Raw genomic sequence first — 57,671 nt, forward strand, 5'->3', positions numbered from 1 at the left:
ACAAGAAAAAGGGCAGAGATGTCTCTGCCCTCAGATTGTTGACAACGCGCGCTTTGTTCATGCCGGATGCGGCGTAAACGCCTTATCCAACCTACAAAAGCGCAAAAGATTCAATATATTGCAGGATTCAGGTAGGCCTGATAAGCATAGCGCATCAGACAAATTTGCGTTTGTCATCATCGGGGAAGAGATATCTCTGCCCCGATGATGAAAAGGAATTATGCGTTTTTTGCTACTACTTGTGTTTCGGGGCGTTTGAGGAATGCATAGGCCAGACCAGCGACCAGCGTACCTGCAATAATCGCCACCAGATAACCCAGCACGGGTGTAATTGCGCCCGGGATCAGCAGCACAAACAGGCCACCGTGCGGCGCCATCAGTTTCGCGCCAATCGCCATTGAGATTGCACCAGTCAGCGCCCCTCCAACGATACAGCACGGCAGAACACGCATCGGATCACGAGCAGCAAACGGAATTGCACCTTCCGAAATAAAGCACAGTCCCAGAACCAGAGCAGCTTTGCCACCTTCCTGCTGCGCTTTGTCGAATTTGCGACGCGCCACCATTGTTGCCAGACCCATTGCCAGCGGTGGCACCATACCTGCTGCCATAATCGCTGCCATTGGGCCATAGGTTTGGGTACTCAACAGACCCACACCGAACGCGTACGCCGCTTTGTTAACCGGGCCGCCCATGTCAGTGCACATCATGCCGCCAAGGATCGCGCCCAACAGCACCGCATTCGCAGTACCCATAGTTTGCAGCCAGTGGGTCAGACCTTCGAGGATGCCAGCAACCGGTTTACCAATCAGGTAGATCATCGCCAGACCGACCACCAGACTGGAAATCAGCGGAATGATCAGGATCGGTTTCAACGCCTCCATACTCTGTGGCAATTTCAGTTGCGTGCTGATCAATTTCGCAATGTAACCCGCCAGGAAGCCCGCAATAATACCGCCAATAAAGCCAGAACCTGTGCTGACCGCCAGCATACCGCCAATCAGACCCGGCGTGAGGCCAGGACGATCGGCAATCGAGAAGGCGATATAACCTGCCAGTACCGGCACCATCAGCGCAAAGGCTGAACCGCCGCCAATCTGCATCAGTGCAGCAGCAAGCGTACCCGGCTCTTTAAACGCTTCGATACCAAAAGCAAAAGAAAGTGCGATACACAGACCACCGGCAACTACCATCGGTAGCATATAGGAAACGCCCGTCAGCAGGTGACGGTATGCACCAGCACTCTCTTTCTTACCTTCAGTCGTCGCCGTTTGAGCTTTGCCTGCCGGTTCGTACGGCGTTGCTTCAGCGACGGCTTTATCCAGTTCCTGCGCGGTTTTCTTCAGCGCCAGACCGGTAGAGGTGCGATACATCGGTTTACCGGCAAATTTCGCCAGATCCACTTCGATATCGGCTGCCACAATCACCAGATCTGCCGCCGCCACTTCTTCAGGCGTGATCGCATTACCCGCACCAACAGAGCCACGAGTTTCAACTTTCACCCACCAGCCGCGTTTTTTCGCTTCGGTTTCAATGGCTTCAGCCGCCATAAAGGTGTGCGCTACGCCAGTTGGGCAGGCAGTCACCGCAACTACGCGTTTCGGGCCGCTGGCTGCAACCGGTGCTGTCACACTCACCGGCGCAGTGTAAGGTTTTGCATGGCCTTTGGCTTCGCTCAAAAACAGCTCAGGGTGCGCAACTGCCCAGGAAATATCGCCCAGCCAGACATTTTTACCGTTCAGCGCGCTGTCGTTAGGGATGGAATCACCGAGAACAATCGCCATTTCAGCATCGTTAGGGTTATCAATGATTTCCAGTTTTGCTTTTCGCGCCGCCGCGCCCAGCAGGGTCTTCGCCATATAGGCGCGTGCCTGACCGAGATTAGCGTCAATAATCAGCAGCGTTTTCATTATGCCTCTCCTGCTGTCAGTTAAAGGGTTTTAAGTCGACGCGCGCCATCATTGCGGCCAACTGCGGACGATCGGTAATACCCACATTGCTTTGACTTACCGCCAGGGCTGCAACAGCAGTCGCCAGACGCAGTGTGTGCTCACTGGATTCACGCATCAGCAAGCCATAAATCAGGCCGCCGACCATAGAATCCCCTGCGCCAACGGTACTTACGACATCGACTGATGGTGGTTTGGCGATCCATTCGCCGGAGGCATTAACCCAAAGCGCGCCTTCGGCACCCAGTGAAATCACGACATGCGCAATGCCTTGTTCACGCAGCGCATGCGCAGCTTCAATCACATCTTTCATTTCAGGCAGTTTACGATCCGCCCAGATTTCCAGCTCGCGACGGTTAGGTTTCACCAGCCACGGCGCTGCTTTCAAACCTGCCACTAACGCTTCACGGCTACTATCAAAGATAATGCAAGGACACTGACTACGCAGGCGAGTCATCCAGTCGGTAAACGCTTCCGGGCTGACGCCGGACGGTAAACTTCCGCTGACACAGACCATATCGAACTGTCCCAGCCAGCTTAATGAATCATTAACAAAGCGTTCCCAGTCAGCAGGAGTCACTTCAAAACCAGAGAAGTTGAAGTCAGTCACTTCGCCATCTTTTTCTGTCAGCTTAACGTTAATACGGGTGCGCCCCTGTACAACCTGGAAGCGGTTGGCAATGCCCAGTTCACTGAACAGTTGCTGAAATCCGTCCTGATTGTCTTTGCCGAGGAAACCGCCAACGGTGACATCAATGCCGAGATCTTTTAATACCTTAGCTACGTTGATACCTTTACCCGCCGCATGCAGACCCGTAGTTTTCACCAGATTCACTTCGCCGCGTTCAATTTCCGGGCAAAAACCAACAAGATCATAAGCCGGATTGAGGGTGATCGTAGCAACACGTCTGCTCATCACGCGCCCTCCCCAAGGCCGGCGGCGATAGCGTCGCCAATAGCTTTCAGCGCCTGTTCAGCATCTGCTCCCTGAGCAGTAAAGCGCAGGCGATGACCTTTCTTAACGCCAAGTGCTACAACTTTCATCAGACTACGTCCATTTGCCGGTTTGCCGGTGCCATCGAGGTTTGTCACGGTAATATCACTGTTAAACTGTTTAATGGTATTGACCAGCATGGTGCCAGGACGAGCATGCAGGCCATGTTCATTGCGCACGACGAATTCCGCGCTTAACACATCATCGGTCAGTGCATCATCGCTGGTCAGTAGCGCCAGCAGCGTTGCCGCATCTGCTTTCAGCAGACGTTCAGCCTTATTGTCGATCAACAGGTCGCTCAGACGCTTAAGTACCGCGACAGGCTGATCGTCATTCATTGCTACACTAACTAACATTGCTGCGGTTCCGCCTTCGACATCGAAGGCATTCGCTGCACGGCTTACTGCAATGGCGCTACGCAGGTTGCCTTCCGCGCTATCATTTAGCCAGATCCCCTGTCCGAGGTTCAGCGGTTGTTCGTTGATGGCTTTGGTAACAAAAGTAGCGTCAACCGCGCCCGCTTCTTTCAGACGCGCGGCATTCAGCGCTTGCAGCGTCAGCAGATCGCTGGCGACGATATCCAGCGTCAACATTTCGTTGTCAAACTTAAGCTGTTCACTCTGTTTTTCGCCCATCAGCAACGCACGCAATTCTTCTGCGGTCGTCGCTGATTTCAGTTGTTCAGCAACGGAATCATCGCTCAGGGCATGCGTTAGCTGACGCAACAATCCAAGATGTTCATCCGAGCTGGCGGCAATACCAATGGCGACATACGCCACCTGCCCTTCCCCCCAGGTCACGCCTTCCGGGAACTGGAATACCTGAACACCCGTTTTCAGTACCTGATCGCGGGTGTCGGTAGTGCCGTGAGGAATTGCAATCCCATTGCCGAGAAACGTTGAGGTTTGCTGTTCACGCGCCAGCATGCCGTTGACGTAGCCGTCAGCTACATTACCGGCCTGCACCAGCGCCGCAGCGACCTGGCGAATCGCCTCTTCTTTGTTTCCGGCCTTTTCGCCCGGATGGATGTCCTGTACGGATAACTGGAACATAGTTCTCCTCTCTTGCTGAATTGAAACGATTCAGCTTCTATGAGAAAAAAAGCGCCAACCTGAATTTGGATTAAACACAAGATTGCGCTGAAACGTTTCAAGAAAGCATAATACTTCTGCTTCAGCACGCAAGGAAAGCCGAAAAGTTATGTACAAAAGTTTGATGTGCTGCACAAAATTTTGCCAATTATCCTAATTGCTGATGGAAAAATCCGTTATCAGCAAATTCATTTCAGCCGCGTCAGCAGACGCTCAGCAAGAGTGAAATGGCATTTTGATTATTCGTGGCGCTTTTGATTTCGCTGCCTGTTTATTTTCTGACAAGCAGCGTAAACTCCGCGTCTTCATCTTTCCGTGATCGACCAGCATGCATAACTCCCCCGCAGTCTCCAGCGCAAAATCATTTGATCTGACCTCGACGGCGTTTTTAATCGTTGCCTTTCTCACTGGCATTGCGGGCGCTCTGCAAACCCCGACGCTAAGTATTTTCCTCACCGATGAAGTACATGCCCGCCCGGCAATGGTGGGATTCTTCTTTACCGGTAGTGCAGTCATCGGAATTCTGGTCAGTCAGTTTCTCGCCGGACGCTCTGATAAACGCGGCGATCGTAAGTCATTGATTGTCCTTTGCTGCCTGTTAGGTGTGCTGGCCTGTGCTCTTTTCGCCTGGAACCGCAACTACTTCATTCTGCTGTTTGTCGGCGTCTTTCTTAGCAGTTTTGGCTCAACCGCTAACCCGCAAATGTTTGCTCTTGCCCGTGAACATGCTGACAAAACCGGACGTGAAGCGGTGATGTTCAGCTCTTTTTTACGCGCCCAGGTTTCGTTGGCGTGGGTCATTGGCCCGCCGCTGGCTTATGCATTAGCAATGGGTTTCAGTTTTACAGTGATGTACCTCAGCGCTGCGGTGGCGTTTATTGTTTGCGGCTTAATGGTGTGGTTGTTTTTACCATCAATGCAAAAAGAGGTTTCTCTGGCAACCGGTACGGTTGAAGCGCCGCGTCGTAACCGTCGCGATACGCTGTTGCTGTTTGTTATTTGTACACTGATGTGGGGATCAAACAGCCTGTATATCATCAATATGCCGCTGTTTATTATCAACGAACTGCATCTCCCCGAGAAACTGGCGGGAGTGATGATGGGGACGGCAGTCGGGCTGGAAATCCCAACAATGCTGATTGCCGGTTATTTTGCCAAACGTCTGGGTAAGCGTTTTTTAATGCGCGTTGCCGCTGTGGGCGGCGTCTGTTTTTATGCGGGTATGCTGATGGCGCATTCACCAGTCATTCTTTTGGGCTTACAACTGCTTAATGCGATTTTTATCGGCATTCTGGGAGGGATTGGGATGCTCTATTTCCAGGACCTGATGCCCGGTCAGGCAGGTTCAGCAACCACGCTCTATACCAATACATCACGCGTGGGCTGGATCATCGCCGGTTCCGTAGCGGGAATCGTCGCAGAAATCTGGAATTATCACGCGGTGTTCTGGTTTGCGATGGTGATGATTTTAGCTACCCTGTTTTGCCTGCTACGTATTAAAGATGTTTAAGGCGCGGTCAGCCTTTCCAGATCGATAAGCCAGATCATTGCCTGCTGACGCGTGTTGCCGCACATTTCAACACTGGCTTGTAAGCCTGCGCAGACTTTCGGTCGTAGCGGAGAGGTAAAAATTTTGCAGCGTTGATGTTCATCAAGCTGAATACAGGGTGTATTGGCGGGCTTACCATCTGGCATACCGGGAATAGGGCTGGAGATTGAGGGGGCGGTGCAACACGCCCCGCAACCCGGACGGCATTCCATACATTGTTCTCTTAAGGTTAACCACCAGATTGATGAGCGCGCACAGTATCACCTTTTTTGCACCAGCAAAAGTGCGAATACCACTTGCCTGAAAGGCCCGTCGCGAGTAGTTTGTCGCGATATTTTTGACATTTTCGACAACAGGAATTTTTCGATGCCAAGAGCGAACGAAATTAAAAAAGGTATGGTACTGAATTACAACGGCAAACTGCTGCTGGTTAAGGACATTGATATTCAGTCGCCTACTGCCCGCGGTGCCGCTACGCTGTACAAAATGCGTTTTTCTGATGTCCGTACCGGGCTGAAAGTGGAAGAACGTTTTAAAGGCGATGATATCGTTGACACCGTGACGCTGACCCGTCGTTACGTTGACTTCTCCTACGTCGATGGCAACGAATATGTCTTTATGGATAAAGAAGACTATACCCCATATACCTTCACGAAAGATCAGATTGAAGAAGAACTGCTGTTTATGCCGGAAGGCGGCATGCCGGACATGCAGGTGCTGACCTGGGATGGTCAACTGCTGGCCCTTGAACTGCCGCAGACCGTTGATCTGGAAATCATTGAAACCGCGCCAGGCATCAAAGGTGCATCTGCCAGTGCCCGTAACAAACCGGCGACATTGAGCACCGGCCTGGTGATTCAGGTACCAGAATACTTAAGCCCGGGCGAAAAAATTCGTATCCATATCGAAGAGCGCCGTTATATGGGTCGTGCTGACTAACTTCAGCCGCGTTCAGAAAAGGGGTGGCTCAGGCCGCCCCTTTCAACTAATAACAAAGTGCCCTTTGCTCATGCCGGATGCGGCTTAAACGCCTTATCCAGCCTACAAAACAACGCAAATTCACTACATTGCACAATCCATGTAGGCCTGATAAGTGTAGCGCATCAGGCAGTTTTACATTTGTCATCAATCTCAAAGGGATAGCTCAGGCTGTCCCTTTCAACTAATAACAAAGTGCGCTTTGCTCATGCCGGATACGGCGTAAACGCCTTATCCAGCCTACAAAACTACAAAACAACGCAAATTCACTACATTGCACAATCCATGTAGGCCTGATAAGTGTAGCGCATCAGGCAGTTTTACATTTGTCATCAATCTCAAAGGGATAGCTCAGGCTGTCCCTTTTTAAATTTATTATACCAATCTTCTATTTTGCGCTTCCTGAACATCGTTCTCCCGCAATATTCACCAGTTCATTGATCGCCCTCACACTTCATCGCATTAACAATCCAGACCAATTTCAATTGATGTCATATAACTTTACACTGTCATTGTTAATCAATCGTTACTAAGACGTGACTTCTATGAATACAATCGCCTCCACGACCTTCCCGCATCACGTGCACACTCCACGCTACAATCGCCAGCAATTGAAATCGCGTATCGTTCATTTTGGCTTTGGCGCTTTTCACCGCGCACATCAGGCGTTATTGACCGATCGTGTGTTAAATGCCCTTGGCGGCGACTGGGGTATCTGTGAAATCAGCTTGTTCAGCGGCGATCAACTAATGAGCCAGCTTCGCGCACAGGACCATTTATACACCGTGTTAGAAAAAGGCGCGGACGGTAATCAGGCGATCATTGTCGGTGCCGTTCACGAATGCCTGAATGCAAAACTGGATTCCTTAGCGGCGATTATTGAGAAGTTTTGCGAACCACAAGTGGCGATTGTTTCCCTCACGATTACCGAAAAAGGGTATTGCATCGACCCGGCTACCGGTACGCTCGACACCAGCAATCTACGGATTATTCACGATCTATAAAACCCTGAAGAGCCTCACTCTGCACCAGGCATTCTTGTCGAAGCATTGAAACGCCGCCGTGAACGCGGCCTTGCGCCGTTTACCGTGCTCTCCTGCGACAATATTCCTGACAATGGCCATGTGGTGAAAAACGCGATACTGGGAATGGCAGAAAAACGTTCCCCGGAACTCGCCGGATGGATAAAAGGTCACGTCAGCTTTCCGGGAACGATGGTTGATCGCATTGTTCCGGCAGCAACCGACGAATCGCTGGCGGAAATTAGCCGACATTTAGGTGTAAGCGATCCCTGTGCGATCAGCTGCGAGCCGTTTATTCAGTGGGTGGTGGAAGATAACTTCGTCGCGGGACGCCCGGAATGGGAAGTTGCAGGCGTACAGATGGTTAACAATGTTCTCCCCTGGGAGGAGATGAAACTGCGTATGCTTAACGGCAGCCATTCTTTCCTCGCTTATCTGGGCTATCTGGCTGGGTTCGCCCACATCAGCGACTGTATGCAAAACCGCGTATTTCGTCATGCTGCCAGAACGTTAATGCTGGAAGAACAAGCACCTATACTGCGAATTCAGGAGGTCGATTTAACACAATATGCAGATAAGTTAATTGCTCGTTTTGCCAACCCGGCGCTAAAACATAAAACCTGGCAAATCGCGATGGATGGCAGTCAGAAATTACCACAACGTATGCTGGCAGGTATTCGTATTCATCTGGCGCGCCAAACGAACTGGTCGTTACTGGCATTAGGCGTCGCAGGCTGGATGCGCTATGTGAGCGGTGTTGATGATGTCGGAAATGCTATTGATGTTCGCGATCCGCTGCACGATAAAATTCACGATCTCGTTGCGAACAGCAACAATGAGCAACGCGTTACCGCCCTGCTTTCTTTACGTGAAGTGTTCGGTGATGACCTGCCGGATAACGCCGACTTTGTTCAGGCTATCGAACATGCCTGGCGCCAGATTACGCAATTTGGCGCTCATCAGGCACTGTTAAATACCCTCAAAATTTAACGATTTCTGCGGTTAAAGCGGACGGAACACGGCTTCGTCCGCTCTCCTCTTCTCTTTTCCGATTTTTTTAGCCAGGATTAATACAACGTTAATTAATCAGATCATTGCGGAGCCGTTGTGACCAGAACTAACCTCATCACCGGTTTTCTCGGTAGCGGGAAAACCACTTCTATTCTTCATCTGTTAGCACACAAGAATCCGCAAGAAAAATGGGCGGTACTGGTGAATGAGTTTGGGGAAGTCGGGATTGATGGCGCTCTGCTCGCCGATAGCGGTGCGTTGCTAAAAGAGATCTCCGGCGGTTGCATGTGTTGCGTTAATGGATTACCTATGCAGGTGGGACTGAACACCTTGCTGCGCCAGGGAAAACCCGATCGTTTGCTGATAGAGCCAACTGGGCTGGGCCATCCAAAACAGATCCTCGATCTGCTAACAGCACCGGTCTATGAACCGTGGATCGATCTGCGTGCTACGTTATGTATTCTCGATCCGCGCCTGTTGCTGGACGAAAAAACCATCAATAATGAAAACTTCCGCGACCAGTTGGCGGCCGCAGATATCATTGTCGCCAATAAATCCGATCGTGCGACCCCCGAAAGCGAACAAGCGTTACAACGCTGGTGGCAACAAAATGGCGACGGGCGACAATTAATTCACAGCGCTCATGGACAAATTGAAGGTCACCTTCTGGATTTGCCTCGTCAAAATTTCACCGAGTTGCCAACCAGCACCACCCATTCACATCAACATATCGGAAAAAAAGGGTTAGCTGCATTAAGCCTACCAGAGCATCAGCGCTGGCGTCGTAGCCTGAACAGCGGGCAAGGGCATCAGGCTTGCGGTTGGATTTTCGACGCGGAGACAGTTTTCGACACCATTGGTATTCTGGAATGGGCGCGCCTTGCGCCAGTCGGGCGTGTAAAAGGTGTGATGCGGATACCGGAAGGCCTTGTGCGTATCAACCGTCAAGGCGATGACTTGCATATTGAAACACAAAACGTTGCGCCGCCGGATAGCCGAATTGAGCTGATTTCCAGCAATGAGGCTGACTGGAATGCCTTGCAGAGCGCACTGTTGAAGCTTCGTTTAGCGTCCAACGCGTAAGGTTGCCTGCGTTTTTCAGTAAAACAGAATGAGTTGTTATGAGCAAAAATTTGCCGCAAATAGTGTTGTTAAACATTATCGGCCTTGGGCTGTTTCTTTCCTGGTATATTCCGGCTAATCATGGATTCTGGTTGCCGATTGATACGAGCATTTTTTATTTCTTTAATCAGAAACTGGTCGAAAGTAAGGCCTTTTTATGGTTGGTAGCACTGACCAATAACCGCGCCTTTGACGGCTGTTCACTGCTGGCGATGGGAATGTTGATGCTCAGCTTCTGGCTGAAGGAAAATGCCTCCGGCAGACGGCGTATTATGATTATTGGTCTGGTGATGCTATTAACAGCAGTAGTACTAAACCAACTGAGCCAGGTATTTATTCCGGTAAAACGGGCCAGCCCGACATTGACCTTTACCGATATTAACCGCGTTAGCGAACTGCTTTCAGTCCCAACGAAGGACGCCTCGCGGGATAGCTTTCCTGGCGATCACGGTATGATGCTGCTTATTTTTTCCGCATTTATGTGGCGTTATTTTGGAAAAGCCGCAGGGGGAATCGCCCTTATTATATTTGTGGTTTTTGCATTTCCCAGAGTAATGATTGGCGCTCACTGGTTTACGGACATCATTGTCGGTTCCATGACCGTGATATTGATTGGTTTACCCTGGTGGCTAATGACACCATTAAGTGATCGGTTAATCACCTTTTTTGACAAATCACTACCGGGAAACAACAAACATATTCCAAACAAATAACTCACAGTAATTAACATCATCAGGATTATTCCCCATTTTCGAAGAATCCTGATGATGCGCGGCGTTGCCGACACTCATCGATTAAAATAATCATTCTCTAAGCAAATGAATGGATTGCATGCATTTTGCTCAACTGTACTTAAATTAACCAATCCCGGTTATTAACTTTCTGTATCACTTTTTCTTATAAAAAATCATGTAAAACCACTCGCCAAGACCGCGTCAATCGGGTAATCTCGAACTCGTTTTGCCTCGGCGGTAAATTATCCTCACAGCATATAATTTTGTGCGTTAGTCCACAGATTTGGCCACAGGGAATTGTTTCAACGTGCCCAGGTAATTAGTCTCATCTCGTTTGGCATTTTTTATAACGATATTTGTCGTTAAGGACTTCAAGGGAAAACAAACAACATGGTCAAGTCTCAACCGATTTTGAGATATATCTTGCGCGGGATTCCCGCAATTGCAGTAGCAGTTCTGCTTTCTGCATGTAGTGCAAACAATACCGCAAAGAATATGCATCCTGAGACACGTGCAGTGGGTAGTGATACATCATCACTGCAAGCGTCTCAGGATGAATTTGAAAATCTGGTTCGTAATGTCGACGTAAAATCGCGAATTATGGATCAGTATGCTGACTGGAAAGGCGTACGTTATCGTCTGGGCGGCAGCACTAAAAAAGGTATCGATTGTTCTGGTTTCGTACAACGTACATTCCGCGAACAATTCGGCTTAGAACTTCCGCGTTCAACTTATGAACAGCAGGAAATGGGGAAATCTGTTTCCCGCAGTAATTTGCGTACAGGTGATTTAGTTCTGTTCCGTGCTGGTTCAACTGGTCGCCATGTCGGTATTTATATTGGCAACAACCAGTTTGTTCATGCTTCCACCAGCAGTGGCGTTATCATTTCCAGCATGAATGAACCGTACTGGAAAAAACGTTACAACGAAGCGCGTCGAGTACTTAGTCGCAGCTAATAAACCGTTTGGATGCAATCCCTTGGCTATCCTGACGCGTTAACGAAAGCACTGCTTATGCGGTGCTTTTTGTTTTACCTTCCGCGGTGAAAATGATGTTTCCGCGTTTGAATCCAGGCTATAGTCCCTCCATTAGCACCTCTTTACCGCTATCGTAATCTCAGGATATCAATAGAACTATGTTCATACGTGCCCCCTCTTCAGGCCGGAAAATCCTGCAAACCTGCGTCCTTGCAGGAATAATCATTGCACTTCTGGTCAGTGGTCTTCAGTTTCTGATGTCCTGGCATAAACATGAAGTGAAATACGATACGCTGATCACCAACGTACAAAAATATCTGCTCACCTATTTTGCCGATCTGAAAGCGACAACCGATCGTCTTCAGCCACTAACGATAACTACCTGTGAACAAGCGAATCCAGAACTCACCGCCCGCGCCGCGTTTAGTATGAATGTGCGCACATTTGTGTTGGTGAAAGATAAAAAGACCTTTTGTTCTTCCGCCACTGGTGAGATGGATATTCCGCTCAATGAACTGATTCCTGCGCTTGATATCAGCAAAGATATCGATATGGCAATATTACCCGGCACCCCAATGGTGCCTAACAAACCAGCCATCGTTATCTGGTATCGCAACCCTCTGTTGAAGAATAGCGGTGTTTTCGCAGCACTGAATCTCAATCTGACGCCTTATCTCTTTTATAGCTCACACCAGGAAGATTTCGATGGTATCGCCCTCATCATTGGCAATACCGCGATATCAACCTTTGCTTCGCATTTAATGAACGTCCATGAGCTAACCGGTACGCCGGTACGCGAAACCCAAATTACGGGTATTCCGCTAACCGTGCGTCTTTATGCCGATGACTGGACATGGAACGATGTATGGTATGCGTTTTTACTGGGCGGTATGAGTGGAACTGTCGTTGGGTTACTCTGTTATTACCTGATGACCGTGCGTATGCGCCCTGGCAGAGAAATCATGACGGCTATCAAACGCGAGCAGTTTTACGTGGTTTATCAACCAGTAGTTGATACGCAAACGCTACAGGTTACCGGACTGGAGGTATTACTACGCTGGCGTCATCCGGTAGCGGGAGAAATTCCCCCGGATGCTTTCATCCACTATGCCGAGGCACAAAAGATGATAGTGCCTCTGACTCAGCATCTGTTTGAGCTGATCGCCCGCGATGCGGCAATATTACAAAACGTACTACCGGTAGGGGTGAAATTTGGCATTAATATCGCGCCGGATCATCTGCACAGCGAAAGTTTTAAAACTGATATACATCGGCTGCTCACCTCTTTGCCCGCACATTATTTCCAGATAGTTCTGGAGATCACCGAGCGCGATATGTTGAAAGAACATGAAGCCTCAAAGCTGTTCGCCTGGCTACACTCTGTCGGTGTAGAAATCGCTATTGATGACTTTGGCACCGGACACAGCGCACTTATCTATCTGGAACGCTTTACCCTCGATTATTTAAAAATTGATCGTGGATTTATTAACGCCATAGGTACGGAAACGGTCACCTCACCGGTACTTGACGCTGTACTGACACTGGCAAAACGTCTCAATATGTTCACGGTCGCGGAAGGGGTCGAAACACCTGAACAGGCACGCTGGTTACGTGAACGCGGCGTTAATTTCCTGCAAGGCTACTGGATCAGCCGACCATTACCGCTGGATGATTTTGTCCGTTGGCTTAAGAAACCGCATACGCCGCAGTGGTAAGGTGTGCTTATGTCCCTTATTATTCATTGTTAAGGCATGCCGGACTGCGGCTAATAATGAATAAAAGGAAATCCGTTGCAGATGATCGTACGCATACTGCTGCTGTTTATCGTTCTGTGCACCTTTGGTGTGCAGGCGCAGGCTATCAAGGAAAGCTATGCCTTCGCCGTATTGGGAGAACCCCGATACGCCTTTAATTTCAACCATTTTGACTATGTGAATCCTGCCGCGCCAAAAGGCGGGCAGATAACGTTATCCTCTATTGGTACTTTCGATAATTTTAACCGCTATGCACTACGCGGAAACCCCGGCGCGCGCACCGAGCAATTGTACGACACGCTATTTACCACCTCTGATGATGAACCGGGGAGCTATTACCCGCTGATTGCCGAAAGTGCACGCTATGCCGACGATTTTTCCTGGGTAGAGGTCGCCATAAATCCGCGCGCACGTTTTCATGATGGGTCGCCGATTACTGCACGCGACGTTGAGTTTACTTTTCAAAAATTTATGACTGAAGGCGTGCCACAGTTTCGTCTGGTGTATAAAGGCACCACGGTCAAAGCTATCGCGCCGTTAACTGTGCGTATTGAATTAGCCAAACCCGGCAAAGAAGATATGCTCAGTTTGTTTTCGTTACCAGTGCTGCCAGAGAAATACTGGAAAGATCATAAGCTTAGCGATCCGCTCGCCACGCCTCCGCTCGCCAGCGGTCCATACCGCATTACGTCCTGGAAAATGGGGCAGAATATTGTCTATTCCCGCGTAAAAGATTATTGGGCGGCAAACCTGCCGGTAAACCGTGGGCGCTGGAATTTCGATACCATCCGCTACGATTATTATCTTGACGATAATGTCGCCTTCGAAGCATTTAAAGCCGGAGCCTTTGATTTGCGCATGGAGAATGACGCTAAAAACTGGGCCACGCGTTATACAGGCAAAAACTTCGACAAAAAATATATCATCAAAGATGAGCAAAAAAATGAATCCGCACAGGATACACGCTGGCTGGCCTTTAACATTCAACGCCCGGTATTCAGCGATCGCCGGGTTCGGGAGGCCATTACCCTCGCCTTTGATTTTGAATGGATGAACAAAGCGTTGTTTTATAATGCCTGGAGCCGTACGAACAGCTATTTTCAGAATACCGAATACACCGCCAGAAATTACCCCGACGCTGCGGAACTGGTGCTGTTGGCCCCCATGAAAAAGGATCTACCGCCCGAAGTATTCACGCAAATCTACCAGCCGCCGGTCTCCAAAGGAGATGGCTACGACCGTGACAACCTGTTAAAAGCCGATAAATTACTGAACGATGCGGGTTGGGTAATGCAAGGCCAGCAGCGCGTTAACGCCACAACAGGTCAACCGTTCCGCTTTGAATTACTGCTTTCGTCAGGCAGTAATAGTCAATGGGTATTACCGTTTCAGCACAGCCTGCAACGTCTGGGCATCAACATGGACATTCGCAAGGTGGATAACTCGCAAATCACTAACCGGATGCGCAGCCGCGACTATGACATGATGCCGCGCTTGTGGCGGGCAATGCCGTGGCCCAGTTCCGATTTACAAATATCCTGGTCATCGGAATATATCAACTCCACTTATAACGCCCCCGGTGTGCAAAGCCCGGTCCTCGACGCGTTGATCAGCCAAATTATTGCCGCTCAGGGGAATAAAGAAAAATTACTGCCTCTGGGGCGCGCATTAGACCGCGTATTAACGTGGAATTATTACATGTTACCAATGTGGTATATGGCAGAAGACCGGCTTGCCTGGTGGGATAAATTTTCCCGTCCTGCCGTGCGCCCCGTCTACAGTCTCGGTATTGATACCTGGTGGTACGACGTCAATAAAGCGGCCAAACTACCGTCAGCCAGACAACAGGGAGAATAGATGGGCGCTTACCTGATTCGCCGCCTGTTACTGGTAATTCCAACGTTATGGGCGATTATCACCATCAACTTTTTCATCGTGCAAATTGCGCCTGGCGGTCCGGTCGACCAGGCCATCGCCGCTATTGAGTTTGGTAATGCCGGAGTATTACCCGGTGCAGGTGCTGAAGGTGTTCGCGCCAGCCATGCACAAACGGGCGTCGGTAATATCAGCGACAGTAACTACCGCGGCGGGCGTGGATTAGATCCAGCAGTGATCGCCGAGATCACTCATCGATACGGTTTCGATAAGCCGATCCACGAACGTTACTTCAAAATGCTCTGGGACTACATTCGCTTCGATTTTGGCGACAGCCTGTTTCGCAGTGCCTCGGTGCTAACACTGATTAAAGACAGTCTGCCAGTTTCCATCACCCTCGGTTTGTGGAGTACGCTGATTATCTATCTGGTGTCGATTCCATTAGGTATTCGCAAAGCCGTTCATAACGGCAGCCGCTTTGACGTCTGGAGTAGCGCATTTATCATCATTGGCTACGCCATCCCGGCCTTTTTATTTGCCATCCTGCTGATTGTCTTCTTCGCAGGCGGCAGCTATTTCGACCTGTTCCCTCTACGCGGCCTGGTTTCCGCTAACTTTGATTCGCTGCCGTGGTATCAGAAAATCACTGATTATCTGTGGCATATCACGCTGCCGGTGCTGGCGACAGTGATTGGCGGCTTTGCGGCGCTCACCATGCTGACAAAAAACGCATTCCTTGATGAAGTGCGCAAGCAATACGTGGTGACTGCGCGTGCGAAAGGGGTGAGTGAAAAAAATATTCTCTGGAAACATGTGTTCCGTAACGCCATGCTGCTGGTGATTGCTGGTTTTCCGGCAACCTTTATCAGCATGTTTTTCACCGGCTCGCTGTTGATTGAAGTGATGTTTTCGCTTAACGGCCTCGGCTTACTGGGCTATGAAGCAACTGTTTCACGCGATTATCCGGTGATGTTTGGCACGTTGTATATTTTCACCCTGATTGGCCTGCTGCTGAATATTGTCAGTGATATCAGCTATACGCTGGTCGATCCTCGCATTGATTTTGAGGGACGTTAATGTCGCGACTCAGCCCCGTCAATCAAGCCCGTTGGGCGCGTTTTCGTCATAACCGTCGCGGCTACTGGTCGTTATGGATTTTTCTCGTCTTATTTGGTTTGAGTTTATGTTCTGAACTGATCGCCAACGATAAACCGTTACTGGTGCGTTATGACGGCAGCTGGTATTTCCCGTTGCTGAAAAACTACAGTGAACGTGATTTTGGCGGCCCGCTGGCAAGTCAGGCTGATTATCAGGACCCGTGGCTGAAACAACGGCTGGAAGATAAGGGCTGGGTACTGTGGGCACCGATTCGCTTTGGCGCCACCAGTATCAACTTTTCTACCAATAAGCCCTTCCCCTCCCCGCCTTCACGGCAAAACTGGCTGGGAACGGATGCCAACGGCGGCAATGTGCTGGCGCGCATTCTGTACGGCACGCGGATCTCAGTCTTGTTTGGTTTGATGTTGACACTCTGCTCCAGCGTCATGGGCGTGCTGGCAGGCGCGCTGCAAGGTTATTATGGTGGAAAAGTCGATCTCTGGGGACAACGCTTTATTGAGGTGTGGTCGGGAATGCCGACGCTGTTTTTGATAATTCTGCTTTCCAGCGTCGTACAGCCTAACTTCTGGTGGCTGCTGGCAATCACTGTCTTATTTGGCTGGATGAGTCTGGTCGGCGTGGTGCGGGCGGAGTTTTTACGTACCCGTAATTTCGACTATATCCGCGCGGCGCAGGCGCTTGGCGTCAGCGATCGCAGTATCATTCTGCGTCATATGTTGCCAAATGCAATGGTCGCTACCCTCACCTTTTTACCGTTTATTTTATGTAGTTCGATAACCACTCTGACCTCGCTCGATTTCCTCGGCTTCGGTTTGCCGTTGGGCTCTCCTTCACTCGGCGAACTGCTGTTACAAGGGAAAAATAACCTTCAGGCGCCGTGGCTTGGGATCACCGCCTTCTTGTCTGTGGCGATTTTATTGTCTTTGCTGATCTTTATCGGTGAGGCAGTCCGCGACGCATTTGATCCTAATAAGGCGGTGTAGTATGACGCAAACTCTGTTAGCGATTGAAAATTTGTCGGTAGGTTTTCGCCATCAGCAAACTGTCCGTACTGTAGTGAATGATGTTTCACTACACATTGAGTCAGGCGAAACGCTGGCGCTGGTAGGAGAATCAGGTTCTGGTAAAAGTGTTACCGCGCTGTCGATTTTACGTCTGCTCCCTTCACCGCCGGTTGAATATCTCTCTGGCGATATTCGTTTTCATGGCGAATCGCTGCTTCATGCCAGCGAGCAAACATTGCGTGGCGTACGAGGTAATAAGATTGCCGTGATTTTCCAGGAGCCGATGGTGTCGTTAAACCCATTGCATACTCTGGAAAAACAGCTTTATGAAGTGCTTTCGCTCCATCGCGGGATGCGACGAGAAGCGGCACGCGGCGAAATCCTTAACTGCCTTGATCGCGTGGGCATCCGTCAGGCGGCAAAACGGCTGACAGACTATCCGCATCAGCTCTCCGGCGGAGAACGCCAGCGCGTGATGATTGCGATGGCCCTATTAACACGCCCGGAATTATTGATTGCCGATGAGCCAACCACCGCGCTGGATGTCTCCGTCCAGGCGCAGATCCTGCAACTGTTGCGCGAACTGCAACGCGAACTAAACATGGGCATGCTGTTTATTACCCATAACCTCAGCATTGTCAGAAAACTGGCCCATCGCGTGGCGGTAATGCAAAACGGTCGCTGTATGGAACACAATAACGCCACTGCGCTATTTGCCTCCCCTGCTCATCCTTACACACAAAAATTGCTGAACAGCGAACCGTCGGGAGATCCCGTGCCGTTGCCGGAGCCTGCCTCAACATTGCTCAATGTTGAAAAACTTCAGGTCGCATTCCCTGTTCGTAAAGGGATTCTCAAACGCATTGTGGATCATAATGTGGTGGTGAAAAGCGTCAGTTTTACACTGCGGGCGGGTGAAACGCTGGGTTTAGTTGGCGAGTCCGGTTCCGGTAAAAGTACAACAGGACTGGCGCTACTGCGGTTGATTCACTCTCAGGGCAGCATCATCTTTGACGGTCAGCCATTGCAGAATTTAAACCGCCGCCAGCTATTACCGGTTCGTCACCGTATTCAGGTCGTTTTTCAGGATCCGAACTCCTCACTCAATCCACGGCTAAACGTGTTGCAGATTATCGAGGAAGGATTACGTGTCCACCAACCAACGCTTTCTGCCGCGCAACGTGAAGAACAAGTGAAAGCGGTAATGCATGAAGTGGGGTTAGATCCTGAAACACGCTACCGTTATCCGGCAGATTTCTCAGGAGGTCAGCGGCAACGTATTGCGATTGCCAGGGCATTGATTCTTAAGCCTTCGCTGATCATTCTTGATGAACCGACATCATCGCTCGACAAAACGGTACAGGCGCAAATATTGACGCTATTAAAATCACTGCAACAAAAGCATCAACTGGCCTATCTGTTTATCAGCCACGATTTGCACGTTGTCCGCGCGTTATGCCATCAGGTAATCGTACTGCGACAAGGGGAAGTGGTAGAACAAGGGCCGTGTGCGCGTGTTTTTGCCGCACCGCAGCAGGAGTACACGCGTCAGCTGCTGGCGTTAAGCTGACGCTTAAAAAGGATTGTAGTTCGAGAAAGGTTCTGCGATTGCCACGCCAAAGTTCTTCAGTCGGCACGTGGCGGCAAACTCATCCTGACGATTCACAAACAGGCACGGTTCACCTTCGCACTCCAGGACTGAGCACGGAACTTCAATGTCGCTTAACGCCTGACTTAATTTGTACATCACCGACCATGCATTATCACCATCCGGGCTTAACAATTTAAGCGCTACCAGGCTGTTGTCACCGCACGGTCCATTTTGCGGAATCGGTTCAACCTTCGAACCTGCGAAACCCGCAGACCAGCGATAGTTCTGCGGCAATCGATGGACGATTGAGAGTTGTAATGAAGTCACTTATTTTCCCCAGAAAGTTTGTTTAAATTCACAATTTATTTACATTGATTTTAACACATCATCAACAATCAGTCTTTAAACAGATCGTAAAGATTGATGCCTCACTTGCGTAGCCTTTATGCCTCTGATTTTAATGATTTCTGCAAGCGGGGTCACATTTGCGGGGCTATATGTACCCGTTTCTGAGATCTAACTCAACCTTTTTAACTACAATGATGTGACTTTTTACACAAATTGATTTTACATAAAATAAACATATATCGGAGAAATGATAGATTTACGGTTGATATGCATCAACAAAGGAAGCCTTTTAGCTTCCCCGTTGTGCAACAGATCACCGTTTTTTCGGTCGACTGGCGTAAAGACAGAAAAGAATGGAACTGGTCGCGCAGAACGCAATTGACCAGATCATTGGCCATGCGGAGTTGAACGTTGCCAGTGAGAGCAATGCGCCAACAATTGCGCCTATGCCAAAACGGAAGGTCCCCGCCAGCGACGATGCCGTTCCTGCCATATGGGGAAACTCATCCAGAATAACCGCCATCGCGTTGGATGAGACCATCGATACACAGCCAACAAACGCCGCTACACCGACAACCAGCGACCAGAATCCCAGCCCAAGCAGTGCACTGATGACCATCCATGCCGCCATAATAAATTGTATCCATAGTCCTGAGCGGAACATATTTAGCGCGCCAATCCGGCGAACAAAACGGCTGTTGAAGATGGTCATCACAAACAGGAAAACAATGTTCAGCGCAAAGTAATAACCGAAGTTTTCCGGTGCGACGTGGTTAATTTCGATGTAGACAAACGGTCCGGCGCTTAAGAACGAGAACATCCCGGCAAAGCTGAAACCGCTGGCCAGCATATAACTTAGTACCCGTTTATGACGAAACAGCGCGGCGAAATTACCGATGGTGGTACGAATGTGGAACGGCTGGCGACACTCCGGCGGCAACGTTTCTTTGATCAGAAAGAAGATCATTGCCGAAGCCAGAATCGCAGCCACGGCCAGAATCCAGAAAATGTAATGCCAGCTCAACCACACCAGCACCCAACCGCCGACAATCGGCGCCATCAACGGCGCGATCGTGGTCACCAGCATGACAAACGACATCATCCGCGAGAACTCTTCTTTCGGGTAGATATCACGCATCAGAGCGTTGATAACCACGCTGGCTGCCGCAGCCGCCAGACCATGGAAGAAACGCATAACAATCAGTTGATCGATGGTTTGTGCCAACGCGCATGCCACTGCCGCCGCGGCAAACACCAGCGTGCCGCCAAGAACCACCGGCTTGCGCCCGAAGCTATCCGCCATCGGACCGTAAATTAACTGCCCCAATGCAAAACCCAGAATATAAGTACTCAGGGTCATCTGCGTACTACCCGCAGGAACCCCAAACTGCGCTGATATCACCGGTAACGCGGGCAGATACATATCAATCGACAGCGGCATCAACATGGCCAGCAGGCCAAGGATAAAGACAATAGCAAACGACGAATGCTGTCGGGTGGTCACAACGGGCTCCTGAATATATTTAACGTGTTAGCCGACGCTGGCGATTTCTTCTTCAGTTAATGGACGATATTCACCGGGTGCTAAATCTGCATCCAGCATAATGCCGCCAATGCGTTCGCGGTGCAGCTCTACTACGTGGTTACCCACAGCGGCAAACATACGTTTCACCTGATGATAACGCCCTTCGCTAATGGTCAGGCGGACTTGCGTTGGCGTAATGACTTCCAGCACCGCCGGTTTAGTGAGGTCTTTTTCGTTGTGCAATTGCACGCCTTTGGCAAATTGCTCTGCCGTATCGTCAGCAACCGGAGACTCCAGCGTCACCAGATAAGTTTTCTCGCAGTGATGACGCGGAGAAGTAATACGATGCGACCACTGACCGTCATCGGTCATCAGCACCAGACCGGTGGTGTCGATATCCAGCCGCCCTGCCGCATGCAGTTTCCAAGCTACGGGTTCATCCAGGAAATAGAGCACTGTTGGATGATCTGGATCATCCGTAGAGCAAACATAGCCCTGAGGTTTGTTGAGCATGAAGTAACGCGGACCGTGTTGCTGCGCCAGTGGATTGCCATCATAAGCCACGTTGTGTTCTGGAAGCAGTTTAAACGCTGCATTGCGGACGATTTCGCCATCGACGGTGACACGGTTCGCACGGATTTCACGCCCGGCAATAGCACGGCTAACGCCGAGTTGCTGTGCGATAAATTTATCAAGTCGCATGTGTGTGATTTTGCCTGTAAAAACGGAGGTCGGGCATTGACCCGAAAATCAGAACTGTTGTTCGCTCAGTATAGCGGTCTAATAACTTCCCTCAAGAGAAAAAAATCCGTGGCATACTATTAGCAGAATAATCTACCTACGCGAGACCATGATTTTTACACTCCGTCCATACCAGCAAGAAGCCGTGGATGCCACGCTCAACCATTTTCGTCGCCATAAAACCCCTGCCGTTATCGTACTGCCCACTGGCGCAGGTAAAAGTCTGGTGATAGCGGAACTGGCGCGGCTGGCGCGTGGTCGCGTGCTGGTGTTAGCGCACGTTAAAGAACTGGTGGCGCAAAACCATGCAAAGTATCAGGCGCTGGGGCTGAAAGCTGATATTTTTGCTGCCGGACTGAAGCGCAAAGAGAGCCACGGTAAAGTAGTGTTCGGCAGCGTGCAATCGGTCGCGCGCAATCTTGACGCCTTTCAGGGGGAATTTTCGCTGTTGATTGTCGATGAGTGCCACCGTATAGGCGACGACGAAGAGAGCCAGTATCAGCAAATCCTCACTCACCTGACGAAAGTAACCCCCCACTTACGCTTGCTGGGGCTGACTGCCACGCCCTTTCGCCTGGGTAAAGGCTGGATCTATCAGTTCCATTATCACGGCATGGTACGCGGCGACGAGAAGGCCCTTTTCCGTGACTGCATTTATGAACTGCCGCTGCGCTATATGATTAAACACGGCTATCTGACGCCGCCAGAACGACTGGATATGCCGGTCGTGCAGTACGATTTCAGTCGCCTGCAGGCACAGAGTAACGGGCTGTTCAGCGAAGCCGATCTCAACCGCGAGTTGAAAAAACAACAACGTATTACACCACACATTATCAGCCAGATTATGGAGTTCGCCGCAACGCGCAAAGGGGTGATGATTTTCGCCGCGACGGTTGAACACGCAAAAGAGATTGTCGGTTTGCTCCCCGCCGAGGATGCTGCACTCATTACCGGTGACACGCCCGGCGCTGAACGTGACGTATTAATTGAAGATTTTAAAGCCCAACGTTTTCGTTATCTGGTCAACGTTGCAGTACTCACCACCGGATTTGACGCGCCGCACGTCGATCTTATTGCGATTCTGCGTCCCACCGAATCAGTGAGTCTTTACCAACAAATTGTTGGTCGCGGCCTGCGCCTGGCGCCCGGTAAAACAGATTGTTTAATTCTTGATTATGCGGGTAATCCTCATGACCTCTATGCGCCGGAAGTCGGTACACCAAAAGGCAAAAGTGACAACGTTCCGGTGCAGGTTTTCTGCCCAGCCTGTGGTTTCGCCAACACTTTCTGGGGAAAAACCACCGCCGACGGCACGTTAATTGAACACTTTGGTCGCCGCTGTCAGGGATGGTTTGAAGATGACGATGGCCATCGCGAACAGTGTGACTTCCGTTTCCGTTTTAAAAATTGTCCGCAATGTAACGCAAAAAATGACATTGCCGCCCGCCGCTGCCGCGAGTGCGACACGGTATTGGTGGACCCGGATGATATGTTAAAAGCAGCGCTACGTCTGAAAGACGCTCTGGTGCTGCGTTGTAGCGGAATGACGATGCAACACGGTCATGACGAGAAAGGCGAATGGCTGAAAATAACCTATTACGATGAAGACGGCGCCAACGTGAGTGAGCGCTTCCGTCTACAAAAGCCCGCCCAGCGCACAGCTTTCGAGCAACTATTTATCCGCCCGCATACCCGTACGCCCGGCATTCCTCTGCGCTGGATCACCGCTGCCGATATCCTCGCCCAACAAGCGTTGCTGCGCCATCCAGATTTCGTCGTCGCACGAATGAAAGGCCAATACTGGCAGGTACGTGAAAAAGTGTTCGATTATGAAGGTCGTTATCGCCGGGCGCATGAATTACGCGGTTAAAGGTAGTTTTGATTGATGTGAAAGGCGATTGAGTATAGAATCTCGCCCGCTTTTGCATACGCAAAGCAGATCACTTGCCTGTTGCTGGGTCGCCTGTAGCAGGATTAATTTAAGAGAGAAAGAAATGTTTACTATCAACGCAGAAGTACGTAAAGAGCAGGGTAAGGGTGCGAGCCGCCGCCTGCGTACCGCTAACAAATTCCCGGCAATCATCTACGGTGGCAACGAAGCTCCGCTGGCTGTTGCTCTGGGTCACGACAAAGTCATGAACATGCAAGTTAAAGCTGAATTCTACAGCGAAGTTCTGACCATCGTTGTTGACGGTAAAGAAATCAAAGTTAAAGCTCAGGATGTACAGCGTCACCCGTACAAACCGAAGCTGCTGCACATCGACTTCGTTCGCGCTTAATCGCTGAATAAGTCAGACAAAAGAAAACGGCCTTTACGGGCCGTTTTCTTTTTTATCGACGAACAAAAACCAGTAACTACTTAATCTTTACATCAAACTGGTGACAGTTGTTGCAATATAGCGGTTGCGGTTCCTTTTCATGCGAAGTATGGCATACCGTGCAGCGAATTTCCCCGCCATGAGAATCATGGAATGATGCGACACGCGTCTTACCCGATTCTGGATACTCTTTCAATACTGGATTGCCCTCAGCATCTTTCTTACCATGATAATAACGCTCGCCAGGAGCATGGCAACTGACACACGTCGGCGTCATATTCTTGTTGGCATTGATATCATCGACATGACAGTTATTGCACTCAAGCCCTATCGTTTTATGCATCTTCATGCCGACAATTTCCTGAGCGCTGACAGAAGCCATGCCGATAAAACTACACAGTACACAAGCCAGAATGGCTGTGACAACGCTCTTCAATAATTTGCTCATTTGCCACCTCCTTGTGTCTGCATTCTGGTGCTAATGATGTGCTTCGCGGCCATACGTCCTGACGTTAAAGCGAAGCCAGATGCCGAACCTTCTAACACCAAATCATAAGAACTGTCATACAGTCCGCCCATATCTTGCCCGACAACATACAGACCAGGGATGATCTTCTCATTGGTATCATAGACCTGCAGATCGCTGTTCATTTTCAAACCACCCAGCGTCAGAAAATAAGCCCGAATCCCTTTCACGGCGTAATACGGCCCTTTGTCCTGGAATTTAAACAAATGCTCTTTCTTGCGTCCCCAGTCAGGATCGAAACCGTCATCGGTATACTTGTTCACTTTGGCAATTGTGGCTTTCAAATTATCAGCCGGAACGTTGATCTGTTTCGCCAGATCATCCAGCGTTTCGCCTTTAAACAGCCATCCTTCTTTCATGCCAATCTCAATGGCCTGATCCAGCGCCTTCATCGGCTGCCCGGGTAAAACAATGGCATTAAACGGTGTTACGGGCCCTTCGTTAACCATCTTCTGGCGCATCGCGTCATCCCAGATAGAGTACATAACCCCACCGTTCATGGTGATAGCGTTGTATACGAGAGTAAAACTGGAACCCAGTGACTCATCGAAGAAACGTTCACCTTGTCTGTTGATCCACAGGAACGGCTGGCTTAACGATGTTCTGGCCTGTTTTTGATAGTCCGCGCCATTAAACTGGCGAATAGGAGGATCTTGATCGACATACGGGCTGTTACCGGCAATGGTTTGCATTCCAGCAGTGTCAGCGCCAATTTCCTGACCCATTTTAATACCATCACCTTCGCGTCCATCAATCAGTGGTCCACGTAGTTTTACTGGAACCATGTTTTTCTGATTCACGTCGGTGATGTATTTTTCAATCATGTCACGGTTATTGGCAAAACCACCGGTTGCCACAATAACGCCTTTACCATCAGCAATAATTTTTTCGCCCGTAACACTGTTAACCGCTTCAACGCCAACCACTTCGCCGCTTTGTTTATCGCGAATAATCTTCTTAACAGGAGTTTCGGTATAGATTTGACCACCGCCATCAAGGATCTTCTTGTAAAAGCTTTTGGTCACGGATGCGCCGTTATGCTTATACATATGCCAGGTCCATAATGAATCTGACTGAGGGTAAATGGTGGTTTTTAGCGTAGTGAATTCGACACCATTGCTGGCAACCCAGTCGATGGTTTCACCTGAGTTTTTCATTAAAGCGTGCAAAGCACTGGCATTGGCTCGCCAGTGGTGGAAATCGATCGCTTTACCAAAGGCCTGATTCAGCGTGGCGCCTTTCCCCTCTTTTTTCTGCATCAAAGTGCCAATGCCTAAACTACCTTCAGGGTAAACACCTGCCCCACCAAGACTGGGCAATTTTTCGAAAATAACAACTTTAGCGCCTCCCTGTACCGCAGTCAGTCCTGCAGACATACCGGAAAGCCCGCCACCGATTACCACAATATCTGTTTGTATGACCTTCTCACTCACGGGTTCAACGGATGGATTTGACAGATTGATATGCGGGATCTTATTCATATTTCTGTCAGCATATGCGCTTACCGAAAGCGCCGTTAATATCCCAGCTAATAAGAAACCTCTGTGTAGTTTCCTCATAACGCGGTCCTTTTATGTGAAAATTAAAAACAAAATGAAACCCTTCTTATTTTTATACGAAACCAGAAACCCATTACGTTACTTATTCATAACTAGTGAGCCGCAACCGAAACAGCAGGCAATTTATGTGCAATACCGGCATGGCAATCAATACAGGTTTTCCCCTCTTTAAGAGAAGCTTCATGAAATGGCGCCATAAACTTTTTCTGTAGTTTTGAAATATCGTGACAGTTTCTACACTCCTGGGCATTATTTTCTCTCATTCTTGCCCATTCAGCTTTTGCCATTTCGCCACGGTGTGACTCAAATTTTTCAGGTGTATCAATTACGCCTGTCATATGGCCCCAAACCTCTTTAATCGCATGGGCTTTTCTGATCATCTTAGGAACAAACTCATCAGGGATGTGGCAATCAGCGCAAGCCACCTTCACACCGGTACGATTACTGCCATGAATAGATTTTTGAAAGCTGTCAGTGACGATGTTATCTTTCATTTCATGACAGCTCAGACAAAAACTATCCGTGCTGGTGTTGTGAATAACTGTATTTATGCCAACAAATAAACAGCCACCAAGAATAATAAAAACAAAAATCAAACATACCATTAGCTTTCGGGTTAAAGAGAAAGCTTTTTTTGGCCGACAGCCGTTTTCACCTTCAGGATTTTCTTGCTCCATGCGGTTAATCCTTAAAATCATTCATATGATTAATAAAGCAATTCAAATACAACGACAATAATATTGATATTCAAAATGTATTCGCATTTTACATACAAAAATAAATATATATGTATGACACTCAACAAAATCAATATAAATAAATAGAGTGACATTTCCAGTGTTACAGTTCACAAAAATGTCGGAAATTGAAATCAGACGGGTGTCTTATAGAAAAAATAGTGTAAGCGAAAGGTATTTACGATATCAGTTGGTTTAATAACACAAACAATATATTAGAATGAAAAGCCAATCAGCAAGCCATTCAACTCACTGATTGACGATTATTATAATTTCCCCGCTACGGTCTCTCCATTGAGAAACGTGAAAGCAGTGGATTTAGTTTCCGCCAGAAGTCCGGCGCTGCAATTGATCACGCAAATTCGGCGGCGTGCCTTTAATGGTCAACGTATCGGTCGCCGGATCCCAGAAGATGCGTTCACCTAACAGCATCGCATCAAAGTTGATGGTTAAACCACCGCCGCTACCAGCAAACTTAGTCAACTGACGCAGCGTGCTACGGTCTGCCGGGAAGCTTTCTTCCAGTTCATACCCTTTTTCAGCCGCAAATTCCGTGAAACTCACTTCACTGACGCCCGCCAGTTCTTTCGACAGCGACTCCAGCTCGATCTCTTCACCCGCCTGCAATTGCTCATTACAGTAGCTATAAACCTGCTGGCGAACGTTCTGCCGTTCTGCTTTATCCAGCTGCGCTTCAGCAGTGAAATCATCCACGGCTTGTAACAAGCCACGGTTTTGCGCTTTCGCATTCAACCCTTCGCTGGCGCCGAGAAAATCCATAAAGAAATCGGCCACTTTACGCCCCACTCGCCCTTTCAGGAAAGTCAGATAACGAGTCGATTCTGGATTGGTTTCCCACTCAGTTAAATCAATACGCGCAACGATATCCGCATGGTTGATATCAAGATAATGAGTTGGGTTGATATCGAGATTTTCGTTAACGCGCATACTGCTCAGGTTGCTCAGTACCGCCACCAGCAGATACTCCACTGCCAGATAGCTATAATGACAAAACAGCACGAATCCGCCATCAGCGAAGGGGTATTTTGCTAATTCGTCGCGCAGACGCCCGGTTGCCGCCCGGCTAAATGCCAGAAAGTCTTCTTTGCCCTGACGCTGCAAACGCAACGTCTGCGCCAGTTCACTCTCTTCGCTGAACAAGCCATAGGCTTTGTTCTTGGCGCTATAGACCCGATGCAGCTCTGCCACCATCTCAACGACGGTTTCCGTCGGTTCCAACAATGAATCGCGCAACACCAGCTCAAGGTTCTGCTCATCACGCTTGATAAGCTGGTGCAGAGCAATCTGGTTGATATCCAGACTCATGATAAACTCTCCTTTAAGACCGGGCGGTATTCAACCACCACCGGTAAAGCGACGCAATAAAAGTTGGCGCTCATTTTACAGAAGGTCGCGTAACGAGAATGATTTAAAGCATAAAAAAGCGGAAAAAAAACTGGTGCTACGGTAATATGTTGCCCTTTCATCAACTAACTGATTTAGATTTATGCCGCAAATTTCCCGCTACAGTGATGAACAGGTTGAACAATTGCTCGCAGAGCTGCTCAACGTACTGGAAAAACATAAGGCTCCGACCGACCTTTCCCTGATGGTGTTAGGCAACATGGTCACTAACCTTATCAACACCAGCATTGCCCCGGCTCAACGCCAGGCAATTGCCAACTCTTTTGCCCGCGCCTTACAGTCCTCTATCAACGAAGACAAAGCGCACTAAGGGAAACAGATAACAGGTTATGGTAACTCATCGCCAGCGCTACCGTGAAAAAGTCTCCCAAATGGTTAGTTGGGGGCACTGGTTTGCACTGTTCAATATTCTGCTCTCACTCGTTATTGGCAGCCGTTACCTGTTTATCGCCGACTGGCCGACAACGCTTGCGGGCCGTATTTATTCCTACGTAAGCATTATCGGCCACTTCAGCTTTTTGGTGTTCGCCACTTACTTGCTGATCCTGTTCCCTCTAACCTTTATCGTCGGCTCCCAGAGGCTGATGAGGTTTTTGTCCGTCATTCTGGCTACTGCGGGGATGACGCTGTTACTGATTGACAGCGAAGTCTTTACCCGTTTCCACCTCCATCTTAATCCCATCGTCTGGCAACTGGTCATCAACCCTGACGAAAATGAGATGGCGCGTGACTGGCAGCTGATGTTTATCAGCGTGCCCATTATTTTATTGATTGAACTGGTCTTTGCGACGTGGAGCTGGCAAAAACTGCGCAGCCTGACACGTCGTCGGCACTTTGCCAGACCGCTGGCGGCCTTCTTATTTGTCGCATTTATCGCCTCACATATCGTTTATATCTGGGCCGATGCCAACTTCTATCGTCCTATTACTATGCAGCGCGCCAACTTGCCGCTGTCGTATCCTATGACGGCACGACGTTTCCTTGAGAAACATGGTCTGCTTGATGCGCAGGAATACCAACGTCGGCTAATTGAACAAGGCAATCCCGATGCGGTTTCGGTTCAGTATCCGTTGAGCGAACTGCGCTACCGCGACATGGGCACTGGGCAAAATGTATTGCTGATCACTGTCGATGGTCTGAATTACTCACGTTTTGAGAAGCAAATGCCTGCGCTGTCGAATTTTGCCGGACAAAATATCACATTCACGCGCCATATGAGTTCCGGCAACACCACGGATAACGGCATCTTTGGCCTGTTCTATGGCATCTCGCCAAGCTATATGGACGGCATTCTGTCGACTCGTACGCCTGCAGCGTTGATTACCGCGCTTAACCAGCAAGGCTATCAGCTTGGGTTATTCTCATCGGATGGCTTTACCAGCCCTCTGTATCGCCAGGCATTGTTATCAGACTTCTCAATGCCGAGCGTGCAGACACAATCTGATGAACAGACCGCCACACAGTGGATCAACTGGCTGGGTCGTTACGCGCAAGAAGATAATCGCTGGTTCTCGTGGGTTTCGTTCAATGGCACCAATATTGACGACAGCAATCAGCAAGCATTTGCACAGAAATATAGTCGTGCAGCAGGTAACGTTGACGACCAGATTAACCGTGTGCTTAATGCGCTGCGAGAGTCAGGCAAGCTGGACAATACGGTGGTGATAATCACTGCAGGTCGGGGGATTCCGCTGTCCCCGGAAGAAGACACTTTCGACTGGTCCCACGGTCATCTCCAGGTACCATTAGTCATTCACTGGCCAGGTACGCCGGCACAGCGTATCAATACACTGACCGATCATACCGATCTGATGACCACGCTGATGCAGCGACTGCTGCACGTCAGTACGCCTGCCAGCGAGTACTCACAAGGTCAGGACTTGTTCAATCCTGAACGCCGTCATTACTGGGTAACCGCTGCGGATAACGATACGCTGGCAATTACCACACCAAAAATGACGCTGGTACTGAATAATAACGGTAAATACCGCACTTATAATTTACGTGGTGAACGGGTGAAAGACGAAAAACCACAGTTAAGTTTGTTATTGCAAGTGCTGACGGATGAGAAACGATTTATCGCTAACTGATTAATTATAAATCAGTTAGCAAAATATCTTACTTGCAATCGGTGTAGAAAGCGGTAGTATTAGCACCCACAAGTCGGCACGTAGCGCAGCCTGGTAGCGCACCGTCATGGGGTGTCGGGGGTCGGAGGTTCAAATCCTCTCGTGCCGACCAAATCTACCATAGTTAATCATCGTTTTTATGAAAAAAGCCCGCTAATTCATTGAATGGCGGGTTTTTTTATTGTTTTTAATCATCGTTATTCGACGTTAACAGTAGTTTTCAGACGTTTTTTTTAGTTATATGTTTAGTTATACGGGCTGGCGCATAGCTAAATCCGTATAACTAGAACCTGTTTTTTCCCGTGGATTCAAAAACGTATGGCAAGAAAGGCAACCCCACTCACCACCACACAGCTCAAAGCAGCTAAACCAGCGGAAAAAGAATACACCTTACAGGATGGCGGCGGGCTTTTTCTCGTTGTTAAGCCGTCTGGTTCGAAACTATGGCGATTCAATTACTATCGCCCATCGAATAAAAAACGAACAATCATTAGTTTGGGATCGCTTGATGAAGTCTCCCTAGCTGATGCCAGAAAGCGCCGTAGCGAGTACAGGACGTTAATTGCGGCAGGAACCGACCCGCAGGAATACGAACGGCAAAAACGCGAAGCAGAGGCTCGACGACAGGGCAACACGTTCGAAAATGTGGCCGCATCGTGGTACGAAATGAAAAAAAACCAGAATCTCGCCCACAATACGATCAAGGACATCTGGCGCTCGCTAGAGAAATATGTATTCCCGTATATCGGAAACACACCGATAGATACTCTCACCGCTCGCCGCTTTGTTGAGATACTCACGCCCATCAAGGCACGTGGCAATCTGGAAACGCTAAAGCGCGTTTTGCAGCGAATAAACGAGGTTATGGACTACGCCGCCAACAGCGGGATAATTGACATCAATACCGCCGCCAATGTTCGAAAGGCATTCCCCACCCCGACCAAAAAGCACATGCCAACTATTCGACCAGAACAGCTACCGCAACTTATGAACGATTTAACGATTGCCAGCATAGAACGACAGACCAAATTGTTGATTGAGTGGCAGTTGTTAACTGCAACCCGCCCAGCCGAAGCCTCCGCCGCACGGTGGGAAGAAATCAACCTTGAGGCGGCAACCTGGACGATACCAGCCGGACGCATGAAGATGCGCCGTGATCATGTGATCCCCCTTTGCGCTCAGGCGATGGCAGTGCTTGAAGCCATGAAGCCGATTAGCGCACGAAGGGAGCATGTTTTCCCAAGTCTTAAAAATCCAGTGAAACCAATGAGCAGCCAGACAGCAAACGCAGCATTACGGCGAATGGGTTACGCTGGTGTGCTGGTATCTCATGGACTACGCGCCATATTCAGCACAGCGGCGAACGAAGAAGGATTCGAGCCGGACGTAATCGAGGCCGCACTCGCACACGTGGACACGAACGAAGTTAGACGGGCATACAACCGAAGCAACTACCTAGAAAAACGTAAAGTGTTAATGTGCTGGTGGGGTGATTTTGTGGAATCTGCTGCAACCGGAATAACCATCGCCAGCGGGCACAGGGGATTACGCGGAATAAAATAAAATATTTAAAAATTATTGGTTCCTAATTGACACCAACCAGGAGCCAATTTGGAGCCAATTTGGAGCCAATTTGGAGCCAATTTAAACCGCTTAGTTTTATGTTAGAAAAATACATTTAGCTCTCTAACGCCCATTATTTAAACTCAGAAGACTCATTATTTAAAGTTAGAATACCCATTATTTAAAGTCAGAAGAAAAATAAATAGTTTTTGCTAAATGGCTCTTGACTTATTTTTTTATGATTTTGTATTCTTTTTTCTATACTTTCACATGTTACCGTCATTTCCATTCAAAAAGTGATATTTTGCTGTCTAGAGGAGAAATAAGATGAGGGCTATTCTTTTAAGACCAGAGGTAAAGGCCTTGCTACGCATTAAATCTGATTCGACCCTAACGGAGATGGTTAACAAAGGCGGGTTCCCCAAAGGATTCCGTATCGGGCTGCGTCGCATTGGCTGGTATGAAGATGAGGTACTCGCCTGGTTGAAAGAACGTGAGAGGGAAACTCGTGAAGCGTAAGTGTGATTAACGCTCGCCTGATTACTATCAAGCAACAAGACAATTAAGAGAGAACATTATGAATACTGGCAAAAATGCCCAAACAGGGGCAGGTTTTCGTTCAACCATAAAAAATATGGCTGATGTTATTATTCAGTTCAAACCTTACGAAAGAATCAATTGAACTAATCGCACTTCCGTTTTAAACGGAAACGTACAATCGCATAGCTTAAACGACAAAAGAAATATGCTTGTTACAAATAAAACAAAGGCGACCGCAGAGGGCCGCCAGAGGACATGTATTAAACTTGAATACATCGCCAACAATGCCATATTTACGGCTGGTGGGCAATGTAATTTGTATGGTGGACATACCATCAACACATCCGACCACATGAGCAAGAAAACGGGATATACTCCCTGCGCACCTCATAAAACGGGTGTCGGGATTACCACCCCGCTGGAGTTACAGGCGATACAGACGCGCCAGGCGTCTTTTTTTGTATCGGCGCACGCGCACGCCTTATCAATGGTGGGCTGTATGGGGCTGACTTCGGTCAGGCTGGTTTCCTGTAACACCAGTTGTGGTAACCCTGTACAGTCCACCGCCAGCGAGCTTACCACCTCCGGCGGTGGGTATATCCCAACGTTACAGGAGGCTGCCAAATGGCTACTACCCCTACCCTCGAACATTCTCAAAACACATTTATCTGGCGCTTTGTCATCTTTAATCCGACTGATTCCCGTGTTGTTCACGTCGAGGCATCAACCGAACGAGAAGCGCGTAACTGTTGCCCGTCCGGCTGTGTTGCTGTATTCGCTGCCCGTATTCGTCAGGGGGTGAGGCATGCTTAAGCGATTTCAGATAACCGCACGCGCTGTAAATCATCAAGGCCACGTTATTGATAATCAGCAAAACGTGAACGCCACCAGCGTTAATGCAGCTATCGCAATATTGAAAGAAGAGTTAATCGGCTGTGGGTTCACGCAGGTGATGATCCGTGCCGTAATTGAAGTGGCGACAGTTCATTAATCTCATTAATACAGCTTTAACAAAAACGTAATTCGATAAATGAAAGCAAAAAATTCTGGCTTTACTGCCAGCGGTAAAACTCGTCCTGAATTCATGCACGGCGATATTTACCGCGATAAATACGGCAGCACGGTAATGATTAAGGGCGTGAGTGAACGACGCATGATCTACCGCCGTGAAGGATACGAATATGACTGCGTGATGCCTGTTTATCAGTTCCAGCGTGATTTTACGCTGGTGGATCATCGTGAAACCGTAAATCAGAACCGTGCAGCAAGATATATCCGCAAAATCCGCGAAATGCTGGTTACTGGGGGCAAGAAATGAAACGCGCACCGAACTTAAAGCACCAGCCAGCCGACAAAATGACGGAGGTTATCATTTTTGCGGGTAGTGATGCGTGGAGCCATGCGAAAGAGTGGCAGGAATGGGCAGGTAAGCATATTGCCGCCGACAATGTGCCGCCTGTCGTTCTGTCAGATGAACACCTGAAAGATATTACCGGTTATCAGATTATTGATGATAGCCGTCAGTGTGTGCGTGTTTACCGCGCAGGGCACATCACTGAACGTAGCCTTACACAGATCGTCACATTGCTGGCTGTGGCTGGCGTGAAGACCGTATACGAATATGCGGGGATAACTGACACCAGCCCGGCGGATTTATCCGACCAGTTGCCTCGCCTCAAAGACGAATACGAGCGCGGGGAAAGTCTGGTGTTGCCCTTAAAGAAAAAAATCACAGAAAGCCAGGGCGATGATGAATTAAAACCCCGCGTTGAAAGTCGCGCCGATGGTGTTTTCTGGGTAACGCCCAAAGTTGACAAACAGTCAGGCGAAATTATCCGGCCTGAGGCGTGGTTATGTTCCCCGCTTGAACTACTGGGAACGGGAACGATCGGTAAAGAGCATTACCGCGTGATGCGCTGGAAAAAATTAGCAAATCATGAAGTCATCACAATGGCGATCCCGTGCGGTGGCATTGGCGACCGTGACGGCTGGCGGCTGCTGAAAGATCACGGACTCAATGTGACAACCAACGGCAAATACAGGGCTATCCTGGCTGACTGGATGCAGTTAAGCGGAAACCATGAGGAATGGCAGTTAAGCACAACAACGGGGTGGCATTTTGGCGCGTACATCATGCCGGACGGTTCAGTCATTGGTGAGTCTGAAAAACCGATCCTGTTTACCGGAAAAACGGCTGCCGTTAATGGTTATTCCGTAGCAGGAACGACAGAGGGCTGGCGCGATACAGTGGCGCGACTGGCTGGTGGTAATCCGTCCATGATGCTGGGTGTGGCGGTATCGTTATCAGCACCATTAATCGGGCTGGTGGGCGCTGACGGCTTCGGGGTACATCTTTTCGAACAATCATCGGCAGGGAAAACCACCACACAGAACATCGCATCAAGTTTATGGGGAGAGCCGGACGCGCAACGGCTGACTTGGTACGGAACGGCGTTAGGTATCGCCAACGAGGCAGAGGCACACAACGACGGGCTGTTACCCCTGGATGAAATAGGCCAGGCCGGAAACGCGCGGGAGGTGTCCACATCGGCTTATACGCTGTTTAACGGTTCGGGGAAATTACAGGGGGCGAAGGACGGCGGCAACAGGGAGATAAAACACTGGCGAACGGTGGCGATCAGTACCGGAGAAATGGACGTTGAAACATTCCTCAAAAGTGAGGGGATAAAAGTCAAGGCGGGGCAGCTTGTCAGGTTGCTTAACGTGCCGATGGAGAAGTCTACGCAGTTTCACGAATACAGCACAGGAAAGGCGCACGCAGACGCGTTAAAAGCCGCCTGGACAGAAAACCACGGGGCGGCGGGTCGTGAATGGATTAAATGGCTGGCAGCCCACCAGCAGGAGGCTAAGGACACGGTAAGGGCGTGCCGTGAACGGTGGCGCAACCTAATACCGGAGAGCTACGGCGAACAGGTTCATCGCGTAGGGGAACGATTCGCCATACTGGAGGCCGCGCTTGTGCTGTCCGGTCATGTTACGGGCTGGAATGTTCAGACGTGCTGTGATGCCATTCAGCATAACTTTAATGCCTGGGTGAAGGAGTTCGGCACGGGTAACAAGGAACACAGGCAGATTATTGAACAGGCAGAGGCATTTCTTACTGCCTACGGCATGAGCAGGTTTGCGCCTGTCAATTATGACCCTGCAAGCCTGCCGATTTCAGAACTGTACGGCTACAGGGAAAGCGAGGGGCGTTACGGTGAGCCTGTTTTGTTTTACGTCCTGCCGGAGCCATTTAAATCGCATGTGGCGAAGGGATTTAACAAGGATGCCGTAGCAAGAGCCCTTCACGAAGCCGGAATGCTGAAAAAGCCAGCCAGCGGGGAAGGATGGCAAATCAGAACACCACGTCTTAAGCACATGAAGGGGGCACGACTAAGGGTGTACGGCCTTTTACTTGCACAGGATCATGATGATGAAGGTGGTTAATCTCTCGCGTGTAGGTTTAAAGACTCTTGTCCCACCTGTCCCAACCTGTGAGAAACACACATAACATACTGAATTATATTGGGTAATATCAGAAAAAGTGGGACAAGAGCGGGACAAGTTAAGGTGATTTTGGGACAAGTTAGGAGCATTTTGGGACAAGTCAGCAGGCGTTATTTTTTGCCTGGCTGGTGGACATTAAAAATCCAACCAACATTTAAAACCGGAGAGCAGACAATATGACGGCACAAATATCAGCTTACGGGCGGCTGGTGGCTGACCCGCAGTTAAAAACCACCAGCAAGGGAACACCAATGGCGCTGGTGAGTATGGCTGTTCCCCTTCCGTGCAGTCAGGCATATGACGGAACAGCGACGATGTGGTTATCCGTCCTGGCGTTTGGCAGACAGGCCGATGCACTGGCAAAACACCAGAAAGGCGAACTGGTGAGCGTGGTGGGTAACATGCAGATAAGCCAGTGGACAGACCAGAACGGGGAAATGCGGCAGGGCTGGCAGGTCATCGCAGACAGCGTAATCAGTGCGCGAACCGTGCGACCAGGAGGCAGGAAAGGACAGCAAGGGCAGGCTACTGACGCACTGAACAGGACAAAGCAGCAGACGGGCCAGCAGGATGACCCGTATGAGGACGAAATACCATTTTAACTGCCAGTGGATTCACTAACAGAGGTTAACAAATAATGACTACACTGACTATTAGCAGAAAACCGAAAGGCATTTACGGCATACCACAGAAAAAGACACAGACGACACAGCAGCAGGATAAAACCACATCAGCGCATAAAGTGATACCCGGCAATCAGAACGCACAGCAGAGCCGCAAACAGAAGCCCACAGGGGCGACACCGTGGCGGCATATGACCAAACGCCAAGGCAAAAACCGCAGGCGCGTTAACCGTCTTATTGAACTATGGCCTGAATTATTCAGCCTGGAATCACCGAAGCCGCTTAAGGTAGGGATATTTGAAGACCTGATACAGGATATTGCCGTCAGGGCGCTGGCTTTTGGGTCAGGGGCATTACGTGCGGCGCTAGCATCTTATGCTCATTCTCCGCGTTATTACCGTGCCTTAATGGCTGGTGGCGTGCGTTACGATCTGAATAGCCAGCCATGCGGCGAGGTGACACAACAGGAACAGCAGGACGCGGAAGCACGACTGATGGCACTGAAAGAGAAGCGCAAACGTAAGTCGAACAAGGAGCAAGCTGGCGTATGAGTATGATTCACGACAGCAAAGCGGAAGATCTGGAGGCTAAAGGCCTGTACCGGAGAGCGGCGGCCCGATGGGCTGAGGTCATGCAACAGGTGAATACCGATAAGGAGCGCGAACAGGCAGTAAAGCGTCGCGCGGAATGTATCCACAAGGCAGCACGTTCGCCCGTCATGCTGGATAATTTCGGGGGCTTGAGAGAGGCAGCACACCGCACACAGGCGGATATGGGGATAGAAATCGCAAAATCTGTCTGGCGGAACTACCAGACAGACAAGGTTTTATAGTGGCAGTTCTGCATTATTTTTTGTGTTATTGAGTTGTAGAGCGTTTCAGGAGTTTTTTGAATCACATGAACGTTTCGCTGGTGGATATTCTCGACAAGTTGCAGCCAGGCCGACGCGTGCCAGCTCGCCGCAGTGCCTGGCATCTTCCGTACATCGTCTTTCTCGAACGGCGCGGAAACGATTTGATTGCGTTGAATCCCGTCACAGAGGATAGCGTTACGCTATCTCCTGAGAGCCTACTAGCCACAGACTGGGAGTACTGCTAAACACAAACGCATCGAGGGTGCTGGCGTGTTGCCAGCCCCACCCCATCCGAAATGATCCCCCAAAAAGTGCAAAATGATCCCCCATTAACGAACAGAAAACAAACAAATAAAGAACAACAAATGAGCATTATTTGCAATTCTTGACAAAACCCCCCCCTATTTATAACCCTACCAAATTTAAAATTACATCTACAAAACAATAAGTTACAAAATCACCAACGGATCATTTCGGAAAAAACGGTTAGTGCCTTTTTCGAAAGGGGATCATTTTGTTGCTTAAACTCATATGCGGATTACATATCAATACGCTAGTGATAGCCGTTCTTGAATGCCACAGAAACGCGCTGTAATCGATTCTGGCGCAATTAGCTGTGCTAGCTAATGATTTCCTATCTGGGGATGTTGCGCACGTCTGGATTGCGTTACCACCGAAGATTGTGCGCGTATGGTGGCTGTTACGGTGGCCTCCCGACAACGCAAAATTGCGGCGGCACTGTCGGTTTACCGCGCTAACACGGCTTGATTCACTCGCTCGACTTGTCCCACCTCCCCCCCAACTTGTCCCAAAACAGCCTGGACTCGTCCCACTTTACCTAATTTATTTTTAACAAAATCAATTTGTTAGGTGCTAGTGGGACAGGCGGGACAGGTGGGACGGGTGGTTTTGTATATATATACGAAAAATTGCATTCAGGAGGGGGGGCGAAATTCCTGCAATCCATTACTTATGGAACTGTCCGCCCCGTCAAATTTTTACGCCCGCGCAATTAAAAAAATGCGTCACGCTGGTGGGCATGATGCCGATATGCTTGTCGGGTTCAGCTTTTTAAGGCGGCTGTAGATGTCAGGTTATCCGTGCTTATCCACCAGCCAGCTTCATAGCGGATAGCAGGAAAATGATAACGGTTAAAGCTGTACATTTTTGCAGCAAATTATTTTAGTTATACGTTTGGATATACAATTTCAAAACTCAATTAATCTACATCTTTAAAATCATGCAGTTACAGGCTCAATTAAACTACTCTCGTGCCAAGAAAACCAACCGTAAAGGTTGGTTTTTTTATGCCTGCTATCTGTTCAGAAAACAGACCACGCCAAAACGCGGCCTGTTTATATTCGGCACTAGAACGTCCAGACCACGCCAGCTTGCGTATTCCAGGGCGATTCCACACCTGCGCCATTGCCATAACTAACAGACAAATGACCGCTTAAAGTCGGGGTAAACGATGACCTTATCCCAGCCTGATAAATTCCACTGGTTCCTGCCACATCATTATTAAATTTACCATCATCATTGACTTTCACCTGGTTAGAATCGGCGTATTCCTGACGCGCGGCGGCTTTCAGCCAGGGCTCCAGCGCGATGCCGTTTTGCAGGTCCATGTGATAGCTTACCTCTGTTCCTGCTTCAGCACGCAATATGCGCGTATTCCCCACATCGGCCCGCATACCGTTTGATAACGTGTAATCCTGGCCATCTGTGGTAAAGCCGGTAAATGCCAGATATGGTCTTACATTCCACAGATTTTTCCCCCAACGGAACCCGCTCTCGACATGAGCTCCCGCGCCGTTACTATTATAATCGCCAAATGCTGTTGCCCCATTACTCATCTTGCCATGAACGGTATTAGCAAACCGATCGACTTTCACAACGCCATCGACATAAGCACCATTTTGATGTTCCCAACCGGCATAGGCCCCCAGCGTATAGCTATCAATATTGCCTTTACCGCCACGATCAAAACCAACATCAGAATGAGAATAACCAAAGAACAGGCCGCGAATCGTGTTGCTTTCTTCACGGGAGAAACGACTATCAATACCTAATGTTAATCCCGTCAATGTTTGCTCAAACGCTGCTCCAGCATCGGTGGTTACGTTATTGCGAGTATTAATTGCCGAACTCCACATTGCCGTATCGTAATTAACCCCTTTTACACTACCAAGACGTTCACGTACCGTGTCCAGTTCTGCGTCAAATACCAGCGGTTGTGCCGCCGCCATATTCAACACGGCAGTAGCCGAAGGAGTAACTTGCGCTCGGTTCTCCGCCAGACTCCAACTATGATTACCATTATCTTGTAACGTATATTCATACGTACCAATATCAACGACGCCGCCATTATTGCCCAACGTAAATGCCGCATCACCACCGCCCGTTGTTACCAGTGTAAGGCTGTCTCCTGCTGCCGGACTTGCACCAGTATCCGTAACGAAGATTTTGAAATCGCCTGTTGCCTGACCAGTAACATTAAGTTGGTCGCTCTGATGAGTGGCCATATCAGTACGCATATAAAAATTGCCGCTACCCGCCAATGTATTCACCGTCAAATCAATATAATGCTCAGAGCCTGAAGTGGCTCCCGTACGAGAAACAGGCTCATCCATCATGATAACATTCGAATTTCTCATATTTAGATGGGCAAAATAGAACCGCGTATACATAGCGCGCTGGTTTTCAGAGTATAAAGCGAAGTTTGAATGGTCCAGATTAACAGTCGCGTTAGCCGTATCTGCAAGAGCATATACGGCCAATAATGCGCCATTAGAAACATTCGTAGTCCCTGTTAAAACCGGGGCAGCGGAACCCTCAAGAGGAGACATTATCTGCAGCACTCCCGAGTCATCACTGACTGTAACGTTGTTTATTGTCCCAGCCCAGATAGTTACCCGTCCGCCTAATATGTTCATACCCTCAGAACTCGCGTCATAAGAATATTGAGTCTGTCCATCGATATCAGCCCGCCCCAGATTATATACCGCATATTTCATCACGGTCGTCCCTGTATCACTTCCCAGATTTTGCATAGAGGCATATTCATCAACGATGGTATAGGATGCTTTGGTTTGTGGCTGAACAATTAACATAGAGCCATTATCCAATTCATAATTTATTGACTCACCATTCTTTATGCTGAATTCTCCCTTACTATTTTTACCACTGGCCTCCAGTACATTAGTTGAAATCGTTAAGACTCCCCCCGTTTTTTTATCAATGCCTATTGCGGTACCGCCATCCATCACTTTCAGGACGCCGCCATTATCCACTGTGGTATCATAGGCGAAATTATTTTCCTCAACTAACAAGCTTCCGCCATTTTCCAATAACACGTTGTTTGCAACCCCATCCTTGATGCTGAACTGACCCAGACGGTTTACGCCTTCCACCTCTGCAGCCCTCGTGGTTGCTTTAATAGCACTACCTGCTTTCTGATTTACCGCTATTGCATATCCCTGGTCTTTAATTTCCAGTAGCCCTCCCTTTTCGATAACAGCAAAGACAGCAATTCCACCGTTTTCTACAATTAGGCTTCCACCTTTAATAACAGCCTCATTCGCAGCGCCATAAACCTGTAGCACACCATTATTAATGGTAGTTTGGTTTGCTGCCCCCTCCACTTGAACAATTTGATAACCATCATTCAGTGTGGAATTATTCACTTCTCCCTCTGATTCAATGTACTGATATCCTCCATTAATTTCAGTATTATTACTTACGCCATATTTTTTAACATGCTGTTCCCCGGTGGCGGTAATTTTCGTATTATTCGTGGTTCCATAAACCGTCTGGATATCGTTTACCAGAACAACACCATCAACTGTCTCACCATAATCAACTGTTGATGCCGATATCATTGGTGAATATAACGCCGTAGCGACCAGAACAGATATTACGGAACGACAAAGACCAACCGAGCTGGATTGTTGCATCGAATTTTCATCCTCTGAAATTAATGGCTATAAGGGGCATTGGGTATAGAAAATACCAACTCATCTATACCTGGCATCATTTTTAAAGACTGTTTAAAGAAATACAGAGATATTGTGATTGATTTTTTAGTTAATTTTCTTGATGGCAATATGATGCTAAAACCCCCATTCATAATGAAAATAGAGCAATAGCAAAGTGCGAAATCACAGTTTTCACTACATGCCCATACACAAAATGAGGTAACATTTACGCGCCTTTTAGCGTTACCAACGCTACGCTCAAACATAATGATTCTAATAAAACCTCAGGAGGCTACTATGCCTGAAGCAACGCCTTTTCAGGTGATGATTGTGGATGATCATCCACTTATGCGACGCGGTGTTCGTCAATTACTGGGGCTTGATCCTGGTTTTGAGGTGGTCGCCGAAGCAGGCGACGGCGCAAGCGCGATCGATCTGGCGAATCGACTGGATATCGACGTGATCTTGTTGGATCTCAATATGAAAGGTATGAGTGGCCTTGATACGCTCAATGCCTTGCGCCGGGATGGCGTTACCGCGCAAATTATTATCCTGACCGTTTCCGATGCCTCAAGTGATATTTTTGCGCTGATAGACGCTGGCGCCGACGGCTATCTGTTGAAAGATAGCGATCCAGAAGTGCTGCTGGAGGCGATTCGTGCCGGAGCAAAAGGCAGCAAAGTCTTTAGCGAACGCGTCAGTCAGTATTTACACGAACGTGAGATGTTTGGCGCCGAGGAAGATCCCTTCAGCGTGCTGACAGAGCGCGAGCTGGATGTTCTGCACGAACTGGCACAAGGCCTGTCAAATAAGCAAATTGCCTCGGTGTTGAATATTTCCGAACAGACGGTGAAAGTGCACATTCGTAATCTGCTGCGTAAACTCAATGTTCGCTCACGAGTGGCGGCCACCATTTTGTTCCTGCAACATCGCGGGGCGCAATAAAAAATAGCCCGATGAATTTACTATCGGGCTGAGATTGATGACAAACGCAAAACAGCCTGATGCACTACGCTTATCAGGCCTATGTGGCTCGGGCAATATATAGGATTTGCACGATGTTGTAGGCTGGATCAGACGCTCACGCCGCATCCGGCATAAACAAGGCGCACTTTGTCATCAGTCTGGCCCCGATGGCGTCACCATCGGGCCTCTTCTTATTTACTTTGTTGCGGCGACAAATGCTGCACTGCCTGCGCAATACTGCGCTCAATCACCACACGGCGAGTATCGTTGGCAGGCAAGAGTTTCAGCATCATCTCCCATGCCGCAACCGCTTCGCCAAAACGCTGCTGCTCAAAGGCATTAAACGCATACATGCTAAGCACGCGGATATTACTGTGGTCAGTTCTTACCAGTTGCCGTAACAACTCCCCTCCCAGTCGGTTGTCGTTGGGATCAGAAGAGCGTGTCAACGCTTCAGCATATCCCAGTGCGGCATCACTATTTTTGGGATCGAGTCGATACGCATTAGCGTATGCATCGGTCGCAATACTGGCATTGCCCAGCGCCATTCCAACGCGACCAAGCATAATCCAGCCCTCGATATCTCCCGGATTTTTTTGCAGTTGAGTACGCATCCCAAGAGCGAGACGCGACATCTCTTCTTCATTCAGCGGATCGGCTTTCGGATCCAATGCCCTGTCCAGCAAGGCCGGAGCCTGCGCCGTAGCCTGCTGCCAGATTTTCACCTGCTGATAATTCCCGGTCTGATAATAGCCAACGCCAGCAACGATCAGCGCGATGATAATTCCCGGCAGATAAATGATAAATCCTGCCCGTTTGCCCTCAGGGACGCTTTGTTCAGGAAATTCTTCCGGCGCCACGCGTACCCGCCGCCGCGAGCGGGAGTAAATCACCCAGCCGCCAATGCCGATAGCCACCACCGGCAGCACCCAAAGCAGCACGGTCAGCGGCGTTAACGGTGGATCGTAAGTAACAAAGTTACCGTAACGCGCCACCATATAATCGACAATCTCTTGCTTACTTTTGCCTTCCTGCATCAGTTCGTACACTTTCTGCCGCAGGTCGGTGGCAATCATCGAGTTGGAATCGGCAATGCTATTGTTCTGACATTTCGGGCAACGCAGTTCTTCAGTAAGCTGGCGGAACTGCTGCTCCTGCGCTTCATCTTTAAACTGCAACACATCGATAGTCGCCAGCGCCGAGCCAGAGATCATCAGCATCAGCACGCCCAATAAAAACCTCATTGTGCGGCCTCCTTACTGTATTTCTCCCACAACGGCTTGATCTCTTCTTCCCAGACACGAGGATTGAGATCGCCCGCGTGGCGATAGCGAATGATGCCGTTACCGTCGATAAGGAACGTTTCCGGCGCACCATACACGCCCAGATCCAGCCCTAACATACCGTCACCATCAAACAGGCTTAACGCGTAAGGATTACCTAACTCTTTCAGCCAGCCAATCGCTTTCTGCCTGTCGTCTTTATAGTTCATGCCAACGACGCGGATGCCCTGCGCAGAAAGCTGATTCAGATACTGATGTTCCGCACGGCAGGTCGGACACCAGGTTGCCCAGACGTTGAGCAGCACTGGTTTGCCCTGGGTCAACACATCCGCCTGATAAAACTGCCCCGGATTGTCCAGTGATTCGAGACGAAATTTCGGCACCGGCTTGCCAATAAGCGCCGATTCCAGATTAGTCGGATCGTCTCCTTCAGCATTACGCGCCAGTTGCCATAGCAACGCCGCGGCAATCGCCAGGAAGATAATCAAAGGAAGTAACAATACTTTGCGCTTCATACAACCTCCGGCGCAGTTTTTTGCGGATTGACGCGCTTGCGATAGCGAGGATCAAGCAAACACAACAGCCCGCCTAATGCCATCATCAGCCCGCCCGCCCAAATCCAGCGAACAAACGGTTTGTAGTAGAGACGCACAGCCCATGCGCCGTTTTCCAGCTCTTCACCAAGCGCCGCATACAGGTCACGAGTGATGCCGCCGTCAATAGCCGCTTCGGTCATCATTGAACCCGCGGTGTTGTAATAACGTTTTTCCGCATACAGCACCGTCTCTGGTTTACCGTCGCGCGCTACGCCGATAGTTGCCACGCCACCGCGCCAGTTCGGGCCAGTCACCTCTTTGACATCACGGAAGGTGAAGCGATATTCATGAATATCGACGCTATCGCCAGACTTCATGCGCACATCACGCTCAACGCTGTAATTCTGGCTAAAGGCAATACCAACAATTGTCACTGCCAGCCCCAGGTGAGCCGCCACCATTCCCCAATAACTGAAGGTCGTTTTTGTGCCGCGAGAAATACGTAGCGCCGCTTCCGCAATGGCCAGCACGGCAATCCAGCAGGCCATTGCCAGGCCGAGTACCGTCATCGCCACGATTTTGCTTTCAAGCAGCCACGGCAACAGCAGAGACAGTACCAGCGTAGAGATGAAGGCGATAATCAATAAATTGCGGATTTTACGCGGGCGATCGCGCCCCCAGCGCACCAACGGACCAATACCGAGCAGCAGCGCAAACGGCACCATCAGCCAGGTAAACATGGTGTTGAAGAACGGTTCACCGATGGAGATACTGCCCAACCCCAGTTGCTTATGCACCAGTGGGAGCAGCGTGCCCAGCAATACCACCAGCATTGCGGCGACCAGCAGAACGTTATTCGCTAACAGCAGAGATTCCCGCGACCACAGCGCATTGTTCACCCGTGAACGCACTTTGTGTCCACGCGCGGCAAACAGCAGCAGCGAGCCGCCAATCACCAGCACCATAAAGGCGAGGATAAACATACCGCGCGCCGGATCCGAGGCAAACGCATGTACCGACACCAGCACGCCGGAACGCACGAGGAAAGTCCCCAGCAAACACAGTGAGAAAGCACAAATAGCAAGTAATAGCGTCCATGCTTTAAAACTGGCGCGCTGTTCAGTAACAGCCAGTGAGTGCATCAGCGCAGTCCCAACCAGCCACGGCATAAACGAGGCGTTTTCAACCGGATCCCAGAACCACCAGCCGCCCCAGCCGAGTTCGTAATAGGCCCATGCGGAACCAAGTACAATGCCGAGCGTCAGGAAAATCCACGCCGCCAGCGTCCACGGGCGAGAAAAACGTGCGTAAGTGCTGTCCAGACGACCACTCAGCAAAGAAGCAATCGCAAAGGCAAATGCCACGGAGAAACCGACATACCCCATATAGAGCAGTGGCGGATGGAAGATTAACCCCGGATCCTGCAACAGTGGGTTAAGGTCGCGACCTTCAATCGGAAAGTTCGGCAGCGTGCGGGAAAACGGGTTAGAGGTAAAGAGAATGAACAGCAGAAAACCGACGCTGACCATTCCCATCACCGCCAGTACGCGGGCCACAATATCCAGCGGAATACGCTGACTAAAAATCGCCACCGCAAAGGTCCAGCCGCTCATCAACAGCACCCACAGCAACAGCGAGCCTTCATGCGCGCCCCATGTCGCCGCCACGCGATACCACACCGGAAGCTGAGTATTGGAGTTGCTGGCAACATAGGTGACGGTAAAGTCGTTCACCACGAAAGCATTGACCAGCACCAGAAATGCGCCGGCTACGCACATAAACAGCAGCCAGGCAAACAGTCGCGACGAGGCCATCATCCGCGCATCCCCGCGCGCCACGACCCATAACGGATAAACAGACAGTAGTAGCGCAATCCCTAGCGCCAGACACAGCAGCCCGTTACCAATTTCTGGCATCATGATGCGGGATCCTTATAAGCACTTGCCGGGCGGCGGTGGTTAGCTTCCATCGCCTTCTCAACTTCTGGCGGCGTATAGTTTTCATCGTGTTTTGCCAGCACTTCTTTGGCGAGGATGTGATTGCCTTTTTCCAGCTCGCCCTGTACCACAACGCCCTGCCCTTCACGGAACAGATCCGGCAAAATGCCTTCGTAGGAGACATCCACCGAGCCTTCTGCGTCGTAAATAGTGAAAGTCACTTTCAGCGAGTTGGGATCGCGCTGCACGCTACCCGGCATTACCATTCCGCCAACGCGCAGACGTTGACCAACTTCCGGCATCTGCTGGGTTTCACGTTTACCGTAGAGAATTTCACCCGGCGTATAAAAGAGATCGATATTAGAGCGCAACGCATACAGCACCAGACCGATGGTCAGCGCCAGCCCCGCCAGCACGGCGCAGGCAATCCACAAACGGTTTTTACGGCGAATATTCATGCAGCCTCCTGCTGTTGCGCAGCACGTAAACGCGCCTCACGCGCCCGCTGTTGCGCCACGCCACGTAAAATTGCGCGATGCTGCATCACCGAGTGCACCACTAAAACCGCCAGCGGAATAACGGTCATCGCCACCGCCAGCCAGACAAAAAAGGCGTAACCGCCCATTGCGAAAAAATCATTCCAGGAAGCAAATGCAGGGGTCATTTACGGCCTCTTTTCAGTATCAGTTCACTCACCCACGGACGGCGTTTTTCCATCAGCAAAATCAAATTACGCATCCGCATCAGCGTCAGCGTAACAGACAGCAACAGGACGCCAAAAATCGACCAGCGCAGCGGAGAACGCATTGCCGGATCGATGCTTTGCTGCATCCGCGTTGATCCCTGATGCAGGGTGTTCCACCACTCCACGGAATAATGAATTATCGGCAGGTTCACCACGCCAATCAGCACCAGAATACCCGCCGCACGCCCCGCCAGACGGCGATCGTCAAAGGCGTGCCACAGGGCAATCACTCCCACGTAAAGAAACAGCAACACCAGTTCAGAAGTCAGACGCGCGTCCCATACCCACCAGGTACCCCACATCGGTTTTCCCCACGCAGAGCCGGTAACCAACGCAATAAAGGTAAACACCGCACCAACTGGCGCCATCGCCGCCACCGCCAGATTGGCCATTTTCATCTGCCAGACAAGACCGATAAACGCCGCCACCGCCATCGACGCATAAATCCCCATCGACCACATCGCCGCAGGTACATGCAGATAGATAATGCGATAACTATTTCCCTGTTGATAATCAGCGGGAGCGAAGCCGAATCCCCAGATCCAGCCGACGGTAAGCACAACCACACTGGCGATTGCCAGCCACGGTATAAACCAGCCACAGATTTGATACAGCCGTGGTGGGATCGCCAGTTGATGTAGTGTTTTCCACATAGTTCCGATACCAGACTTGAACAAAAATAAGTAAATCAGCGTTATTGAATGCTGATTCGTAACGCCGCCGCCGTCGCAAAAGGACTTAATGTCGCAGTACCTGCCAGCAGCGCGCCTAAAATTGCCAGATACCCGTCAACGGGCAAATGCATTGAAGCCGCGTCCATTGCCGCAGTGGCAAAGATGAGTAATGGGATGGTCAGCGGTAGCACCAGAATGCTGAGCAGCACTCCCCCGCGCTTGAGTCCCACCGTTAGCGCCACGCCCGGCGCACCGAGAAAGCCCAGTGTTGGGGTTCCCAGCAGCAGCGTCAGCGCCATCACTTGCCAGCCATAGACATCCATTCCCAGTAGCAATGCCACCAGTGGCGAGAGGATGAGTAACGGCAAGCCGGTTACCATCCAGTGCGCCATCACCTTCGCCAGCACAACGGCGGGCAAGGGTAATGGCAACAACATTAATTGTTCAAGACTGCCGTCCTGTAAATCGTCACGGAACAGTCGCTCCAGTGCCAGCAGGGAGGAAAGCAGCGCCGCCACCCAGATAATGCCAGGGGCGATTCGCGCCAGCAGTTGCGGCTCCGGGCCGATACTGAGCGGAAAAAGAGTAATAACAATAAGAAAGAACCATAGTGGATTGGCGATTTCGGCGCTATGGCGAAACGCCACACGCAGTTCAAGACGGAAAATACGCCAGAACATCATGCGTCCCTCGTTTGCGTCAGCGAAATACGGCGAATTTTACTTTCAGCGACGTTGAGCGGCTGGTGAGTGGTCAGAATCACAATCCCCCCCTGCTCCGTATGCTGCGCCATACACTGGGTCAGACGATCGACGCCGTTAACATCAATCGCAGTAAAAGGTTCATCGAGGATCCACAATGTGGCGCGAGTCAGCCACAAACGCGCCAGAGCAACACGACGCTGTTGCCCGGCAGAAAGTTGATTAACAGGAATATCTTCGAATCCGGCAAGCCCGGCCTGCGCCAGAGCGTCCAGACATTGTGCGGTATCGCCTTCGCGATGATAAAAGTGCAGATTTTCTAACGCCGTCAGCCGGGTTTTGATCCCCGGCTGATGGCCTATCCATAACAAATTTTGATGGTAGCTGTCGCGTACCTGATGCAAGGGCTGCCCTTGCCAGAGAACATCACCTGCATCAGGGCGAGACAATCCCGTCAGCAGACGAAGAAGCGTTGTCTTCCCCGCACCATTGCTGCCAGTAATTTGTACCCACTCTCCTGCATTCAGCGTAAAGGACAAACCGCTAAATAAAGTTCGTTCATCCCGTTCGCAGAGTAATCCTCTGGCTTCAAGCATACCCACGCAATAACACCCTGTTAAAAACCTGGTTTGACTTCGCGCATATCAGGCAGCTTGTGCGCTATCCCTTTATGGCAATCAATACAAGTTTGCCCATCTTTCACTGCCTGATCATGCATCTTCGCAGCAACAGATTTCTGAGCGGTTGTATCCATATACTCGAAGTTGTGACAGTTACGGCACTCCTGCGAGTTATTATCCTTCATTCGCCGCCACTCATTCTGTGCCATAGTCAGGCGATGAGCTTCGAATTTCTGCGGCGTGTCAATAACGCCAAAGATTTTACCATACAGCTCTTTACTTGCTTTGAGCTTGCGTATGATTTTGGGCACAAACTCATGCGGAACGTGGCAATCCGGGCAGGTCGCTCGCACACCGCTACGGTTGTTGTAGTGCACGGAATCCATGTACTCCTGATACACCGTATTGCGCATTTCGTGACAGCTAATACAGAACTCTTCGGTGTTGGCTTTTTCCATACCGGTGTTAAAGCCACCCCAAAAGACGATGCCGCCGACAAAACCAATCAACAACAACGTGCCCAGCGCCAGACGGCTGGGAGTACGCCACCATTTCCACAGGCGCTTAATCAGACCAGGCTTACGGTCAGAATTTCCCATAATAACCTCTTATTTCCCGTAACCTTTTGATGGGGTAAAGGTATTCCCCACGATTGGCGCGGTATCGGCCTGCGGTACGTGACATTGCAGACAGAAGTAACGACGCGGAGCCACTTCTGCGCCTACTTTGCCGTCACTATCCATAAAGTGAGTAGGACTGATGCGCGGTGCGCCGGTAGTGCGATAACTTTCAACACCGTGGCACTGTAAGCAGCGGTTGGTATTGGTCGTTACCTGATAACCTTCAACGCTATGCGGGATCATTGGTGGTTGATTCACATAGTTCAGCGGCATCCGCTCCTGCTCTTTTGGCATCCGAATGGCCCCTTCCTGTGTCCCGGATACTTCCGGCGACTGGCTAAAATCGACGCCATTAGCCGCCCAAACCGCGCCGCTTACCACCAGGGCCAGCATCGCCGTCCATTGACACAGCGCTTTCTTCAGGTCATGGCTTTTCATGATTTCGCTCCCGAACTCCATCGTGTAGTTATTGTAAATACATCCTCAGAACAGACATCCACGCAGCGACCGCACGTCATGCAATCGCGGCTGGTGACCTGCACCGGGCTTTGTTCATCCAGCACCGGGGCACGTAGCACATGCGGTTCCGGGCAAACATGAAAACAATCCATACAGCGGTTACATTTCTGCCGATCGGTGGCCGCAACGGTGATAACACCTTTGCTACCCAGCACGCCATACAACGCGCCCACCGGACAAATGTGCCCGCACCAGCCGTGTTCAACGACCAGTAGATCAAATAAAAACAGCGCGAGAATAAGCAGCGCGCCGCTGCCGAATCCCATTACCAGACTGCGCCCCATCAGGGAAACGGGGTTGATCCATTCCCAGATGAGCGTACCGGTTAAGGCCGATCCTACCAGGATGACAACCAACAACACGTACCGAATATGACGTGGGATTGTCGCGGACTGATTGAGTTCAAATCGCCTGCGCAACCAATTCGCTAAATCGGTAATCGGGTTCAGCGGGCAGACCCAGCTGCAAAATAATCGCTTTCCAGCCAGGGCGTAGAGCACAGTGATAATCACTGCACCAGTCAATGCCACTGCGGCTGGCAGATGACCGCTGGCAAGGCTTTGTAGCGTCATCAGCGGATCGGTCAGCGGGACAGTGTCGAGCAACAAGCTACTGCTGTAGTTGCCATGCAAAATCCACACGCCAAACCACGGACCGCTCAGAAACATGCCCAGCACGAAGAACTGGCAAAGGCGACGCAACACCAGCCAACAGTGACTGCGCCACCAGCCTTTTTTCGCCAGCGCCTCTCGCCCGGCGTCACGTTTACGATTTGCCATCGTTCCCCTCCAGCCAACCGAAGCGGTAGTGGTGACCTAACTCCCCTTTCGCCAGAGACAACGGCAACACCTTGATTGCCGGTTGTTCCAGCACGCACACTTTTTCGCACTTACCGCAGCCAGTACAGGCATCGCTGTGAACCGTTGGCAGAAAACGGGCGTGCTTGCCGGTACGCGTATTGCGTTCCAGCTCCAGGGTAATCGCTTCATCAATTTTCGGGCATTCGCGATAACAAACATCGCAGCGCAATCCCTGAAAGTTGAGGCAGTTCTCCTGGTCCACCAGCACTGCCAGCCCCATCCGCGCGTCATCGATCGATTCGATCTCACGATCCAGCGCACCACTGGGGCACACTTTGGCGCACGGAACGTCCTCACACATTTCGCAAGGAACATCCCGCGCGACAAAATACGGCGTACCTGCCGACAGGCCAGAGGCCAGCGTCGCCAGTTTTAAAGTGTCGTAAGGGCAAGCCTGAACACACTGACCGCAACGTACACAGGCACTGGCAAAGGCGTTCTCGTTTATGGCTCCGGGCGGGCGCAACCGCACGCCAGATGCGCGTGCGGTTTGCTGTTGTAACCCCAGCGCCACGCCCACGGCAGCCAGCCCGCCAGCTGTGCGAACGACATCGCGCAGAAAGCGGCGGCGACCATTTTGAGGTTTCGCTGACCGGGACATAATGGCTTACACCTTCTCCAGTTTGACCGCGCACTTCTTGAAGTCCGTCTCTTTCGAGAGCGGATCGGTCGCATCCAGCGTCAGTTTGTTAACCAACTGTGCGGCGTCGAAGAACGGCATGTACACCAGGCCCTGCGGCGGACGGTTACGACCACGCGTTTCGACAATCGAGATAACCTCACCACGGCGAGAAACCACTTTTACTTTGTCGCCACGACGCAAGTCGCGTTTTTTCGCATCCAGCGGATGGATAAACAGCACGGCCTCCGGGAAGGCACGGTGCAGTTCTGGTACACGGCGAGTCATACTGCCGGTGTGCCAGTGCTCCAGTACGCGTCCGGTAGAAAGCCACAGGTCATACTCTTCATCCGGGGCTTCTGCCGCCGGTTCAAACGGCAGCGCGAAGATCACCGCTTTGCCATCCGGTTTGCCGTAGAACTTGTAACCTTCGCCCGCTTTCACGTACGGGTCGTTACCTTCGCTATAACGCCACTGGGTTTCTTTACCGTTAACCACTGGCCAGCGAATACCACGCGCTTTGTGATAGTCGTCGAACGGCGCGAGATCGTGACCATGACCGCGACCAAACCACGCGTACTCTTCGAACAACCCTTTTTGCAGATAGAAGCCCAGCTCGCGGGATTCATCGTTCAGTTGATCTTCCGCCAGTTCGGATACCGGGAATTTGCTCACTTCCGGGGTAGCATACAGCACCTCATACAGAGTTTTGCCGCGCAGTTCCGGTTTCTTCGCCAGCAACTCTTCCGGCCACACTTCTTCAGTTTTGAAGCGGCGGGAGAACTGGACCAACTGCCAGAGATCCGATTTCGCCTCGCCCGGCGCCTGTACCTGTTGACGCCAGAACTGGGTACGGCGTTCAGCGTTACCGTAAGCCCCCTCTTTCTCTACCCACATTGCAGTCGGCAGGATTAAGTCGGCTGCCAGCGCACTGACCGTCGGATACGGGTCAGAGACGATAATAAAGTTGCGCGGATCGCGCCAGCCCGGCATACGTTCTTCATTAATGTTCGGCCCGGCCTGCATGTTGTTGGTACACATCGTCCAGTAAACATTCAGCGTGCCGTCTTTCAACGCACGGTCTTGTGCTACCGCGTGCAGACCGATTTTTGCCGGGATCGTGCCGCTCGGAATATTCCACTTCTTCTCGCAGATATCACGGTGTTTCTCGTTGGTCACCACCATGTCCGCAGGCAGACGGTGAGCAAAGGTGCCCACTTCACGCGCAGTACCACACGCGGAAGGTTGCCCCGTCAGGGAGAACGGACCGCAGCCCGGCTGGGAAATTTTACCCGTCAGCAGGTGCAGATTGTAAACCAGGTTGTTGGCCCACACGCCGCGGGTATGCTGGTTGAAGCCCATCGTCCAGTAGGAGATGACTTTCTTGTTCGGATCGGCATACAACTGCGCCAGTTGTTCCAGCTGATCTTTCGGCACGCCAGTCATTTCGGCGGTTTTTTCCAGCGTATATTCGGCAACGAAGGCTTTGTAATCTTCAAAGCTCATCGGTTCGGACGCGTCGGATCCCGGGTTTTTCGCCGCTTTTTCCAGCGGATGAGTCGGACGTAAGCCATAACCGATATCCGTCACCCCTTTGCGCAGGTTGACGTGCTTGCTCAGGAAGTCCTGATTCACCGCATTGTTTTGAATGATATAGTTGGCGATATAGTTCAGGATCACCAGGTCAGACTGTGGCGTAAAGATGATGCCGTTATCTGCCAGTTCAAAGCTACGATGCTGGTAAGTAGAAAGCACCGCCACAGTGACATCCTGATTAGAAAGGCGACGGTTAGTGATGCGCGACCACAGGATCGGGTGCATCTCCGCCATGTTCGCGCCCCACAGCACAAACGCATCAGCCTGTTCGATGTCGTCATAGCAGCCCATCGGCTCATCCATACCAAAGGTACGCATGAAGCCAACAACCGCCGACGCCATACAGTGACGCGCGTTCGGGTCGATATTGTTCGAACGGAAGCCCGCTTTGAACAGTTTGGACGCGGCATAACCTTCCCAGATAGTCCACTGACCAGAACCGAACATACCGATCGACTCCGGCCCTTTTTCTTTCAGGGCAGTTTTGAATTTCTCTTCCATCACATCGAAGGCCTGGTCCCAGGTGATTGGGGTGAATTCGCCTTCTTTGTCATATTTACCGTTTTTCATACGCAGCAGCGGCTGCGTTAAACGGTCTTTACCGTACATGATTTTGGGCAGGAAATAGCCCTTAATGCAGTTCAGGCCACGGTTAACCGGCGCATCCGGGTCGCCCTGACAGGCCACCACACGCCCCTGTTGCGTTCCGACCAGAACGCCGCAACCCGTACCACAGAAACGGCACGGCGCTTTATCCCATTTAATGGCTTCCTGCTGACCAACAACGGCGCGGGCAACGCCCGGCACGCTGAGACCGGCAGCCGCCGCAGCGGCCGCAACGGCGTTAGCTTTCATAAAGCTACGACGACTGAGTTTCATGGTGTTTCCTCACCTTGCTCTTCCTGCTGGTGATAAACCAGCGACACCGCCAGCACGCCCTCTACATTGCGTACTGACTCAATAGTTTGAATTAGCGTTTCGCTGTCTTCGGCTTCCGCTACCACAATCAACTGACCGCTCGGCACGTCGCTGACGGCGACTTCACAGCCGGGAAAGGCGTTCAGTTGGCTGCTGATATCTGGAATTCGCTCGCTTTTTGCCTGGACCACCAGGCTGCAAACTTGCCAGTTAGTGTGCATGGAGATACTCCGCAGTTATGGCTGATACCGGACAACTGGCTGCACATGCACCACATCCGTTGCAAAGTTGATTATTAAGTTGCGGTTGGTAGATCCCAGAAAGCGTCGGGCGAAAGATAATTGCCATCGGTTCACAGCTATCCTGGCAGCGACGGCATTCAACGGCCTGATACGCCAGGCACGCTTCCCCAATGGTGAACTGCAAATCCCAAGCCCTGGTGTGGCGCGGAGAAAATAGCGATTCGGGGCAAGCTTGCGCACAGGCGTAGCAGAAACTACATTCATTATTTTTGAAATCGACGGTTGGATAGCCACCTGCGCCGCGCTGCAATATACCGTTTTCACAGGCATTAATGCAGGCATCACAGCGAGTGCAATGGGTCAGAAAATGAGACTCGTCACCGGACCAGGGCGGACGGATACCGTTACTGGTTTTGCGCCAGCGACCAGTGAGTATGCCCCGACGGGATGCATCAATTTTCACATTGACCTTCCATCATTAACGCACTCTGAAATCAGAGAACGACCAAATAAACCGCATAATTAATAAGTCATTTTTATGAGCGTTAAGATATTAAAGGATGTGTCAGAGATGCATACCCCGATCGAGGTAAAACCTGTTGCCGGATCAAAAGAGTGGCGGGAAAGATGGTAAAAACGGGGTTTTGCTCACATTTCAAATGGTTATAAACAAAATTATATAGCGATAAATTCACCAAAGATATTTCTCCAGTCGCCACTATTCATCAGTACATAACACTAACAGAGCAGGTTAAATTGTCTGAATCTCCTTTAAATCATTCACAAAGCAAATTAATAAATTTAGTGAATATGCTAATCTTCAGCGACATCATTGGTGAAAACCTATAAATGAAGAAAGGAATACAAAATGAAGACTATTCTACCTGCCGTTTTATTTGCTGCTTTCGCCACAACCTCGGCCTGGGCGGCAGAAAGCGTCCAGCCGCTGGAAAAAATCGCGCCGTACCCACAAGCTGAAAAAGGAATGAAACGTCAGGTGATTCAGCTTACACCGCAAGAAGATGAATCTACCCTCAAAGTAGAACTGTTAATCGGTCAGACGCTGGAAGTGGATTGCAATCTGCATCGTCTTGGCGGGAAACTGGAAAGCAAAACCCTGGAAGGCTGGGGCTATGATTATTATGTCTTTGATAAAGTCAGCTCCCCGGTTTCAACGATGATGGCTTGCCCGGATGGTAAGAAAGAGAAGAAATTTGTCACCGCATATCTGGGCGATGCCGGAATGCTGCGTTACAACAGCAAACTGCCAATCGTGGTATATACGCCAGACAATGTGGATGTGAAGTACCGCATCTGGAAAGCGGAAGAGAAAATTGACAACGCGGTAGTTCGCTAAACTGCTGTGAAGTGCTGCCCCCCACAGGTCGGATAAGGCGGTCACGCCGCATCCGACATCTGACGCCTGAGCCAGGTGCCTGATGCGACGCTGACGCGTCTTATCAGGCCTACACCGCTGTGAAGTGCTGCGCCCCGCAGGTCGGATAAGGCGGTTACGCCGCATCCGACATCCAATCCCGGAGCCGATTGCCTGATGCGACGCTGGCGCGTCTTATCAGGCCTACGCCGCTGTGAAGTGCTGCGCCCGCAGGTCGGATAAGGCGGTCACGCCGCATCCGACATCCAATCCCGGAGCCGGGTGCCTGATGCGACGCTGACGCGTCTTATCAGGCCTACACCGCTGTGAAGTGCTGCGCTCCCCGTAGGTCGGATAAGGCAGTTACGCCGCATCCGACATCTGACACCTGAGCCAGTTGCCTGATGCGACGCTGGCGCGTCTTATCAGGCCTACGCTGCTGTGAAGTGCCGCACCCCGTAGGTCGGATAAGGCGGTTACGCCGCATCCGACATCCAATCCCGGAGCCGGGTGCCTGATGCGACGCTGGCACGTCTTATCAGGCCTACGCTGCTGTGAAGTGCCGCCCCCCGTAGGTCGGATAAGGCGGTTACGCCGCATCCGACATCCAATCCCGGAGCCGATTCCTGATGCGACGCTGGCGCGTCTTATCAGGCCTACGCCGCTGTGAAGTGCAGCCCACGTAGGTCGGATAAGGCGATTACGCCGCATCCGACATCTGACGCCCGAGCTGGGTGCCGGAGCCGGCGCATCATTACAACGCAATATCCGCCACTTCTTTCTGTACAGGTTGCAGTTTTAACTGCGGTTTCGGCGTGCTGTCTGCCGCCTGCGGCTTGTCATATTTCAGGCCCAGCACCTCGCTGGTGTACTGCAACTCACGTTCTGTCGCTGCCACATCGCCATTCAATTTGCTGCCGTAGGAGGGAACTATTGATTTCAGCGTGGCCTGCCATTGCGGACTGGATACACGATCGCTAAACACTTTTTCCAGCAAATTCAGCATAATCGGCGCGGCAGTTGACGCCCCCGGCGATGCCCCCAACAGCGCGGCAATGGTTCCTTGCTGGTCACTGACGACTTCTGTTCCCAGACGCAAAACGCCGCCTTTCTCGGCATCACGCTTGATAATCTGCACGCGCTGCCCCGCCTGCCATAAACGCCAGTCTTCTTTTTTCGCTTGCGGATAGTACTCTTTCAACGCTTCAAAACGATCGTCTTCGCTCAACATCACCTGACTCACCAGGTATTTCACCAGATCAAAATTATCCAGCCCGACGTGCATCATCGGCATCATGTTTGAAGCGGTGGTAGAACTCATCAAATCCCACAGTGAACCGTTTTTGAGGAATTTCGTTGAGAAAGTAGCAAAAGGCCCGAACAGCACCACGCGTTTACCATCCAGAACGCGGGTATCAATATGTGGAACCGACATCGGCGGCGCACCAACGGATGCCTTGCCATATACCTTCGCCAGATGGTGATTAACCACGTCAGGGTTTTCCGAAACGAGGAACTGTCCCCCCACCGGGAAACCCGCGTAGTCTTTTGCTTCCGGGATCCCGGACTCCTGCAACAACTTCAACGCCGCACCGCCCGCGCCAATAAAGACAAACTTCGCGCGGATGTTATGCGCAGTGCCATTTTTCAGATCGGCAACCGTGACAGTCCAGGTATTATCGTCATTACGTTTCAGGGCGCGGACTTCGCTGCTGAGCTGCAGCGAAAAGTTAGATTTCTTTTGTAATGAAGCGATCAACTGACGCGAGATCTCGCCATAATTCACATCAGTGCCGATTTCTGTACGCGTGGCCGCTATTTTCTGCTGCGGATCACGCCCTTCCATCACCAGTGGCGCCCACTCTCTGATTTGCGCATGATCTTCAGAATAACGCATACCACGGAACAGTGAACTTTGTTGCAATGCGGTATAACGGGCACGCAGGAAGTTAACATTATCTTCGCCCCAGACAAAGCTCATATGCGGAACAGTATTGATAAACGATCGCGGAGTTCGCAGCACGCCGCGCTCTACCTGGTGGGCCCAGAACTGGCGGGAAATCTGGAATGCTTCGTTAATGGCGACTGCTTTTTCAATACTGATGCTGCCATCGGCGTTTTGCGGGGTGTAGTTCAGCTCCATCAACGCAGAATGCCCGGTTCCGGCGTTGTTCCAGCCGTTCGAACTCTCCTGCGCGACGCCCTCCAGGCGCTCTACCATGGTCATCGACCATTCCGGTTCCAGCTCCCGCAGATAGGTTCCCAACGTGGCGCTCATAATGCCGCCGCCAATCAACAGTACATCAGTTTCCTGC

General features: G+C 50.4%; 54 protein-coding genes, 1 tRNA gene and 3 pseudogenes (1 of these 58 running past the window's edge). 30 read left to right on the plus strand and 28 right to left on the minus strand.

Translation table 11 applies throughout. The features are described 5' to 3' along the window. The coding region (locus EA14781_RS25405; protein WP_439822800.1) for a hypothetical protein at positions 1–208 on the plus strand (208 nt) is incomplete at its 5' end. Positions 209–218: 10 nt separating this feature from the next. Here EA14781_RS25405 and fruA read toward each other — a convergent pair. The 3 genes from fruA to fruB are packed head-to-tail and all read right to left on the minus strand — an operon-like array spanning position 219 to position 3,995. Continuing rightward, positions 219–1,910, minus strand: coding sequence for a PTS fructose transporter subunit IIBC (gene fruA / locus EA14781_RS04310; protein WP_000854478.1), 1,692 nt, complete (start codon positions 1,908–1,910; stop codon positions 219–221). A gap of 16 nt (positions 1,911–1,926) precedes the next feature. Then, positions 1,927–2,865, minus strand: a complete 939-nt coding sequence (gene fruK, locus EA14781_RS04315; RefSeq protein WP_000091257.1) for a 1-phosphofructokinase — start codon at positions 2,863–2,865, stop codon at positions 1,927–1,929. Beyond that, the gene (fruB, locus tag EA14781_RS04320) at positions 2,865–3,995 is read right to left on the minus strand and encodes a fused PTS fructose transporter subunit IIA/HPr protein (protein ID WP_000487272.1); all 1,131 of its coding nucleotides are present in this window, start codon (positions 3,993–3,995) and stop codon (positions 2,865–2,867) included. The genes fruK and fruB overlap by 1 nt, the downstream gene beginning before the upstream one ends. Positions 3,996–4,362: 367 nt before the next feature. Here fruB and setB point away from each other — a divergent pair, with 367 nt between their 5' ends. Then, entirely contained in the window at positions 4,363–5,544 is a 1,182-nt protein-coding gene (setB, locus tag EA14781_RS04325; RefSeq protein WP_000551987.1) for a sugar efflux transporter SetB, read from the plus strand. Here the strand turns inward: setB and EA14781_RS04330 are convergent. After that, a complete protein-coding gene (locus EA14781_RS04330) occupies positions 5,541–5,795 on the minus strand; it encodes a YkgJ family cysteine cluster protein (RefSeq protein ID WP_000389029.1) in 255 nt (84 codons plus the stop codon). The two genes, setB and EA14781_RS04330, sit on opposite strands and share 4 nt — an antisense overlap. A 154-nt stretch (positions 5,796–5,949) precedes the next feature. Here EA14781_RS04330 and yeiP point away from each other — a divergent pair, with 154 nt between their 5' ends. The 10 genes and pseudogenes from yeiP (at position 5,950) to yejF (ending at position 18,750) form a co-directional block, all read left to right on the plus strand. Further along, positions 5,950–6,522 (plus strand): elongation factor P-like protein YeiP, encoded by a 573-nt coding sequence (gene yeiP / locus EA14781_RS04335; RefSeq protein WP_001136826.1) that lies wholly within the window; start codon positions 5,950–5,952, stop codon positions 6,520–6,522. A 584-nt stretch (positions 6,523–7,106) separates the two neighbouring features. Further along, positions 7,107–8,573 (plus strand): annotated as a pseudogene (locus EA14781_RS04340) (mannitol dehydrogenase family protein). 117 nt (positions 8,574–8,690) lie between these two features. Beyond that, positions 8,691–9,677, plus strand: a complete 987-nt coding sequence (locus EA14781_RS04345; RefSeq protein WP_000198842.1) for a CobW family GTP-binding protein — start codon at positions 8,691–8,693, stop codon at positions 9,675–9,677. A gap of 38 nt (positions 9,678–9,715) precedes the next feature. Further along, complete coding sequence (locus EA14781_RS04350) at positions 9,716–10,429, plus strand: phosphatase PAP2 family protein (RefSeq protein WP_000042048.1); 714 nt, start codon at positions 9,716–9,718, stop codon at positions 10,427–10,429. Positions 10,430–10,840: 411 nt separating this feature from the next. Next, positions 10,841–11,407 carry a bifunctional murein DD-endopeptidase/murein LD-carboxypeptidase gene (gene mepS / locus EA14781_RS04355; protein WP_000241009.1) on the plus strand — a complete coding sequence of 189 codons (567 nt, stop codon included), beginning with the start codon at positions 10,841–10,843 and terminating at the stop codon, positions 11,405–11,407. Between the two features lie 179 nt (positions 11,408–11,586). Continuing rightward, the gene (locus EA14781_RS04360; protein ID WP_000470618.1) at positions 11,587–13,143 is read left to right on the plus strand and encodes a cyclic di-GMP phosphodiesterase; all 1,557 of its coding nucleotides are present in this window, start codon (positions 11,587–11,589) and stop codon (positions 13,141–13,143) included. 81 nt (positions 13,144–13,224) lie between these two features. Continuing rightward, positions 13,225–15,039 (plus strand): extracellular solute-binding protein, encoded by a 1,815-nt coding sequence (locus tag EA14781_RS04365; RefSeq protein ID WP_002461768.1) that lies wholly within the window; start codon positions 13,225–13,227, stop codon positions 15,037–15,039. Then, a complete protein-coding gene (locus tag EA14781_RS04370; RefSeq protein WP_000501577.1) occupies positions 15,040–16,134 on the plus strand; it encodes a microcin C ABC transporter permease YejB in 1,095 nt (364 codons plus the stop codon). It begins immediately after the preceding gene. After that, a complete protein-coding gene (locus EA14781_RS04375; protein ID WP_000088894.1) occupies positions 16,134–17,159 on the plus strand; it encodes an ABC transporter permease in 1,026 nt (341 codons plus the stop codon). Before EA14781_RS04370 ends, EA14781_RS04375 begins: the two co-directional genes overlap by 1 nt. Before the next feature lies 1 nt (position 17,160). Continuing rightward, positions 17,161–18,750 (plus strand): microcin C ABC transporter ATP-binding protein YejF, encoded by a 1,590-nt coding sequence (gene yejF, locus EA14781_RS04380; RefSeq protein WP_000194887.1) that lies wholly within the window; start codon positions 17,161–17,163, stop codon positions 18,748–18,750. A gap of 3 nt (positions 18,751–18,753) precedes the next feature. Here the strand turns inward: yejF and EA14781_RS04385 are convergent, their stop codons facing one another. The 3 genes from EA14781_RS04385 to rsuA all read right to left on the minus strand — a co-directional run bounded on the left by EA14781_RS04385 (position 18,754) and on the right by rsuA (position 21,346). Continuing rightward, positions 18,754–19,098, minus strand: a complete 345-nt coding sequence (locus EA14781_RS04385; protein WP_000202798.1) for a YejG family protein — start codon at positions 19,096–19,098, stop codon at positions 18,754–18,756. 334 nt (positions 19,099–19,432) lie between these two features. Further along, positions 19,433–20,623, minus strand: coding sequence for a multidrug efflux MFS transporter Bcr (gene bcr / locus EA14781_RS04390; RefSeq protein WP_000213376.1), 1,191 nt, complete (start codon positions 20,621–20,623; stop codon positions 19,433–19,435). Positions 20,624–20,650: 27 nt separating this feature from the next. Continuing rightward, positions 20,651–21,346 (minus strand): 16S rRNA pseudouridine(516) synthase RsuA, encoded by a 696-nt coding sequence (rsuA, locus tag EA14781_RS04395; protein ID WP_001234830.1) that lies wholly within the window; start codon positions 21,344–21,346, stop codon positions 20,651–20,653. A 148-nt stretch (positions 21,347–21,494) separates the two neighbouring features. Here rsuA and radD point away from each other — a divergent pair, with 148 nt between their 5' ends. Together radD and rplY are read left to right on the plus strand one after the other, a co-directional pair. Then, on the plus strand, positions 21,495–23,255 hold the full coding sequence (gene radD, locus EA14781_RS04400; RefSeq protein WP_000578100.1) for a DNA repair helicase RadD: 1,761 nt from the start codon (positions 21,495–21,497) through the stop codon (positions 23,253–23,255). 124 nt (positions 23,256–23,379) lie between these two features. Then, entirely contained in the window at positions 23,380–23,664 is a 285-nt protein-coding gene (rplY, locus tag EA14781_RS04405) for a 50S ribosomal protein L25 (RefSeq protein ID WP_000494195.1), read from the plus strand. Positions 23,665–23,740: 76 nt separating this feature from the next. On the opposite strand, the gene EA14781_RS04410 is transcribed toward rplY, so the two are convergent. The 4 genes from EA14781_RS04410 to yejK all read right to left on the minus strand — a co-directional run bounded on the left by EA14781_RS04410 (position 23,741) and on the right by yejK (position 27,851). Further along, entirely contained in the window at positions 23,741–24,151 is a 411-nt protein-coding gene (locus EA14781_RS04410; protein ID WP_000040566.1) for a cytochrome c3 family protein, read from the minus strand. Beyond that, the gene (locus EA14781_RS04415) at positions 24,148–25,788 is read right to left on the minus strand and encodes an FAD-dependent oxidoreductase (RefSeq protein WP_241955830.1); all 1,641 of its coding nucleotides are present in this window, start codon (positions 25,786–25,788) and stop codon (positions 24,148–24,150) included. The genes EA14781_RS04410 and EA14781_RS04415 overlap by 4 nt, the downstream gene beginning before the upstream one ends. A 92-nt stretch (positions 25,789–25,880) precedes the next feature. Continuing rightward, entirely contained in the window at positions 25,881–26,465 is a 585-nt protein-coding gene (locus tag EA14781_RS04420; protein ID WP_000434494.1) for a NapC/NirT family cytochrome c, read from the minus strand. A 378-nt stretch (positions 26,466–26,843) separates the two neighbouring features. After that, complete coding sequence (yejK, locus tag EA14781_RS04425; protein WP_000050800.1) at positions 26,844–27,851, minus strand: nucleoid-associated protein YejK; 1,008 nt, start codon at positions 27,849–27,851, stop codon at positions 26,844–26,846. Positions 27,852–28,032: 181 nt separating this feature from the next. On the opposite strand from yejK, the gene EA14781_RS04430 reads away from it, so the two are divergent. The 13 genes and pseudogenes from EA14781_RS04430 (at position 28,033) to EA14781_RS04490 (ending at position 37,147) form a co-directional block, all read left to right on the plus strand. Further along, a complete protein-coding gene (locus tag EA14781_RS04430) occupies positions 28,033–28,260 on the plus strand; it encodes a YejL family protein (RefSeq protein ID WP_001135667.1) in 228 nt (75 codons plus the stop codon). 19 nt (positions 28,261–28,279) lie between these two features. Continuing rightward, the gene (yejM, locus tag EA14781_RS04435) at positions 28,280–30,040 is read left to right on the plus strand and encodes an LPS biosynthesis-modulating metalloenzyme YejM (protein WP_000256175.1); all 1,761 of its coding nucleotides are present in this window, start codon (positions 28,280–28,282) and stop codon (positions 30,038–30,040) included. A gap of 74 nt (positions 30,041–30,114) precedes the next feature. Next, positions 30,115–30,191: transfer RNA gene (locus EA14781_RS04440), tRNA-Pro, on the plus strand. A gap of 206 nt (positions 30,192–30,397) precedes the next feature. Further along, positions 30,398–31,642 carry an integrase domain-containing protein gene (locus EA14781_RS04445; protein WP_000101297.1) on the plus strand — a complete coding sequence of 415 codons (1,245 nt, stop codon included), beginning with the start codon at positions 30,398–30,400 and terminating at the stop codon, positions 31,640–31,642. A 327-nt stretch (positions 31,643–31,969) separates the two neighbouring features. Continuing rightward, positions 31,970–32,161, plus strand: coding sequence for a helix-turn-helix transcriptional regulator (locus tag EA14781_RS04450; RefSeq protein ID WP_001201666.1), 192 nt, complete (start codon positions 31,970–31,972; stop codon positions 32,159–32,161). Positions 32,162–32,534: 373 nt separating this feature from the next. Then, positions 32,535–32,756: pseudogene (locus EA14781_RS25605) on the plus strand (ash family protein); the annotation flags it as partial. A 50-nt stretch (positions 32,757–32,806) separates the two neighbouring features. Then, positions 32,807–32,995 (plus strand): host cell division inhibitor Icd-like protein, encoded by a 189-nt coding sequence (locus tag EA14781_RS24120; RefSeq protein WP_001384686.1) that lies wholly within the window; start codon positions 32,807–32,809, stop codon positions 32,993–32,995. Next, positions 32,988–33,173, plus strand: a complete 186-nt coding sequence (locus EA14781_RS04465) for a hypothetical protein (protein ID WP_000919328.1) — start codon at positions 32,988–32,990, stop codon at positions 33,171–33,173. The genes EA14781_RS24120 and EA14781_RS04465 overlap by 8 nt, the downstream gene beginning before the upstream one ends. 39 nt (positions 33,174–33,212) lie before the next feature. Next, on the plus strand, positions 33,213–33,500 hold the full coding sequence (locus EA14781_RS04470; protein ID WP_000644969.1) for a DUF4222 domain-containing protein: 288 nt from the start codon (positions 33,213–33,215) through the stop codon (positions 33,498–33,500). Further along, positions 33,497–35,632 (plus strand): DUF927 domain-containing protein, encoded by a 2,136-nt coding sequence (locus EA14781_RS04475; protein WP_000817020.1) that lies wholly within the window; start codon positions 33,497–33,499, stop codon positions 35,630–35,632. The genes EA14781_RS04470 and EA14781_RS04475 overlap by 4 nt, the downstream gene beginning before the upstream one ends. 236 nt (positions 35,633–35,868) lie before the next feature. Continuing rightward, on the plus strand, positions 35,869–36,294 hold the full coding sequence (locus tag EA14781_RS04480) for a single-stranded DNA-binding protein (RefSeq protein ID WP_000126711.1): 426 nt from the start codon (positions 35,869–35,871) through the stop codon (positions 36,292–36,294). Between the two features lie 35 nt (positions 36,295–36,329). Beyond that, positions 36,330–36,866, plus strand: a complete 537-nt coding sequence (locus EA14781_RS04485) for a ProQ/FINO family protein (RefSeq protein WP_000209995.1) — start codon at positions 36,330–36,332, stop codon at positions 36,864–36,866. 2 nt (positions 36,867–36,868) lie between these two features. Continuing rightward, positions 36,869–37,147, plus strand: coding sequence for a PerC family transcriptional regulator (locus EA14781_RS04490; protein WP_024164758.1), 279 nt, complete (start codon positions 36,869–36,871; stop codon positions 37,145–37,147). Between the two features lie 1,388 nt (positions 37,148–38,535). On the opposite strand, the gene EA14781_RS04500 is transcribed toward EA14781_RS04490, so the two are convergent. Further along, positions 38,536–41,124, minus strand: coding sequence for an autotransporter outer membrane beta-barrel domain-containing protein (locus EA14781_RS04500; protein WP_001187766.1), 2,589 nt, complete (start codon positions 41,122–41,124; stop codon positions 38,536–38,538). Positions 41,125–41,442: 318 nt separating this feature from the next. On the opposite strand from EA14781_RS04500, the gene narP reads away from it, so the two are divergent. Next, the gene (gene narP / locus EA14781_RS04510) at positions 41,443–42,090 is read left to right on the plus strand and encodes a nitrate/nitrite response regulator protein NarP (RefSeq protein WP_002461759.1); all 648 of its coding nucleotides are present in this window, start codon (positions 41,443–41,445) and stop codon (positions 42,088–42,090) included. Positions 42,091–42,302: 212 nt separating this feature from the next. Here the strand turns inward: narP and ccmH are convergent, their stop codons facing one another. Genes ccmH through napF form a run of 15 tightly spaced genes read right to left on the minus strand, consistent with a single transcriptional unit; the run spans position 42,303 to position 54,444 of the window. Then, the gene (gene ccmH / locus EA14781_RS04515; RefSeq protein WP_001211600.1) at positions 42,303–43,355 is read right to left on the minus strand and encodes a cytochrome c-type biogenesis thiol:disulfide oxidoreductase CcmH; all 1,053 of its coding nucleotides are present in this window, start codon (positions 43,353–43,355) and stop codon (positions 42,303–42,305) included. Then, the gene (gene dsbE, locus EA14781_RS04520) at positions 43,352–43,909 is read right to left on the minus strand and encodes a thiol:disulfide interchange protein DsbE (protein ID WP_000824458.1); all 558 of its coding nucleotides are present in this window, start codon (positions 43,907–43,909) and stop codon (positions 43,352–43,354) included. Before dsbE ends, ccmH begins: the two co-directional genes overlap by 4 nt. Next, entirely contained in the window at positions 43,906–45,849 is a 1,944-nt protein-coding gene (gene ccmF, locus EA14781_RS04525) for a cytochrome c-type biogenesis heme lyase CcmF (protein WP_000982469.1), read from the minus strand. The genes dsbE and ccmF overlap by 4 nt, the downstream gene beginning before the upstream one ends. After that, positions 45,846–46,325, minus strand: a complete 480-nt coding sequence (gene ccmE / locus EA14781_RS04530) for a cytochrome c maturation protein CcmE (protein WP_001026416.1) — start codon at positions 46,323–46,325, stop codon at positions 45,846–45,848. Before ccmE ends, ccmF begins: the two co-directional genes overlap by 4 nt. Continuing rightward, complete coding sequence (gene ccmD / locus EA14781_RS04535; protein WP_000186532.1) at positions 46,322–46,531, minus strand: heme exporter protein CcmD; 210 nt, start codon at positions 46,529–46,531, stop codon at positions 46,322–46,324. The genes ccmE and ccmD overlap by 4 nt, the downstream gene beginning before the upstream one ends. Continuing rightward, positions 46,528–47,265: a heme exporter protein CcmC gene (gene ccmC, locus EA14781_RS04540; protein ID WP_002461755.1), complete on the minus strand. Its 738-nt coding sequence runs from the start codon at positions 47,263–47,265 to the stop codon at positions 46,528–46,530. Before ccmC ends, ccmD begins: the two co-directional genes overlap by 4 nt. Before the next feature lie 41 nt (positions 47,266–47,306). Next, positions 47,307–47,969, minus strand: a complete 663-nt coding sequence (gene ccmB, locus EA14781_RS04545) for a heme exporter protein CcmB (RefSeq protein ID WP_000971724.1) — start codon at positions 47,967–47,969, stop codon at positions 47,307–47,309. Then, positions 47,966–48,589, minus strand: a complete 624-nt coding sequence (ccmA, locus tag EA14781_RS04550; RefSeq protein WP_000525603.1) for a cytochrome c biogenesis heme-transporting ATPase CcmA — start codon at positions 48,587–48,589, stop codon at positions 47,966–47,968. Before ccmA ends, ccmB begins: the two co-directional genes overlap by 4 nt. Before the next feature lie 14 nt (positions 48,590–48,603). Next, a complete protein-coding gene (gene napC / locus EA14781_RS04555; RefSeq protein ID WP_000528369.1) occupies positions 48,604–49,206 on the minus strand; it encodes a cytochrome c-type protein NapC in 603 nt (200 codons plus the stop codon). A 9-nt stretch (positions 49,207–49,215) separates the two neighbouring features. Then, a complete protein-coding gene (napB, locus tag EA14781_RS04560; RefSeq protein WP_000835177.1) occupies positions 49,216–49,665 on the minus strand; it encodes a nitrate reductase cytochrome c-type subunit in 450 nt (149 codons plus the stop codon). Next, positions 49,662–50,525 carry a quinol dehydrogenase ferredoxin subunit NapH gene (gene napH, locus EA14781_RS04565; protein ID WP_000013480.1) on the minus strand — a complete coding sequence of 288 codons (864 nt, stop codon included), beginning with the start codon at positions 50,523–50,525 and terminating at the stop codon, positions 49,662–49,664. Before napH ends, napB begins: the two co-directional genes overlap by 4 nt. After that, positions 50,512–51,207, minus strand: a complete 696-nt coding sequence (napG, locus tag EA14781_RS04570) for a ferredoxin-type protein NapG (RefSeq protein WP_000091301.1) — start codon at positions 51,205–51,207, stop codon at positions 50,512–50,514. The genes napH and napG overlap by 14 nt, the downstream gene beginning before the upstream one ends. 6 nt (positions 51,208–51,213) lie before the next feature. Further along, positions 51,214–53,700 (minus strand): periplasmic nitrate reductase subunit alpha, encoded by a 2,487-nt coding sequence (napA, locus tag EA14781_RS04575; protein WP_000778050.1) that lies wholly within the window; start codon positions 53,698–53,700, stop codon positions 51,214–51,216. After that, positions 53,697–53,960, minus strand: a complete 264-nt coding sequence (gene napD / locus EA14781_RS04580; RefSeq protein WP_000557370.1) for a chaperone NapD — start codon at positions 53,958–53,960, stop codon at positions 53,697–53,699. The genes napA and napD overlap by 4 nt, the downstream gene beginning before the upstream one ends. Further along, entirely contained in the window at positions 53,950–54,444 is a 495-nt protein-coding gene (gene napF / locus EA14781_RS04585; RefSeq protein ID WP_000686749.1) for a ferredoxin-type protein NapF, read from the minus strand. The genes napD and napF overlap by 11 nt, the downstream gene beginning before the upstream one ends. 108 nt (positions 54,445–54,552) lie before the next feature. Here napF and yojO point away from each other — a divergent pair. Both yojO and eco read left to right on the plus strand, forming a co-directional pair. Next, positions 54,553–54,717 (plus strand): annotated as a pseudogene (gene yojO, locus EA14781_RS25965) (protein YojO). 132 nt (positions 54,718–54,849) lie between these two features. Beyond that, on the plus strand, positions 54,850–55,338 hold the full coding sequence (gene eco / locus EA14781_RS04590; RefSeq protein ID WP_000849212.1) for a serine protease inhibitor ecotin: 489 nt from the start codon (positions 54,850–54,852) through the stop codon (positions 55,336–55,338). A 772-nt stretch (positions 55,339–56,110) separates the two neighbouring features. On the opposite strand, the gene mqo is transcribed toward eco, so the two are convergent. After that, a protein-coding gene (gene mqo, locus EA14781_RS04595; protein WP_000758097.1) for a malate dehydrogenase (quinone) crosses the window boundary here: on the minus strand, positions 56,111–57,671 show its 3' portion. 86 nt of this gene lie beyond the right edge of the window; the window shows 1,561 of its 1,647 coding nt (coding positions 87–1,647); its start codon lies beyond the right edge, outside the window — the gene reads right to left on this strand; the stop codon is at positions 56,111–56,113.

It is taken from the genome of Escherichia albertii NBRC 107761 = DSM 17582 (assembly GCF_000759775.1).
In the GTDB taxonomy this organism is placed as follows: domain Bacteria; phylum Pseudomonadota; class Gammaproteobacteria; order Enterobacterales; family Enterobacteriaceae; genus Escherichia; species Escherichia albertii.

Excerpts from the sequence above, each read along its gene's own strand:
- ccmD (WP_000186532.1), bottom strand. The coding sequence starts at position 46,531 with ATGACCCCTGCATTTGCTTCCTGGAATGATTTTTTCGCAATGGGCGGT.
- EA14781_RS04500 (WP_001187766.1), bottom strand. The coding sequence starts at position 41,124 with ATGCAACAATCCAGCTCGGTTGGTCTTTGTCGTTCCGTAATATCTGTT.
- ccmC (WP_002461755.1), bottom strand. The coding sequence starts at position 47,265 with ATGTGGAAAACACTACATCAACTGGCGATCCCACCACGGCTGTATCAA.
- EA14781_RS04350 (WP_000042048.1), top strand. The coding sequence starts at position 9,716 with ATGAGCAAAAATTTGCCGCAAATAGTGTTGTTAAACATTATCGGCCTT.
- EA14781_RS04490 (WP_024164758.1), top strand. The coding sequence starts at position 36,869 with ATGATTCACGACAGCAAAGCGGAAGATCTGGAGGCTAAAGGCCTGTAC.
- napD (WP_000557370.1), bottom strand. The coding sequence starts at position 53,960 with ATGCACACTAACTGGCAAGTTTGCAGCCTGGTGGTCCAGGCAAAAAGC.
- napC (WP_000528369.1), bottom strand. The coding sequence starts at position 49,206 with ATGGGAAATTCTGACCGTAAGCCTGGTCTGATTAAGCGCCTGTGGAAA.
- EA14781_RS04430 (WP_001135667.1), top strand. The coding sequence starts at position 28,033 with ATGCCGCAAATTTCCCGCTACAGTGATGAACAGGTTGAACAATTGCTC.
- EA14781_RS04415 (WP_241955830.1), bottom strand. The coding sequence starts at position 25,788 with ATGAGGAAACTACACAGAGGTTTCTTATTAGCTGGGATATTAACGGCG.
- EA14781_RS04410 (WP_000040566.1), bottom strand. The coding sequence starts at position 24,151 with ATGAGCAAATTATTGAAGAGCGTTGTCACAGCCATTCTGGCTTGTGTA.
- EA14781_RS04485 (WP_000209995.1), top strand. The coding sequence starts at position 36,330 with ATGACTACACTGACTATTAGCAGAAAACCGAAAGGCATTTACGGCATA.
- radD (WP_000578100.1), top strand. The coding sequence starts at position 21,495 with ATGATTTTTACACTCCGTCCATACCAGCAAGAAGCCGTGGATGCCACG.
- EA14781_RS04375 (WP_000088894.1), top strand. The coding sequence starts at position 16,134 with ATGTCGCGACTCAGCCCCGTCAATCAAGCCCGTTGGGCGCGTTTTCGT.
- napH (WP_000013480.1), bottom strand. The coding sequence starts at position 50,525 with ATGGCAAATCGTAAACGTGACGCCGGGCGAGAGGCGCTGGCGAAAAAA.
- ccmB (WP_000971724.1), bottom strand. The coding sequence starts at position 47,969 with ATGATGTTCTGGCGTATTTTCCGTCTTGAACTGCGTGTGGCGTTTCGC.
- EA14781_RS04370 (WP_000501577.1), top strand. The coding sequence starts at position 15,040 with ATGGGCGCTTACCTGATTCGCCGCCTGTTACTGGTAATTCCAACGTTA.
- EA14781_RS04480 (WP_000126711.1), top strand. The coding sequence starts at position 35,869 with ATGACGGCACAAATATCAGCTTACGGGCGGCTGGTGGCTGACCCGCAG.
- EA14781_RS04475 (WP_000817020.1), top strand. The coding sequence starts at position 33,497 with ATGAAACGCGCACCGAACTTAAAGCACCAGCCAGCCGACAAAATGACG.
- EA14781_RS04420 (WP_000434494.1), bottom strand. The coding sequence starts at position 26,465 with ATGGAGCAAGAAAATCCTGAAGGTGAAAACGGCTGTCGGCCAAAAAAA.
- mepS (WP_000241009.1), top strand. The coding sequence starts at position 10,841 with ATGGTCAAGTCTCAACCGATTTTGAGATATATCTTGCGCGGGATTCCC.
- EA14781_RS04360 (WP_000470618.1), top strand. The coding sequence starts at position 11,587 with ATGTTCATACGTGCCCCCTCTTCAGGCCGGAAAATCCTGCAAACCTGC.
- setB (WP_000551987.1), top strand. The coding sequence starts at position 4,363 with ATGCATAACTCCCCCGCAGTCTCCAGCGCAAAATCATTTGATCTGACC.
- napG (WP_000091301.1), bottom strand. The coding sequence starts at position 51,207 with ATGTCCCGGTCAGCGAAACCTCAAAATGGTCGCCGCCGCTTTCTGCGC.
- dsbE (WP_000824458.1), bottom strand. The coding sequence starts at position 43,909 with ATGAAGCGCAAAGTATTGTTACTTCCTTTGATTATCTTCCTGGCGATT.
- ccmE (WP_001026416.1), bottom strand. The coding sequence starts at position 46,325 with ATGAATATTCGCCGTAAAAACCGTTTGTGGATTGCCTGCGCCGTGCTG.
- EA14781_RS04465 (WP_000919328.1), top strand. The coding sequence starts at position 32,988 with ATGCTTAAGCGATTTCAGATAACCGCACGCGCTGTAAATCATCAAGGC.
- rsuA (WP_001234830.1), bottom strand. The coding sequence starts at position 21,346 with ATGCGACTTGATAAATTTATCGCACAGCAACTCGGCGTTAGCCGTGCT.
- EA14781_RS04450 (WP_001201666.1), top strand. The coding sequence starts at position 31,970 with ATGAGGGCTATTCTTTTAAGACCAGAGGTAAAGGCCTTGCTACGCATT.
- EA14781_RS04445 (WP_000101297.1), top strand. The coding sequence starts at position 30,398 with ATGGCAAGAAAGGCAACCCCACTCACCACCACACAGCTCAAAGCAGCT.
- napA (WP_000778050.1), bottom strand. The coding sequence starts at position 53,700 with ATGAAACTCAGTCGTCGTAGCTTTATGAAAGCTAACGCCGTTGCGGCC.
- eco (WP_000849212.1), top strand. The coding sequence starts at position 54,850 with ATGAAGACTATTCTACCTGCCGTTTTATTTGCTGCTTTCGCCACAACC.
- fruK (WP_000091257.1), bottom strand. The coding sequence starts at position 2,865 with ATGAGCAGACGTGTTGCTACGATCACCCTCAATCCGGCTTATGATCTT.
- yejK (WP_000050800.1), bottom strand. The coding sequence starts at position 27,851 with ATGAGTCTGGATATCAACCAGATTGCTCTGCACCAGCTTATCAAGCGT.
- fruB (WP_000487272.1), bottom strand. The coding sequence starts at position 3,995 with ATGTTCCAGTTATCCGTACAGGACATCCATCCGGGCGAAAAGGCCGGA.
- EA14781_RS04330 (WP_000389029.1), bottom strand. The coding sequence starts at position 5,795 with ATGGAATGCCGTCCGGGTTGCGGGGCGTGTTGCACCGCCCCCTCAATC.
- EA14781_RS04470 (WP_000644969.1), top strand. The coding sequence starts at position 33,213 with ATGAAAGCAAAAAATTCTGGCTTTACTGCCAGCGGTAAAACTCGTCCT.
- yejF (WP_000194887.1), top strand. The coding sequence starts at position 17,161 with ATGACGCAAACTCTGTTAGCGATTGAAAATTTGTCGGTAGGTTTTCGC.
- narP (WP_002461759.1), top strand. The coding sequence starts at position 41,443 with ATGCCTGAAGCAACGCCTTTTCAGGTGATGATTGTGGATGATCATCCA.
- ccmH (WP_001211600.1), bottom strand. The coding sequence starts at position 43,355 with ATGAGGTTTTTATTGGGCGTGCTGATGCTGATGATCTCTGGCTCGGCG.
- yejM (WP_000256175.1), top strand. The coding sequence starts at position 28,280 with ATGGTAACTCATCGCCAGCGCTACCGTGAAAAAGTCTCCCAAATGGTT.
- yeiP (WP_001136826.1), top strand. The coding sequence starts at position 5,950 with ATGCCAAGAGCGAACGAAATTAAAAAAGGTATGGTACTGAATTACAAC.
- ccmF (WP_000982469.1), bottom strand. The coding sequence starts at position 45,849 with ATGATGCCAGAAATTGGTAACGGGCTGCTGTGTCTGGCGCTAGGGATT.
- fruA (WP_000854478.1), bottom strand. The coding sequence starts at position 1,910 with ATGAAAACGCTGCTGATTATTGACGCTAATCTCGGTCAGGCACGCGCC.
- rplY (WP_000494195.1), top strand. The coding sequence starts at position 23,380 with ATGTTTACTATCAACGCAGAAGTACGTAAAGAGCAGGGTAAGGGTGCG.
- EA14781_RS24120 (WP_001384686.1), top strand. The coding sequence starts at position 32,807 with ATGGCTACTACCCCTACCCTCGAACATTCTCAAAACACATTTATCTGG.
- napB (WP_000835177.1), bottom strand. The coding sequence starts at position 49,665 with ATGAAAAGCCATGACCTGAAGAAAGCGCTGTGTCAATGGACGGCGATG.
- EA14781_RS04365 (WP_002461768.1), top strand. The coding sequence starts at position 13,225 with ATGATCGTACGCATACTGCTGCTGTTTATCGTTCTGTGCACCTTTGGT.